Raw genomic sequence first — 57671 nt, forward strand, 5'->3', positions numbered from 1 at the left:
CGTAAGGCAGAGAATAGACGAATTCGTCTTCGTGATCGGAACGTCCAGTGTAAACATGGAGAATCCCATCATAGGCCCGCCGGAGATCACCTTCTCAGGCTCTTCTTTGAATCCGCCTGCCGCTTCCACGAGCTCAGCCTGATTCGTTCCGAACAGCACTTTAAAATTACCCGGCTCATTTACGGCATCCCCGCTCACGGTAACGACGCGGTCTATTGACGGTCTGCCTTCTGCCACGGCCTGATAGATATTGATCATTGTCTCCACATTGTCCACCACGCATCCTGCGTCTGCAGGAAGCATTGCAGAATTAATGGCCCTTCCCGTCGTCGCGTAGATGAGCTGACGCTCACCGCCCTGCGGATATTTAGTCTTTAATGCGAGCACTTCCATTCGCGGCTCGTCTTTTGTCAGCTCTCTGAGCTTTTCTATACAATCCGGTTTGTTATCCTCCACACCAAAAATACCCTTTGCGTTGTCAAACAGCTTAAGCACTATTTTCATTCCGCCGACGAGTTTTTCCGGAGTCTCCAGCATACGTCTGTAGTCTGCGGTTATATAAGGCTCACATTCCGCGCAGTTTGCAATAATATAATCGATCTTGTCCGGCTCCTTTGGCGAAAGCTTTACCCTTGTCGGGAATCCGGCGCCGCCCATGCCGACAACTCCTGCTTCACCGATCGCATTTAAAATGTCTTCTTTTGTCATCTCGTCCAGAGGTTTTGCCGGCTTATACTCTGCTTCTTCATATTCACCGTCGTTTTCAACCACGACGCAGTTCACAGTTGCCCCTGTCGGATTCAGGTGCGGCTCTATAGCCTTGACTGTTCCGGACACAGAAGAATAGACCGGTGCGGACACGAATCCTCCGGCTTCTGCAATCTTCTGACCCTTTAATACACGTTCACCCACCTCGACGATCGGACTGGCAGGCGCTCCGATATGCTGGGAAACCGGATATACAAGATCACCTTTCGGTTTTACTTCGACAATCGCCTTATCTTTTGCCAGGCTCTTGCCGTCATCAGGGTGCACACCACCCTTAAACGTTAACAATGCCATCCCATTTTCCTTCCTTCCTGTTTTCTCTTTATATACTATACAAGAAAATACCCGCTTTATCTAGTAAATACAGGCAATTCTTTGTATATTTCCAAGTACATCTTGTCGAAATTTTAACATATAAAAGATAGAGACTATACAGTCTCTATCTCCTAATTTCGACACGGATCATATACCGCATTATTGTTCGGTTGTTGTATCCTCATATGTCTCTGACGCATCATCCGCAACATCTTCTACACTTTCCTGTACCGGTGTGTCCGGCTCCAATGCCTTCATGCTGAGACTGATCTTCTTTTCCGCCTCATTTAAATCAACGATCTTTGCTGTGATCTCCTGTCCTACCGACAGTACATCGGACGGTTTATCCACATGTGCTCTGGAGATCTGTGATACGTGAAGCAGCGCATCCACACCCGGTGCAAGTTCAACAAACGCGCCAAAATCAGTCATCCTTGCCACTCTTCCTGTGATGCTCGTTCCGACTGCATAATCGTCGGACGCGTTGGCCCACGGATTCGTCTCCGGGAACTTAAGGCTCAGCGCTATCTTCGTGTCATTGATATCCTTGATCAATACTTTTACAATATCGCCAACCTGGAATACTTTCTTCGGATTCTCAACACGTCCCCATGACATTTCGGAAATATGGAGAAGTCCGTCAACACCACCCAAGTCAATAAACGCTCCAAAATCTGTTACATTTTTAACAGTTCCTTCTACTGTATCGCCGATCTGAAGCTTTTCAAACAGTTCTTTCTGTTTCTCTGCTCTCGCAGCCACAAGCAGCTGTCTTCTGTCTCCGATCACTCTGTTTCTTCTCGGATTGAACTCGCTGATCACAAACTCGATCTCCTGATCCTGGTATTTGCTCAGATCTTTCTCATAAGTGTCTGACACAAGGCTTGCAGGGATGAAAACTCTAGCCTCTTCGATCACAACACTTAAACCGCCGCCGAGGATCTGGGCCACAGGTGCCTTCAGCACTTCCTTATTCTCATAGGCTTCTTTCAGTCTCTCATTGCCCTTTTCAGCTGCCAGTCTCTTATATGTCAATAACACCTGACCTTCGCCGTCGTTTACTTTTAAGACTTTGGCAGTCATCTCGTCGCCGACAGAAACCATGGTAGTAAGATCAACATTCGGTTCATTCGTATATTCACTTCTTGTAATGATACCATCCGCCTTGTAACCTATATTCAAGATGATTTCATCCGGCTTTACGTCAATGACAGTACCATCTACCACCTCACCGTTTCTGATTGTCTTAAAAGACTCTTCTAACATTTGTTCAAAAGTTAATTCCGACATTATTTTGAACCTCCTCAATTATTTTGTTGGGCGTGGATGCCCCTGCTGTAATACCTACTGTTTCCACGGACCTTAATTGATTCATATCCAAATCGTCAAGTGTCTGTATATAGTACGTATCCTTACATGCATCGCTGCAGATTTCAAATAGCTTCTGGGTATTGGAACTGCGCCTGTCGCCGATGACAAGCATCGCCTCTACTCTGTCTGCAATGTCCCTGGCCTCTTCCTGCCGCTCTTTGGTTGCATTGCAAATCGTATTTAAAACAATTATATCATACCCCTTTTTTACGATAATTTCAACTAAATCTTTGAATTTATTGTAATTAAATGTCGTCTGTGACACTACACATATCCGGCATTCTTTATCTTCTATACAAAACCGCTCTGCTTCTTCTGCATTCTGGACGACTGTGACCTTGTCTCCTGCCCATCCTTTTATGCCCTCCACCTCAGGGTGCGCGCTGTTTCCTATGATGATGATATGAGCGCCCTTCCTGCTTTCTTCCATTACGATATTATGGATTTTTTTCACAAACGGACAGGTCGCATCCACATAACCGATCCCTTTTTTGTCAAGCCTGTCACAGACCGACCTGGGCACTCCGTGGGAACGGATAATGACGGTCCCGTCTTTGAGCCCATCCAGTTCTTCCTCCGTCTCCAGCACTTCAACGCCGTGCAGCTTCATATCTTTTATAACTTCCTCATTGTGAATAATGGGGCCGTAAGTATATATTTTCTCACCTTCATGCAGCCGTATCTGTTCATACACAGTTTCAACCGCCCGCTTAACGCCGAAACAAAATCCGGCTGTCTTCGCAAGTTCAATCTTCATATAGTTCTCCTCATCTCCTATGAGCACAGGCGCACGATCGCATCCACGACTTCTTCGATCGACATGTTGGAACTGTCGATGAGAACCGCATCCTCCGCCTGTTTAAGAGGCGCGGTCTCACGTGTTGTGTCACGCAGGTCTCTCGCCTCGATATCCGCTGCTATCTCCTCGAGCCGGCAGGCGGTCCCCTTCTCTTTCAGCTCTTCATAGCGGCGTCTTGCTCTCGTATCTACGCTTGCCGTCAAAAACACCTTCAGATCCGCATCCGGCAGCACGCAAGTGCCGATATCCCTGCCGTCCATGATCACGTTCTGATCTTCTGCCAGACTGCGCTGCAGTTCCAGAAGTTTCGCGCGCACTTCCGGTATTGCCGAGCTTACTGAGGCCATATTGCCGGCCTCCTCCGTGCGTAGTCTTGACGTTATATTCTTACCGTTTAAGTATACCTGCTGGACGCCATTCTCATAGCGGATGGTCACATCCGCGTCCTCACAGGCCCGCACTATCCTTTCTCTGTCATCAGGGACGATCCCTCTGTCCAGAAAATGGACCGCCAGCCCCCGGTACATCGCTCCGGTATCTACGTAAATGAATCCTTTCTTATTTGCAACGAGCTTTGCTATCGTGCTTTTCCCTGCGCCTGCCGGCCCGTCGATCGCTATTTTATATCCCATTTTTCTTCCTCACTTGTCTTTGTTCTTCTGTCATGTCAAACAATTCCAGCTCCCGCGGCATGACCGGTAGACCAGGCGATCTGCAGGTTAAACCCTCCGGTCAGCGCGTCAAGGTCAAGTACCTCCCCGCAGAAGCATATCCCTTTCACAAGCTTCGACTCCATCGTACCGGGGTCAACCTCCTTTACGCTGACGCCGCCCCGCGTTATGATCGCCTCGCGGTAATCCCTGAGTCCGGTCAGCGTGACAGGCAGATGCTTTATGAGCCCCGCAAACTGCCGGCGCTCTTCTTTTGTGATGGTATTGACCTTCTTTTCAGCATCAATACTGCTTAATTTTATCATGACCGGGACAAGTTTTGCGGGGAATAATCTCCCGACCGCATTTTTAAACTGCCGGTTGCGGTTCTCTTCAAAATCCCGGAGTACGCGCTGATCGAGCTGTTCTTCCGACAGCGCCGGCTTCAGGTCGATCAGCAGCTGCAATTCCTTTTGTTTCAGCTTCTTTCCCACATAGCTGCTGGCGGTGAGCATGAGCGGTCCGCTCACCCCATAATGTGTGAACAGCATTTCCCCGAAATCCTCATACAGCTTCTTCCTGCCGTCATAAACCGCCGCGCGGACATTTCGCAGCGACAGTCCCTGAAGCTCCTTCACCCATTCTTCTTTACATTCCATCGGGACAAGTGACGGCATACACTCTGTCACTGTATGCCCGAGGTTTTCTGCAAAACGCAGTCCGTCCCCGGTGGAACCGGTAGCCTGGTACGACAGGCCTCCTGTCGCAACGATACACACATCTCCCGGGACCTCACGCCCGCCGTCGGTAACGATCTTCTCAAACCGTCCATCGGCTGCTTTGATCTGTCTGACAGCTGTACTGAGATGGATGTGGACGCCGAGACGCTCCATTTCACGCTCCAGTCCCCGGATCACATCCGACGAATGATCGGAAGCCGGAAATACTCTGTCTCCCCGCTCCACTTTTGTCTTCACGCCAATTCTCTCAAAAAAGGAAATGACATCCTCATTTGTAAAACTGTAAAAACTGCTGTATAAAAACTTGGAATTACTTACCACTGCGTCGAACAGCCCTTCCATATCACAGGCATTTGTGATATTACATCTTCCCTTGCCTGTTATGAACAGCTTTCTTCCAAGTCTGTCATTTTTTTCATATATGTGGACTTCATGTCCATTTTCAGCGGCTGCGGCCGCCGCGCACATTCCCGCCGCGCCTCCGCCCGCTATCAGTACTTTGCTCATTTTTATTCCTTGCCCGTTTCTTCGGAACCGCTAAGCTCCATCTTGTTGTTTACCATGTTCAGCTCGTCTTTGCTGTATACCTGGTACTCGTCCCATATTTTCTCAAGTGTCTCAAGTGTCGTTATCACCTCGTCCTGCTTCTTCATACAGAGCGCGACAACAAGCGCGTTGACAACGCTGAGCGGTGCAACAAGCGAGTCTACGATGGAAGCCATATCACTTCTGGCTATCAGATTGCAGGAGGAATACAGATTCATCGGTGAATGGATACTGTCCGTTAATGTGATCACCTTCGCCTTGCGGTTGCTCGCAAACTCCAGCGCTTTTAATGTGCGCATGGAATAACGCGGAAAGCTGATCCCTATGATGACATCTTCCTCGCTGATACGGATGAGCTGCTCAAATATCTCGCTGGAACTGTTCGTATTCACCGCTTTTACGTCCGGACATATGAGATTCAGGTAAAAACTAAGGAAGCTGGCAAGCGGAGCGCAGCTGCGTATGCCGATCACATAGATACGCCTTGCGTTCAATATGGTATCTACCGCCATCTCAAAAGTCTCGTGATCGATAGAACCCATGGTCAGCTTGATCTTCTCTATATCAGACTGAAGCACAGTATTCAGGATCTCTCCCTGGCTGATCCTTCCATAAGTCACTTCCATCCGCTGTATTGAGTTAAGCTTCGTGCGCACAAGTTCCCCGAGCGCCTTCTGAAAGCCCGGATAGCCGTCATATCCGAGCGCTGTGGCAAATCTGACGACCGTGGATTCACTGACCCCCACCTCTTCGCCCATCCTGGCGGCAGTCAGAAACGCAGCCTTATCATAGTCTTCGCGGATAAAACCGGCCAGCTTTTTCTGCCCTTTGCTGAATTTTGCATACTTTTCATCTATTTTCTGCAGTAACTCATTTTTGCTTCCCATGTCCCATAATCCTCTTTTTCAATATTTCGCAACATCTAATTATATACCAGATTCTTTTATTCTTCAATATGAAAATGCCCCGTCCTCTTCCGTCATTCTTGACGGACAAGGCCGGGGCTGCGCCTTTCCAGGCTCTTATACAGGATAACTTCCGTTTTCCGTGTCTGCCATTGTCTGATCAACTTTAGTCTGCTGCGCTTCTCTGTATTTAAAGAAGTCTGTAGCTACCTGCGGGAACAGAGCATATGTCAGAACGTCCTCATCCTGCTGGCTCCACTGTGCCATCTCACTGCGCAGCGTGTCAAGTTCATCCGGAATCAGATCAGCCGGACGGCAGGTGATGATCTCGGCGTCGTCGCCAAGAACTTTCTTTCTCACATCTTCATTGAACGGCTTCACGGTAGCACCGTACTTTCCGCTCAGCACATCTTTCGTCTCTTTTGTAGCCATTTTATAACGCTCACCCATCAGCACGTTGAACACAGCCTGCGTGCCGACGATCTGTGAAGAAGGTGTTACAAGCGGAGGTTCGCCCAGATCTTTGCGCACTCTCGGAACCTCTTCCAGAACATCGTAGTATTTGTCTTCTGCTCCCTGCTCTTTCAACTGTGAAGTCAGGTTGGAAAGCATGCCTCCCGGCACCTGATACAGCAGTGTCTTGATATTGACACCCATGTTTTTCGGATTGAGCAGACCGCTGGTGAGTGCTTCGTCACGGATCGGACGGAAGTAATCCGCGATCTCCGCAAGAAGATTCTGGTCAAATCCCGTGTCATACGGCGTGCCTTTAAAGGTTTCCACCATAACCTCCGTCGCCGGCTGGGATGTGCCGAGCGCAAACGGTGACATTGCAGTATCGATCACGTCAACGCCGGCCTCGACTGCCTTCAGATATGTCATGGACGCAACACCGGATGTGTAGTGCGTGTGCAGCTGGATCGGAAGGTCCACCGCTTCTTTGAGCGCTCCGATAAGCTCTGTCGCCTTATACGGAACGAGGAGTCCCGCCATATCCTTGATACAGATCGAATTGGCTCCCATTTCTTCGATTCTTTTTGCTATGTCCACCCAGTATTCTAACGTATAGGCATCTCCGAGCGTATAAGAGAGAGCTACCTGCGCTTCTGCCTTCTCCTTATTGGCGGCCGTAACAGCTGTCTGAAGGTTGCGAAGGTCATTCAGACAGTCAAAGATACGGATGATGTCGATTCCGTTGGAGACAGATTTCTGAACGAAATATTCCACAACATCGTCAGCGTACGGGCGGTATCCGAGAATATTCTGTCCGCGGAACAGCATCTGAAGCTTTGTATTTTTAAACCCGTCGCGGAACTTGCGCAGTCTGTCCCATGGATCTTCCTTAAGGAATCGCAGGGATGCGTCGAATGTGGCGCCGCCCCAGCACTCCACGGAATGATACCCAACCTTATCCATCTTGTCTACGATCGGAAGCATCTGTTCTGTCGTCATACGTGTAGCGATCAGTGACTGGTGCGCATCACGCAGAATAGTCTCAGTTATTTTAATTGGTTTCTTTTCTATATCTGCCATTCTTTCTTCCTCCATTTTCTACATATATCGCTCTTATGCTACATGACACCGAAGATCGCCATAAAGGTGCCGGCCGCCACCGCGGTTCCGATAACACCTGCCACGTTTGGTCCCATGGCATGCATGAGCAGGAAATTGGTCGGATCTGCCTCTGCGCCGACCTTCTGTGACACTCTGGCCGCCATAGGTACGGCGGATACACCGGCAGAACCGATCAGAGGATTTACCTTGCCGCGGGTCGCCAGACACATAAGCTTTCCAAACAGTACCCCCGCCGCAGTCCCGAACATAAACGCTACAAGGCCGAGAACTACTATCTTGATCGTATCCCAGTTCAGAAACGCCTCCGCGCTCGTCGTCGCGCCTACCGAAGTGCCGAGCAGGATAACTACGATATACATGAGCGCATTGCTGGCTGTCTCGGACAGCTGTCTTACCACGCCTGATTCGCGGAACAGGTTGCCGAGCATCAGCATACCTACAAGCGGTGCCGTCGTAGGAAGAATAGAGCAAACGACGATCGTAACGATGATCGGGAACAGGATCCTCTCCAGTTTGGATACCGGTCTCAACTGTTCCATCTTGATCTTTCGCTCTTTCTCTGTCGTGAGCAGCTTCATGATCGGCGGCTGAATGATCGGAACGAGCGCCATATACGAATACGCCGCAACCGCGATCGGTCCCATGATCGCCGTCTGCTGCAGCTTACCGGCAAGGAAGATAGACGTAGGTCCGTCCGCGCCGCCTATGATTGATACGGCCGCAGCGGCTTTATCAGAGAATCCCAGCGCCATGGCTCCCAGGTAAGCGGTAAAGATACCGAACTGAGCCGCCGCTCCGAGGAGGAAACTCTTCGGATTGGCAATAAGCGGTCCAAAGTCTGTCAGTGCACCTACACCAAGGAAAATCAGGGAAGGAAGGATTGCCCACTCATCCAGCTTATAGAAGTAATAGAGCAGTCCGCCTGTTCCGTTGGCCGCGTCCTCCGCATGCAGCATGATATCCGGATAGATATTCACGAGCAGCATACCGAAAGCGATAGGTACCAAGAGCAGAGGTTCAAACCCATGTCGTATTGCTAAGTATAGGAAAGCACATGCCACAGCAATCATGATCACGTTGCCCCATGTAAGGCTGAAAAAAGCTGTCTGATGCACGAGGTTTCCTAATGTCGTTGTTATATAATCCATTTTTTAACCTCCAGTCGTGTTTCAAACATAATAACATTTATTATGTTTCTTAGTTTAATGTAGCCAATACCGCTCCGGCTTCTACAGCATCACCGACAGCTGCGTCAATGCTTGCTACAGTTCCGTCTTCCGGTGCTACGACTGGAATCTCCATCTTCATTGCCTCGATGATGACTACTGCATCACCTTTCTTTACGCTTTGCCCTACGTTTGCTTCGATCTTAAATACTTTTCCGGCCGCTCCTGCCTTGACCTGGATGGAACCGGCTCCTGCCGATGCCGCTTTCGGGGCTGCCTTCGGAGCGGCAGGTGCCGCTTTTGGTGCCGCAGCGGCCGCAGCCGGTGCCGCAGGTGCTGCTCCCGCGCCTTTTTCTTCTACTGTCACATCATATACATTGCCGTTTACTGTAATTGTATAATTTTTCATCTTTTATATCCTCCTTGATTTCCCTCTGTTAATTCCATTTATTCGATGGCCTTCTTCTTATGCTTCTCACAACGAATCCATCGGTTGTCGTTCCTTCAGCCGCCGCGACCGCCGCGGAAATAACCGCCACCAGCTCCATATCGTCCGTCTCTGCGGCCGCGTCCACAATAACGGGCGCGTCCTCCACAGCCGCCGGCGCTTCCGTGGTCTTCTCCGGCTTTCTGCCGAACGCATTCTGCAATGCCGGAATAAAACGGAATAAGGATATAATCAGTGATATGAATATAAGTACGACAAACACTGTTCCCATTCCAAGGACTGTATTAAGCCCTGCTTTTTCGAGAATTTCTCCCATCGTATACTTTCCTGCAACAGTCATACTGTCCAGATTCAGATTGCCTCTCGTGTCTGCTTTGAATACGAAAGTGAGATCCGCATTGCGCTTTTCAAACTCTGCCGTAGTCGTGATCTTCAATTCTGTTCTGGACGGCTCGTATTTGTAATCCCCATGGCCCGCATAATCGCCGCACTCTTCGATTCCTGCCTTCCAGGCATCCATCGCGCTCAGAAAGCTGTCGGGAGTAAACGGAAGGCCCGCGCTCACAAACTGCTGCTCCATTGCAAACTCGGACATTCCATTCCACTGCTCTGTCGTCTCTTCGTCTGCATTTGCACAATAATCTATGAGAAAATCTGTCACCTGTTCCATACTGGCTTTGTCATACTCGACATCGGAATTCTGCTTGCTCCCGCACCCGGTAAAGCAGAGGACAGCCGCCAGCATACAGAGTAATAAGCTAATTTTTTTCTTCACTTTGCTCCACCTCTCTAAACCGTTCCGTGCTTTTTCACCGGGCGGTCTTCTCTCTTTGTGAATAACATCTCCAATGCTCCGATTACATATTTCCTCGTGTCGGCCGGCGCGATGATCGTATCCACATATCCCCGTCTCGCCGCAGCAAGCGGGCTTGACTGGATCTCTTTATATTCGGAAGCCTTCTCTTTTATCACATCTGCGTCTGCGCCTGCGTACATGATCTTTGCCGCGAGAGAGGCATCCATCATTCCGATCTCGGCATCCTGCCAAGCATATACCATATCAGCGCCGAGCGCTTTGCTGTTCATTGTCACATATGCACTCCCGTATGCTTTGCCGATAATAACATTTACTTTCGGCACAGTGGCGTCCGCAAATGCATACGTAAGCCTTGCGGCTTCTCTTGCGAGGTTCTTCTCCGCACACTCGCTCGCCTCAAACCCGGATACATTCGTCAATGTAAGGACCGGTATGTTAAAAGCGTCGCAGAATTTCACGAACTCCGCCGCCTTTCCTGCTCCTCCCGCCGACAGGGAGCCGTCAAACTCATCTGTCACTTCTGCGTCCGCATTATAAACTTTGGAACGATTTGCCACAGCGCCTACCGTCATTCCGTTCAGACGGATGAATCCGGTGACCATATCTTTTGCGTAATGTTTCTTCGTCTCAAAAAAGATATTGCTGTCGGAAATCTGGGCGAGGGCTATCGCCGTATCTTCCGCAGCGTTTTCAATGCCTGTGCAGGCGCGGTTCAAGTCGTCCGCACATTCATCATACGACGCGTCTTCTTCATTATTGCATGGCAGCATACATACGAGAGAACGGATGCTGCCGAGTATCTCTTCCTCTGTTCCGATATCATCGACAAGTCCTGCCTTTTCACTCTGGAACTGTGCTGATGATGTATCGCATTTAGATATTTCATTCCCTGGAATTGCATTTGGAGAATTGATGAATAATTTACCGCTCTTACCTTCCATGAACGTAAAGTCGGTAAGCGCAGGAACAACAGCCAGCCCCCCGCCGCATGTCCCGAAAACAGCTGTGATCTGGGGAATTACGCCTGATGCCATCGTCTGCTTCAGATACAGATTCCCAAATGCCTCCAGTGCATCTGTTGCCTCCTGAAGTCTGAGTCCTGCACAGTCCACAAGACCGATGACCGGTGCGCCCATCTTCATTGCCATATCATAGATGTTCGCGATCTTCTTTGCATGCATCTCACCGATCGCCCCGTTTAACACAGAAGCATCCTGGCTGTATACATACACCAGATTCCCGTCGATCACTCCATACCCGGTTATGACACCGTCCGCCGGAGTTTCTTTTTCCTGCATGTTGAAATCTGTAGTTCTGGCCGTCACAGCCCCACCTATTTCAACAAAGCTTCCTGCATCGAGCAAAGCTTCTATGCGATTGCCCGCTGCACTTCCTGTTGCCATGTTGTCCATAGTCTAGCCCTCCATTTTCTTACATATTCTAAATCAGGTCCTTTAGCATGAAAAATCTAAAAGTAAAACCAAATTTTTGCCAATTATATTGTATAATATTGAATTGAAAATAGCAATCCTTTTTGTTATAAAATTGACATTTTTTTCACATACTGAACCCGCCTATAATTCTGTTGTTTTGTCAAGTATCTGATGATAAAAGGCATCCTGGCTCTCTTCCCGCCGGATCGTATCTACGATCTCACCGTCTTTGAGCAGGATAATTCTTTTACAGTAGCTGGCCAGACGGGAATCGTGTGTCACCATCACAACAGTCTTGCCAAGCTCCTCATTTATTCTGCAGAGTGCTTCTATGACGACCTGCCCTGATCTGGAATCCAGGTTCCCTGTCGGTTCATCTGCCAAAACGATCTCCGGATCGTTGATGAGCGCCCGGCAGATGGCCGCTCTCTGCTTCTCCCCTCCTGACAGCTCATACGGCGCCTTGTACAGTAATTCACCGATGCCGAACTGCTTTGCCAGCTCTTCTGTCTTTTCTTTCATCACTTCAGGTTCTGCTTTGTCCAGGATCATCGGCAGCTTGATATTGTCCATCACAGACAGACTGTCCATCAGATAGAAGTCCTGGAACACAAAACCGATCTGACGTCTTCTTATATCTGCCAGTTCATCCTTCCACAGTTCTTCCGTATCCATCCCCTTAAAGATGACCGATCCCCCCGTTGGTCTTTCCAGCATTCCAAGAAGCTTGAGAAATGTCGTCTTGCCGCAGCCGGATTTCCCCATGATTCCGACAAACTCTCCCTGTTCCACCGCAAAATCGATCCCTTTCAGAACATGGATCTCATTTATCTCTACACTCTTTCTTGTCTCCACCTTATAATTGTGAACTAATTCCTTCGTCTCTATGATCTTTTCACTCATTTACACTTCCTGCCTCCCTACATTTATCCTGCTTTTTCTGATCCTGCGCTTCATCTGGAATACAAGCCACGCCATCCAGGCCGTCTGAATGACGAGATAGACGGCAGCCATCGTCCCTCCTGTCTTCATGTAATCCATGGTCTGTGAGGAACCGTATGTCCTAAGCCGGAACACAGAATACGTAAATATGGCCGCCGTCACAGTGCTTATGAAAAGGGGCACTGCCGCAAAGGGCCACATTTCTTTTTTGATCGTCTTCATCTGTCCCCGCTCGTGCATGCCCATGCTGTCATAAAACCCATACCGGCGGCAAATATCGTCCGCCTCAAACGAGAACTTGATATAAGTCAGAAAGCAGGCACATGCGGCGAGCATCAGGATGACAAACGCATAGACTACCTCTTTTGTATAGCGCTCAGAGACAATGTCCCTGACCGTCTGCCGGCTCCCGTAAAATACGCGGATATCATAATCATAAGATTCATCGCCGATATGCTGTTCACGGAGCGTCTCCAGTTCCCGGTCCACATCCTTGTAATGTTCTTCTGGTACATTTATCAGACAGAGATTTTTGATACCTTCCTCTGTTTTGGCATATGCGCCGTTAAAATAATCGTCGGAAAATACGACCAGATTTTCCTGGGATCCCCGCTGCAGCATTCCGGTCAGAATCTGGCACTCGTAATCTTTTACCTTCCACTGCTTATACTCACCCTCTCCGTCCGGCTGACCAAGCTTCAGATACGGGTTCGCAAGCTCTGCCCCGGCCGATACGTCGATGGGCCGTACTTTAAAAGAGCTGTCCTGCTGAAATACAAGATAAATTTCGTCGTCTTTTAAACCAAGCGCCGGCGGCTCAGGCAGCCTACGCGCCTCATAGAGCTTTCGGTACGTTGACTCAGAAATGCCTGCGTTCTGCCCCGGCGGGGCAAACATAATGAGCGACGCCATAAAATCAAAGGAGTTGCCTGTCGGTGACGTAACCCGAAGCATAGGGACGATATCCGCTCTGGCGCCGTATTTCTGTTCTATATCAGCTACCGTATCCTCATCCCCCTCATGCATCATCAGTACAAAATCATACGGACAAAGCTTTTCAGCCGGCTCTGCGATCAGGTTGCCGCAAAGCTGTATGAGAAATACTCCAAGCGCAAGGAGATGGATTGCAGTGAGCATGACGAGATATCTGCAGTTTTTCTTAAAACGGTAATAGAAAGGGATTTTTTCCAGTAAGTGCCGGTAGTAATACCTGTCCGACTTATCGATACACTTCATGAGAAACGCCTTCCCGTAAGATATCACAAGGTACAGGCCCAATATAAAACTGATCACCGTCCACATACTCGTATCGGAATAGTCAAAGATGCTGGACCGGATGAACTCAAGTCCCAGCAGAGCGGCAGGAATAAGAAATCTTCCGGGAATCTTTTCACTGACCACGTCCTTCACAGCCGCAAAAGAATCTCTCACCCGGAGATAAGACTCGTAATTGATGGCAGTGGCTATCATAAGTACAATGATATAGCCGGCCAGGGCAAACAGAAAGATGACAGGACTGATATCTGATACGGTCACATCCGGTCCCAGTTTTTTTATAAGAAGGTGCCTCATATACAGCAGTATCCCTGTGCCGGCGGCCACTCCCGCGATGAAAGAAATGAGAAGGCTTCCCGCATATTCTGCCGCCATGATGACGGACAAAGTCCTGCTCCGGATTCCGAGGACCGTAAACATCCGGTAATCAGACATCCTGCTTTTGATATAGTAAGAAAACACAAATGCTGTGAGAAATATGGTAAGAAACAGGATAAGGCCGACAGCCCGGATCAGGATCTGCTGCAGGCCGGTCCCGAGAACGATGTCCTCTACAGAATGAACGCTGTGAAGGATATAGTTCATTCCTATCGCCGCGGTCAGAAACGCGGCGGAAAGCACGCCGCTTAAGATAAAAAGCACGTAATTTTTCCATCTGTATTTGAAATTGTCCCAGATAACAGCATAGAATTCCCGGGGATATCTGCCTGGAAAGTGAAGACGGCGTATCCGCTCCTCCCGCTCCCTGCGTTCTCTTTTTTTCATAAGGCGGTAATTTTCATTGATCTCCTTACTCTGCTCCAGATACAGCACAACAAGAAACTCTATCCCTATGACGGCCACAAACGCAAAAAGAGCCGGACCTGCGTCATATCCCCCGAATATCGTATACCCGGTAAAATAAATAAATGTACATGCGTACATTCCCGCATTTAAAATTCTGTTTCTTCTGCTGCAAAGGAGAAGCACTTCGTGGACCACAGCAAGAAGGACCGCTGCAAGCGCCAGATAAGACACTGCGTAAGACGCGTATATATTTCCGCCGTCCGGGGCATACTCTGCAATTCCCCCCGCGGCATAAACAGCCTTAAAAAAACCGTACAATGTATATTCTTTCACTCCCACATCGGCCCATGGCAGCAAAAAGGCGCCTGTCACCGCAAGAAGACAGGCGATGAAGGAAAACCATTTTCCCTCAATTTTTTCCCGTTGTTTTTTCATGCAGACCTTCCCCCCGTTTTCTCATTGAGCATGCTTTCTATAAGCACACTCTACTCCTAATTCCCCCTTTTTACAAGTCTGTCCTATACACTTTTCTTATTCACAACGGTTGCCTGGACGGCAGCTGCAGCCGCCCGTCCGGGCGGACCCGCTTTGGTCACAGCCCGGCGGTACTCTCAAGTATCTCTTCATAAAATCCGCCGGCTGTCCCCCGGTCCAGCTCCCTGATGAGCAGCCCGTCCTTCAGCAGCAGCACCTTCTTGCACCGGCAGGCGATCTTCGGATCGTGGGTCACGATGATCACCGTCTTGTGCCACTCCTCGTTCAGCCTCCGGAACCACTGTATCACCTCCTCGCCCATGGCGGAATCCAGATTTCCGGTAGGCTCGTCGGCCAGTATCAGATCCGGATCATTCATGAGGGCGCGGCAGAGCGCGGCTCTCTGCCTCTCTCCGCCGGACATCTGATACGGATACTTCTTCGTAAGATGGCTGATTCCAAACTGCGCCGTCAGCCGTTCCATCTTCTCTTTCCTCCGCCCAGGCTCCATTTTATCCAGAATAGCCGGCAGCATTATATTCTCTTCCACTGTCAGGCTGTCCATGAGATTGTAGTCCTGAAATACAAAGCCCATGCCCTTTCTCCGGATGTCTGAGAGTTCCTCCTCCCACAGTGTGGCGGTCTCCCGGCCTTTTACATAGAGCTTCCCCTCTGTGGGCTCATCCATCAGACCGAGGATTTTCAGCAATGTTGTTTTCCCGCATCCGGAGCGGCCCATCACTGCAATGAATTCTTCCTCCTCCACGCAGAGACTGATTCCTTTGAGCACCGGTCCCTGCTCTGTATTGTATGTTTTTACCAGTTCTTCTGCCTTTAAGATCGTACTCATGATTACCTCCTCTGTCGCCTTCTGCCCCCGAGGACAGCGCGGATATAACAGGTTCCAAGTATTGCCGTGACGACTGCATAAAGCAACGTATAACACAAAAACAAGATACACAGGTACTTCACATATACTGCCAGCTCCCATGCCGTATACATTCTTTTTGCCGCCACAGCGCATATAAACGAAATGGACAGCAGGACCGCAGGAACATAACTGCCCCACACGATCTTTGCCATCTCCCGTACGAGAAGACGGCGCCGCTCTTTCTCAGGCATGCCGATACTTTTAAGCTGGGAAAACTTCTTCGCCAGCTCTTCCTGCTCCAGCCCGTATTTGATAAAAAAGATAAAGAAACTGCCCGTCAGAAGTCCGGCAAGCACCGCCAGGCAGGCAGCCTTCTTAAAGTGATGCTCTGCCTTCGTCTCAGCAGCAGCCGTCTGCTTTGCATAATACGGCTGTATCCTGTCATCCCAGGAAGCGTCGTTTTTATGCCGCTTCGCATATGTCTGTAGTTTCTGTTCGATAATTTCATAGTCGTCACCGCCGCATTTTATAAGCTTCAGCCGGGTGGGGCCTTCCTTTCCTCCTCCACCGCGGAAGAATCCGTCAAATACGTGGTCGGAAAGCACCACGATGTTCTCCTGCTGTCCCTGCTGAAACATTCCTGTCAGGATGCTGCGTTCACTGCTCTTCATAACATACTGAGGGAACAGGGTCTCTCTCTCCATAAAATCATAACTCCTCACCGGCTGTCCGATACGGAATCTCGGCTCCCTGTCACCTATGTACCATTCCAGCGGATGGCTCTTAACGGAAGTGTCCTGCTGGAACACTACATGGACCTCGTTCTCCTCCAGTTCAAGACTTTTTCCGACCGGTTCTCCCACGGCTCTTTTCAGTTCCCGGTAGCATGTCTCCGGCACCGCGATATGCTGGCCCTGGGGCCAAAGAACTCCCATATACTGGTTGGCGGCAGCCTGCTTCCATGTATATGGCGCGCCGAGGGGCGTCGTACACCTGAGCATCGGCCACGTATGGATTTCAACGTCACAGGTGGCGGAAAGGTCTGAAAAATAGTCCTCATCCTCTTCATAGGACATACAGACAAAGTCATACGGGTAGAGGCCGGCCGCGCTGCCGGCAGCTTCCACTGCGGCATATTCCGGAATGTAGATCATACCGGAGAGCAGATGAAGCGCAAAAAGCAGATACCAGAACCTGTAATTTGTCTTAAACCGGTACCGCCACGGCAGGATGGAAAGCAGTCTTTCCCCTTGTGTTTCCGACCGTCTGCTGCTGTATGCAGCTGTCCTGGCATGCAGGAAATAAAACAGCACAAAGGAACCGATGAGCATCCATATATTAGCAGAGAACTTCTCTGCCTCCGGCGGAAGCCAGTATCGTACCGCCGCCGACACAGTGACTGCCGTGCCTGCCGCAATGCCCGGTACGAGAAACCGATGCGGCATTTTCTCCGCCTCCTGTCTTCTTGTGGAGAGCTTAAACAAGCTTTCGTGCCCGAACAAATGATAATTAATGAGAGAGGACACTAAAACGGCCGCCCCATAGATACCCGCTGTTGCGGCCGCTGTCTTCCATCCGCCTGCAGACCATGGTCTGCTCCCGGTGATATCTGCAAGCAATGTCTTTCCGGCCAGAAAGAGTACCGAGGCGGCCAGGAACAGCCCCGCAAAATAAGCGAACAGCAGACAGACTGTATATTCCAGAGCAATTATGAGTCTCAGCGTATTCTTTCTTATACCAAGGCTGTAAAAAATGCTGTAGTTGTGCATTCGTGTCCTGAGGTAATGTGTGATGATCAGCGCCAGTATCAGGACGGAAATACATGCCGCAACCGGAAGGATCTCCCCCAGTATACGCTGCATGCCATTGCCGTAGCCTGTGCCGATGCCGGCGCCGCCCGCCTTAAGTCCGTACTGAACTCCAAGCAGAGTGTGAAGTATCGTAACGACGCCTCCTGCACCTAATATAAACAGAAAATAACTCTTCCGGTTATGGACAAAATTTCTCCAGACGACGTGATAGAAGCCCCGGTCATACCTTCCGGGGAAATGTTTTCTACGCTTTTTTTCTTCCTTCTTCTCTTGTTCTTCCCTCTTAAGCGCCTCTGCCTCATCCCGGATCTGTTTTCTCTGTTCCAGGTATACATGCCCCAGACTGTCGATCCCGACAGCGATAACAGAGACGATAAGTCCGTCGTCCGGCAAATACCCGCCGAATGTCACCAGCACGAGAAATACCGTCAGTGTCATGCCATAGATGATATATCTCAGAAACCGCGGATTTTTGCCAAACAGAAGCAGCACGATCCTTAGAATACTTAAGGCAGCTGCCGCCGCGGCCACATACAGAAGAAAATACGACGGCAGAAACTGAGCATATGCACTGTCTTTTGTCACCGCTTCACGTGCAGTCACCGTCACCCGGCTGAAATATTCCGGCAGTCCTCCGCTGGCATACACCGCTTTCAGAAACAGGGGCAGTGTATACCTCTTTCCCGCAAAAGTCAGCCATTTCAAACATAAGACAGAAGCCACAAAAACAACCGACGTTCCGATGCCGAGGAGCCGGCCTTCACTGCGCAGTCCGCACTTTTTTTTGCTGTTTTTACTCCTGTTGCCGTTCTCTTTTTTCATTGCCTTCCCTCCCTCATCACAAGACTAAAGACCCAGGCTGCAGCTTAGATCAGCGGCAGTACAAAAGTTATATGCCCGCAGCCAGAATTGCCATACCTACAATACCGACGATCACAAAGCACGCAATTTTAAGCAGGATCGAAGCCGCTGTCGATGAATGCCACAGACGCGGGATCAAATGCGGTGTTCATGCAGGGACAAACCCGGGCATACAGATGAGTATTGACGCCGGCTTTGATACGATCGAACACGCCACGTTCATGACGCTGGACCATGCAAAGCAGATGGCGGAAAAAGGCATCGCGTGGACACCGACTATCATGGCGTATACGCTGCTTTATGATATCTGTAAAGAAAACCTTGAAAAGAATGCAAATGCTCCGGTAAATGACCCTGTTATGCAGAAAGAAATGAAAGACTACCAGTATTTTGAACCTGCATACAAGGCATATAAAGAACACTTTAAAGAGCTTTATGATACCGGCGTCACAGTGATCGCAGGGACGGATATGGTTATGTACCAGTCCCCTCTTCTCCCTCTTCCGCGAGAGCTGCAGTATATGGTAGAATACGGTATCACACCGGCGCAGGCCATCCAGACAGCAACCTCAAATCCAGCGAAGGTACTCGGCGTGGAGAAAGAGCGGGGACTCGTAAAAGAAGGCCTGGATGCGGACCTGCTCGTCGTGGGAGGTGACTTAAGTAAAGATATCACATGTCTGAATGATGTAAAACTCGTCACACTCGGCGGCAGAAAAGTATTTGAAAATGGAATCCGTTATGTAGGGACGAACAATATGTTTATGTAAATGGTTGGGGGGGTGTTAAGGGATTTTGTGGATTGTGGCGTACGGCGAAGGAAAGGCGGCAGGGTGCTGCGGACCGGTCTGTGCGCTTGCAATCCGTAAGTGAAACGAACAAGGTATAGCCGGACACCGACAGATGCGATAGGAAATCTGGATGATTTCCTATCTTAGCTGTCTCAGAAACTGCACTTGTAGTGCAGTTTCTGGTCTGTCTATACCTTGTTCGTTTCTCTAACGGCTTGACAAAGCTCCCTCCAACGGCTCGCAGCACCCTGCCGCCTTTCCTTCGCCTGTTACCCCGCAAAGTTCTAAATCACTTAATGTGTGGGACCCCCCTGGGGCCAGTCTTAATGGATCTACACTGTAGATAGGTTTATCCATTGTGACAGCCTGGGAATCTCACGTTGAGAATGTTTAGATTCCTTGTGATGGAGCAGGCAGAGGGGACGGGTGTGCAGGACTGTGGAAGGGCGTTCGGAGGCAGACGTGGAAGCCGTTGCTTTAAAACGAGCCGGAAGCAGACACGGGAATGTTATCACAAATAACATTCCCGAGAGCCTCTGAGGGAGGAAATCCTTTCAGGATTTCATTCCGAATAGGCTCGGTTGTCTGCTTCCGGCTCGTTTTACAGTTACGGCTTCCCGGCTGCCGGAGCGCTCTTTCACAGTCCTGCGCCCCCGTCCCCTCTGCCGTCCACCGCCAATCTTCCTAAACATTCCCAACAAACTCCCAATCACTTCTGGTTTCGGAATTGTATTGGTGTTATATTGTATGCCTTTTTAAAAAGCCGGTTGAAATGTTCTACATTCTGGTATCCTACGGACAGGGCTATGTTTTCTACTGTCATATTGCTGCTCTTCAGCAGTGCTCTCGCCTTTTTCATGCGGATCTTCTTTACGAGATCCCCGAACGTCATTCCGGATTTTTCCTTAATGTATTTGGAGAGGTACGGCTTTGACAGGAAGAACTTTTCAGACAGATCATCCAGTGTTATATCTATATAGTTTGCCTGAATATAGTTCAAGATCTCGATCATCCTCGCATCTTTACACGTATCTGAGCTTCCGATCGCCTCTATCTTATTGACTGCCACAGTGAGCGCCTCTATGGAAGCACTGATGATATCCGCGTCAATGCCTACGCCCCAGAGTGCTTTTCCGTTGCAGATAATGCCTACATATGCCACCGCCTTGGAGGAGGAGCCTTTTGTGAGAGAATGCTCTTCGTAGAATGTAAGCTCATAACTGATGTTGAAATACTGCTTGATCGCATTGCTCACTGCATCGAGACGTCCATTTCCCATGGCTGTGATCACACGGCTCTCGCCGTTGTGATTGATAGTTGTCTCTGCGGTGATCCCGTCTACCTGTTTAAAATGACACTCATCAATATGAAACACTGGTTTTGTATTTACATAGTTGTCTGAGAATATCTGGTATACCCAGTCCGGCGTCAGCTCTTTATGTGCCTTGTCGGAAACATCCTTCACAAGATATCCGACTTCTTCTCTCATCTTTTCCGGAAGGTTGATGCCATAACTCTGCTTCAGAATGTAATTTACGCCGCCTTTTCCGGACTGGCTGTTGATCCTGATGACATCCGAATCGTATCTTCTCCCGACATCCTGCGGGTCGATCGGGAGGTACGGAACAGTCCATTTTCCGCTCTTTCCGTCATCTTTCCAGGCCATTCCCTTGGCGATCGCATCCTGATGAGAACCGGAAAACGCGGTGAAGACAAGATCGCCGGCATAAGGCTGACGCTCATAAACGCGCATTCTCGTAAGCTGCTCATATTTCTCACGTATTTCCCCCATATTGGAAAAGTCAAGGCCAGGGTCCACACCGTGGGAGTACATGTTCATAGCCAGAGTGATGATATCTACATTTCCGGTGCGCTCGCCGTTGCCAAACAGTGTTCCCTCTATTCTGTCTGCTCCGGCCAGCATTCCCATTTCCGCGGTCGCGACACCGCTTCCACGGTCGTTGTGCGGGTGGAGGCAGAGAATCACATTATCGCGGTAATTCAGATGCTTGTGTACGTATTCCAGCTGGCAGGCAAACACATGCGGCATCGCGTTCTCCACTGTAGTCGGTATGTTGATGATAGCCTTGTTGTCCGCAGTCGGCTTCCACACATCCAGCACAGCATTACACACATCTACCGCATAATCCACTTCTGTCCCCGGGAAACTCTCGGGACTGTACTGGAATGTAAAGTTTCCTTCCGTTTCGTCGGCCAGTTCTTTCAGCAGTTTTGCGCCGTCCACGGCAATCTTCTTTATCTGCTCTCTGCTTTTCTTAAAGACCTGTTCCCTCTGAGCCACTGATGTTGAATTGTACAGGTGGATCACCGCATGGGGCGCTCCCTTTACCGCTTCAAATGTTTTCTTTATGATATGCTCTCTTGCCTGGGTGAGCACCTGCACCGTCACATCGTCCGGTATCATGTCTTTCTCGATCAACGTCCTCATAAACTGGTATTCCGTCTCTGAGGCAGCCGGAAATCCGACTTCTATCTCTTTAAAACCTATGTCCACGAGCATCTGGAAAAACTCCAGTTTTTCCTCAAGGCTCATCGGCTCGATAAGAGCCTGGTTCCCATCTCTTAAATCAACGCTGCACCAGATGGGCGGACGGTCCACGTATTCCTTTTTCACCCAGTCGTATGTAACTTCCGGCGGCATAAAATACTGTCTTTCATACTTTTCAAAATTTTTCATCACATGCTCTCCTTTTACCTGTTCTATACATTGATAATTATCTGAATTTTCTTTCAATACACTCTTCTTTTCAGATAAACATTAATCAACTTTATTGTCTTTTTTTATACTTCTATATCCTAACATATGCATTCAAAAAAGGAAAGTGACAATTTTAATCACTTTCCTTGATGTTTATTATTATATAAAACTGTACAATTATAGAATTTATATTTAATTTGCTTCCAATGACCGTTTCTTTGTAATTGTAACTTTTTCCTCATAACACGTAAATATTTCATCGACATGTTCTTTCCCAAGTTTTGGTGTTACTATGCTCACAACCGGCACTATTACAAGTCCAGCGATCATAGCTGCCGCCCCGGCATTGATCGGCGATGCTATATAGTGCAGGAACATATTGGATACCGTGATACCTACGCCCGCCGCAAAACTGGCCCATACAGCCGCTTTCGTGACGCCTCTCCAGTACAGTCCGTACAGGAAAGGGGCGAGAAATGCCCCGGCGAGCGCACCCCAGGAAATTCCCATAAGCTGGGCGATAAAGGTCGGCGGATCCAGTGCGATCACTACAGAAACCGCGATGAAGAAGACAATGAGCAGCTGCATTGTTCTGACCTGTTTCTTCTCACTCATATTTTTCATCACATTATCCTTCAGAAAATCCAGCGTCAGCGTAGAACTTGATGTAAGCACAAGAGATGCCAGCGTTGACATGGATGCGGAGAGCACGAGGACGACGACGACCCCTATGAGCACATCCGGCAGTGTGGATAACATATGCGGTACAATACTGTCAAAAACTACATTTCCGGTCTTGTCATAGATAGCGCTTCCGTCAAACAGCCGTCCAAATCCTCCGAGGAAATAACTTCCGCCGGCCACAACACAAGCAAATAAGGTAGATATTACCGTTCCGGTATTGATCGCTTTCTCGTCTTTGATAGCGTAAAATTTTCCGATCATCTGAGGGAGTCCCCACGTTCCGAGTGATGTCAGAATAACGACTCCAAGCAGATTTATAGGGTCCGGACCAAAGAACGACGTGAATGCCCCCGGCTGTCCCATCGTTACCGGCACGTCACTTGGAATTTCTGCCATCTTGCGGACAGCCTCAATAAATCCGCCCTGTCCGCTCAGGACTGCCGCAATGACCGCAGCAATGCCGATCAGCATGATGATCCCCTGGATGAAATCGTTGATGGCTGTTGCCATATAACCGCCTAGTATAACATAGATTCCGGTAAATACAGCCATGACCACGACACAGTATGTATATGGAATGTTAAACGCCATCTCAAACAATCTGGACAGACCGTTGTATATCGAAGCCGTATAAGGAACGAGAAAGATAAATACAATGGCGGACGCTGCTATCTTTAGCGCTTTACTGCTGTACCTTTCCCCGAAAAAATCAGGCATTGTCTTAGATTTCAGATGCTGGCTCATAACTTTCGTACGCCGGCCGAGCACGACCCATGCGAGAAGACTGCCGATCAGTGCATTGCCGATCCCTATCCAGGTGGAGGACAGGCCATATTTCCAGCCGAACTGCCCCGCATAACCTACGAACACAACCGCAGAAAAATAAGAAGTACCATAAGCAAACGCTGTGAGCCACGGCCCGACAGAACGCCCTCCCAACACAAATCCGTCTACACTCGTCGCATGCTTTCTCGAATAAAGCCCTACAACTACCATAACTGCAAAGAATACAATAAGCAGCGTCAACTTGATACCCATAATGTTCTCCTCTTCTCTCATTTTGTCGATTATTTCGCTTTAAACCGTTACGCTTTAAAGTATTAAAGTTTTTAAGTCTAAAGTAGAATATCATATACGAAAGCCTTTGTCAATAGGGGACAGGTTAAAATGAATTGGGGACGGGGTTTTTCTAGAAAAACCCCGTCCCCAATTCATTTTAACCTGTCCCCTATTGATATCTTCAAAAAAAGATGAAGCATTTCTACTTCATCTTTTCTACTCTGTCCTGTATCGTCTTATTGAAATTCTCAACCTTGCGGCTGTACACTTCTGTCATATATTTTGAGTTCAGCATGAAATCTGCTGTCGCCAGGTTGTTTGCTATCGGGATATCGTACACTACAGCGATACGAAGCAGCGCCTTTACATCCGGGTCATGAGGCTGGGCCTCGAGCGGATCCCACAGGAATATCATAAAGTCGATCTGGCCTTCCACTATCTTGGCGCCTATCTGCTGGTCGCCCCCCAGCGGTCCGCTGTTGTATCCTTTTACCGGCAGTCCTGTACGCTCCGCGATAAGTCTCGCTGTCGTGCCTGTACCGCATAAAAAATGGTTCTTAAGTACGTCTTTATTCTTATCGCACCAGTCCACCAGCTCTTTCTTCTTGCCGTCATGAGCCACCAATGCTATATGCTTTGCTTTTCCGATCTCAAATGTTACGTAATTTTCTTCTAACATATATTCTCCTTCCTGTCTGTTCTGACTAGTCCCACTGTTCCATCGTTTCAAATCTTCCCACTGTCAGTAATGCGATCAGGACTGTAATCATCATACTATAAATCAGCATAATAGGAAAGACAAAATTGTAATTTATGAGAAATCCCATCAGCGCGGCCAGACCGATGCCTGCTCCTAATATACCGCCCTGCACGGCCATTGCAAAAAGATTTTTTCCTGTGCTTCCAAGTGTACTGCCCAGAATGCTCTCCCCGAGTATCTTTATATAGAGGCGGTTTGCCTGCAGCACACAGTAGATAAGGATACACATTATGATCTGATATACCGGAATATGCCATGCGATCCCTACAGGAACAGCCAGTACAATGCCGTCCGCAAGCGACTTCACATGTTCCATCGCTGTCGCATACCAGAGCTTCTTCATCGGTTTGTCCGGTATAAGGTAAATATATGGGTTGGCGAGCTCTTTGTTCCATTTCCCGAGATATCCCGTGGTAAGAAATATCAAATAAGCCATTACGCCGAGCAGCGACAGTCCCGGCGGTATTTTCTCCGGCTTGTCTATCACAAAGACGCAGATGGCGGCGCCTATTATGCTGTACAGCGTCATTGCACCGAATATAAAGAACTTTTCTTTTTTATATTCCAGCAGCTGCCTGTAAAAAATCGCCTTCGCTCCTGAACCTTGGTAATGCATTCCCGCCTTTTTGAATTTTTTCTTCCTGCCGACCGAGAGAACGACCTCCCCCTTTTTGCTGCGGCTTTTCATCTCTGCATAATCGTCCGCAAACTTGGCCGCGTCCTCGTAATAGGCGCCGCTGCATTTCATGCGGAACGCGGCAAAAAACATGCCTGCGCAGCTTAAAAAGAACAGAACACTGCCAATGACATTTACAGTTTCAGGACCGAGTATCACAAGCCTCACGGACGCCACACACCATCCTGCCACAGGAACGAGCTGCAGCGCGGGAAGATTAAAGATGCCCTCCGCCGCCGCAGCGGAAAACCCGTTCTTTTTTATGAAGAGCAGAACGATGGCCGCGATGACTCCTATGAGCACATATATACTCTTGCAAATGATCTTTACAAGCGGTTCAAACCGCTTTTCTTTTGCATACAGAAATATGATGAGACTTGCCTCAAACACTGTCTCACATACAAACATCACAAAATAAAGCAGAAAAGCTCTCCAGACGGACAGATGAAATATTGTGACACCTGCAAGCGCTATCGCCACATCGATCACCAGATTAATAATAAAGTTCTTAGCGGCGCCGTACAAAAGAATTTTCTTCGGGCTGACAGGAGCCGGAAAGATATAATGAGAATGACTCGGCTTAAAAATCACCCCTTTAAGCTTTGCATACGATATAAAATTGGAACACACAGCAATATACAGCCACACCGTAAGGATGTAAACCAGACTGTTTACAGAATCAACTCCGCCGCTCCTTGCAAGGATCCCCCAGCCGACCAGGATCATTACGATATAAGCGCCGATCAGTACAATGTAAATATAGGTGAGCGGCTTCTTCATCGCTTTCCTGAGACGATTGGAAAATGTGCGTTTTGTCAGGTACATTAAAGCATCCATCACCGCTTCCCTCCTGTCAATTCAAAGAACAGGTCATCCAGGTCTTTTCCGCCCACTTCTTCCTTTGTGTAAGAACCGATGATATGGCTTTTCTCCATCACGAACATAACATCCCACAAATCTTCCACCATCTCAAGCATATGCGTGCTGATCAGCACGGTCACTCCCTGTTCCCGCAGTTCGAGCACAGTCTCTTTCAGTTCCTTGATGGCCTTCGGGTCCAGACCCACCATAGGTTCATCCAGCAGTATGACCTTCGGTTTGATCGCCAGCGCACAGCAGATGCTCACTTTCTGCATCATACCCTTTGACAGTTCGTTTCCAAGCTTATCCTGCTTATCCTCCATCTCATAACGCCGGAGCATTTCCTCGATCTCCCCGTCCGTTATCCCGCTGTTGTAAGCATGCCGGATATATTCGATATGCTCCCGGACCGTAAGCGCCTCAAACATGTTCGGTATCTCAGGCACATAGGCAAAACATCTCTTGGCATCGAGCGTTTTAGCGGGAATCCCCTGAATCTGTATCTCTCCATTGTAGCGCAGAAGTCCCGCTATGCTTTTGATTATCGTAGATTTTCCGGCGCCGTTTGGCCCCAGAAGAATACCTACCCGGCCGTCCGGCACGAAAAAACTTACCTGGTCCACCGCCAGGACTTTTCCATAAGATTTGCTGAGATTCTGTATTGCCAACATAACTTTTTCCTCCTGCTGAGCTTGAATGTCGTTATTTTTGTACTATTCATTTAATACAATGATACATTAACCGACACGTCATGTCAAGAGAAACTGCGGCAATAAGCGGCAGCATAAAGCAGAACAGCCTAAATTTCAAACACTTCTTTGTCGTCAGGGACGAAAAGATTTCCATGGTAATACTGCTTTCCTTCCTCCGTATATAACTTCTTCCGCACCGGCAGATGTGTCTCTTCTGTGTGATATAATATGAGATTCATAACGCCCAGCTTCTCAGCCAGTTCACACGCCTCTTTCACTGTACTGTGGTGCTTCTCATAAGGACGGAACTTGTCGGCCTCGCTGTAGAGACAGAAGGCTTCATGCATCAGCCAGTCACTCTGTCTGACATAGCGCTCCTGGCACTCATTGAACGGCTCGTCTCCGCAGCAGGTTATCCTGCGTCCCTCTGCCGTCACCATGGAAAAGCCGAACTGCTTCGCTTTCGTGGAGCCTATGTCAAAAAAAGTGACCTTTTGTCCGATGACCTCCCTGCTGTCGCCATCTTCCACTTCTATAAAACGGATACGCCCGCCTATATGTTTTGTCACCTTCTTCTGTATCGTAAGGCCTGCGATCGTCGTGATCTTCCCGGCAAGATCGCTGTGACAGTATATACGCAGTTCTCCTTCATAAGCCCCCTGGTTCATCTTCTGCCCTGTCATCCGTATGATCCAGATAAGGCCGAGAAGATGGTCTATATGCTCATGCGTCAGGAAAATATCGTGAATATCCTCCAGCCTTATATTCACATCCTTCAATATCTTCAGTATCTGGTTGCCCCCTCCTGCGTCTACAAGAAAGTGGCGGTCCCCTTCAGACAGAACAAAGCACGTATTGTAACACTCCGTCACCGCCGCATTGCCTGTTCCAAGTATCGTCAGTTTCATTTATCTCTCCCCGCTGTTTTCCTCATAGTGCTTTATCAGTGTCTGTGTCCCGAGACTGCCGTACCCCTCGGCCTCCAGCTCCTCATAATTTGCCAGCGCCTGACTGAGCACTTCCAGACTGAGGCCGCTCATATTTGCTTCTGTCAGCGCGATCTTCATGTCTTTAATAAAATGCTTCAGGAAAAATCCGGGCGCAAAGTCGCCTTCCAGGATCTTCGGTCCAAACAGGTCAAGCTGCCGGCTTCCCGCGGCTCCGGTTGAGACAGATTTTAAAACCGTAGGCAGATCGAGCCCCTTCGCCTTTGCGTAAGTCAGCGCCTCGCATACACCGGACAGCGTTCCCGCTATCATGATCTGATTGGCCATCTTGCAGTGCTGACCGCTTCCCGGCCCGCCCTGGAAATTGATATTCGTTCCCATCGCTTCAAACAGCGGCATACACGCTTCATGATCTTCCCGCCTGCCGCCCACGAGAATGGACAGTGTCCCTTCTCTCGCGCCGGTATCTCCGCCGGTCACCGGCGCATCCAGCACGTGGAAGCCTTTTTCGGTCCCCTGTTCATATATCTTTTCTGCAAGCATAGGGCTCGTTGTCGTCATATCGATGAGATACGCCCCTTTTTCTGCACTGTCCAGTATATTACCAGCGTCGAAATAGACTTCTTCCACATCTTCAGGATAGCCGACGATCGTGATGACTGCGTCACAGCCCTTTACGCAGTCTCCGATCGTTTCATAAAAGAGGGCCCCCTCCTGGATAACGTCCTCCACCTTTTCCTTCTTCCGCGCATAGATGTGCAGTTCAAATCCTGCCTTCATCAGATTGCGCACCATGGATCTTCCCATGATCCCAACGCCGATAAATCCTATCTTCCTAATCATTTTCCAGTCTCCTTTCTCTGCTCTTTAAGCGGGCATTATGCGCACCGCCTTTAATCTTCCACTTTTTCCACCACTTCACCCCGGCACTTATAGATGCTTCCGCCCGGCACATATCCCCTTACAGAAGACAGCGGATATATATTAGTATGGCTTCCCACCACACTTCCCGGATTTAGGACTGTACCACAGCCGACCTCGACTTCGTCGCCGAGCATGGCCCCGAATTTCTTAAGTCCGGTCTCAATATTTTCTTCCGGCGTCTTGATGACTACAAGTTTCTTATCAGACTTTACATTGGATGTGATGGAGCCGGCTCCCATATGGGACTTATAGCCGAGAACAGAGTCGCCTACATAATTATAATGAGGCACCTGCACCTTATTAAACAATATGACATTCTTAAGCTCTGTGGAATTGCCTACGACCGCGCCTTCCCCGACAATGGCATTGCCCCGGATAAACGCGCAGTGTCTCACTTCCGCGTTCTTCCCGATAATGGCAGGCCCGTTGATATAGGCGGACTCGAATACTTTCGCAGACTTTGCGATCCATACGTTGTCTCCGACTTTGTCGTACTCCTCTGACGAAAGTGATTCTCCAAGCTTCTGTATAAATCCTCCTATTTTCGGAAGAACTTCCCACGGATAAGTTACTCCGTCAAATATATCTTTCGCTATCGTTTCCTCGAGCGTGTACATTTCCTTTACAGTTAATTCCTTCATAGCATTCTCCTTTTCCGCCGGACCTCTGCCGGCTTACATGACTCATTATTTATTTTGTCTTATCTTTTTCCTTTTTATAAAAACGGGCCGCCCTGTCATAAAAGGACCGGAGCTGGTACTGATTGTTCAGGCCTTTGACTCCGTTCGTACGGCTTACGATGAAATGGTCCAGCTTTGTCATATACTCATCCGGCGTGATCTCTCCGTCCGCCACATACGTAAGCCCTTTTTCCCAGCTGGCGGTAAGCTCGGGATTCAAAAGTGACTTAATGGACTGATCCACAACATCGTAGATCATCTCCCCCTGCAGAGTCGGCGTCACGATCTGGGTTTTTTTATTCAGAGCCAGATATTTGTTGTTGAAGAGCTTCTTTAATATCTCTCCCCTTGTGGCGCTTGTTCCGATACCGCTTCCCTTTATCTGGGCCCGGAGTTCTTCATCCTCTATGAGCTGTCCCGCGTTTTCCATCGCCAGAATGAGAGATCCTGAATTGTAGCGTTTCGGAGGAGATGTCTTTCCTTCCTTGATGTCCAGCGACTGTACCGGAAGGACCATACCTTTCTTAAGACCCTGTATTTTTTCAAAAAACCGGTTGTCCGTATTCTGTCCGCTGTCCCCGCCGTCGCTCTCCTCTGCCTCATTTCCGCTGCTTTTCTTCTGTCCGGGAATTCCTGCCACTTTCAGATATCCCTCCTCCGCCAGCACCTTAAAGCTGGAAAAGAAGCTTTCTTCCTTTATCTTCGTGACTATTGTGACCTTCTGATAGACCGCGGGGGGATAAAAGATACTTAAGAATCTCCTGACGATCACATCATACACTTTCACCGACACTGCGCTCAGGCTCTTGAGAGCACCCAGTCCCTGCCCGGTCGGAATGATGGCATAGTGATCCGTGATCTGCTTGTCATTGACATATCTCGTACGCGCGATCTCTTTATGGCTCCCGTATGAGACGATCTCGCCGAGAAAGGGAACCGCCGGTTCATATTTCATCAGCCCGTTCAGATTCTTATGTATTTCCTTTGCCACAGCAGTGGACAGCACACGGGCATCTGTACGGGGGTAGGTGACCAGTTTTTTCTCGTACATCTCCTGTACAAGCCGGAGCGTCTCATCCGGGCTGATCTTAAACCTCTTTGAGCATTCATTCTGAAGCTCCGCCAGGTTAAACAGAAGAGGCGGGTTCTTTTTCTCCTTTTTCCTCTCTATGGAAATAATGGTGCACTGCACTGGGAGCGGATCACTTAGCTCCCTGATGAGCCCGGCCGCGTCTTCCTCATGGAGGAATCCATTTTCTTTATAGAGCTTCGGGGACTCAAACCATGCAGATCCTTTCACGGCGCGCCATTCTCCCTCAAAGGTCTCTCCCGGCTCCCCTGCCGCACTGATGACCCGGTAAAACGGCGTCTCTGTAAATTCCCGTATTTCCCGTTCCCTTCGCACTACCATGCCGAGCACGCATGTCATGACACGCCCTACGGAGATGACCGAATACTTTGTGTGCAGGTAGTTGGAAATGCTGTTTCCGTACTTTAACGTCAGCAGCCTGGAGAAATTGATCCCCATCAGATAGTCTTCTTTTGCCCTAAGATAGGCGGAGGCAGAAAGGTTGTCGTACTCCTTTAAGTCTTTTGCCTCCCGGATCCCGCGCAGGATCTCCTCCTCGGTCTGTGAATCTATCCACACTCTGCGCCGTTTTTTTCCGTGTACGTCTGCCTTCTGTTCCACAAGACGGTATATATATTCTCCTTCCCGCCCCGAGTCAGTACATACATAGATCGTATCCACGTCTTCCCGGTTCAGAAGCCCCGCCACGATCCTGTACTGCTTCTCCACCGAAGGTATGACCTCGTACTTGAATTCTTCCGGTATAAAAGGCAGAGTCTGAAGGCTCCACCTCTTATACTTCTCATCATAGCTTTCCGGATAACTCATAGTCACCAGGTGTCCGACGCACCATGTCACTATGGAGTCATCCGACTCCAGATAGCCGTCTCTTCGTTTTGTTGTAAGCTTCAGTGCTTTGGCAAATTCCTGCGCCACACTTGGTTTCTCAGCAATATAAAGTGATTTCCCCATATGAAATATCTGTACTCCTTTAGTTGTCTACTTTCCAAACAGATGTCTGATCCTCTCCAGAAAGGTCTGCCGCCTCTCCGGCGCCTTTCGCTTTACATTCAGCGCTTCCTGCATGAACACGACCTGAGAATCTATGAGCGGCTCTGTCGGCTCTTTTTTTTCATAGTCTCCGTCCGAGTTCAGCACTCTTGCTTTTACGTTGTCTGTCAGCATGATCTTCAGATAATGGTTTATCTGCCGCCTGACATCCTCATCCAGCACCGGACAGGCCACCTCCACCCGCTTCTCTGTATTCCGCGTCATCATATCCGCGGACCCGATATATATTTTCTGCTCCGCGCCTGTTCCGAAGCTGAAGATGCGCGGATGCTCCAGATAGCGTCCTACAATGCTTGTGACCGTGACATTTTCCGTATGATCTTTGACTCCTGGTAATATACAACATATTCCCCGGACAATCAAGTCTGTTTTCACACCGGCCCTCGACGCCTCCGCTACTTTCTCTATAAAATCGACGTCCGTCAGCGAGTTCATTTTCATGACGATGCGGCCGCCGCTGCCCTTTCTGATCTCCTCATCCATCAGATAGAGCACCCTCTGCTTCAGGCTCGTCGGCGCCACTATAAGCCTGTTGTACAGGCCGTCCAGATTACTGATAGACAAATTTTTGAAAAACTCGGAAGCGTCCTTTCCGATCTCGGGATCTGCCGTCATAAGTGAAAGATCTGTATACATGGCCGCTGTCTTCTCGTTATAGTTTCCGGTCCCGATCTGCGTAATATACTGGATCTCATTCCGGTTCCGGTATGTGATAAGACACACTTTAGAATGGACCTTATATCCGTCAAACCCGTATATGACCCGGCACCCGGCCTCTTCCAGCCGCTCCGACCAGTCTATGTTATTCTGTTCGTCAAATCTGGCTCTCAGCTCAATGAGCACAGTCACCTCTTTGCCGTTTTCCGCCGCCGCGCATAAATATTCCACAAGACGCGCCTTTTTGGCGAGCCGGTAGATCGTTATCTTTATCGTCAGTACGTTCGGATCCGTCGAAGCCTCTTTGATCAGCCTCAGAAACGGGTTCATGCTCTCATACGGATAATACAGCAGGATATCCTTTTTCTTTATCTGCTGCTTCATCGTGCTTCCTTCCTGTACCCGGGGCGAATTCTGCGGCGTAAACGGAGGATATACGAGGGAACGCTTCATCGCCTCCGGCAGATTTCCGCTGATGGCAAACATATAGGCCAGTTTTACCGGCATTTTGGTGCGGAAGATCTGATTTGGCTCAATGGCAAACTTTCCGCAGAAATACTGTTCCATCTCCTCGCTGAGCTTTTCAGCCACCTCAAGTCTCACAACAGCCATCCTGCGGCGTTTGTGAAGCGTCTCCTTCATCAGGTAGCGGAAGTCATCGTTCACCTCCAGCGCCTCATCGTCCGGCGCTATGTCGGCATTCCTCGTGACACAGATATAATTCTTATCCGTCACTTCATACTGTTCAAACACGAGGTTCAGATATTCCATGATCACCTTCTCCATACGGATATAACGGATATCATGTCCCGGCAGATACAAGATATCTGACACAAACTGAGGCACGGGCACAATGCCCTGCATCGACTTATCCTTATATTTCAGATTGGCCGTCACATAGATCTCTTTGTTCAGAAGGTGCGGGAACGGGTGGTTTGCATCCACGATCTGAGGTGAGAGAATGGGAAGTATCTGTTCCTTAAAATACTTTTTTACGTATTTCTTTTCTGACTGCTCCAGTTCCTTGAAATCAAGACCGCAGACGCCATACGGACTGAGCTGCTTCTTTATCTCAGCGTACGTCTTATCCCTTTCCTTGTAAAGCGGCGCCACAGCGTCAAATATCATCTCCAGCTGTTCTCCGGGCGTCAGGCCCGAACGGCTGTCGATCGTGTTGGGATCTGTCTGGATCATATCAAACAGGCTGCCCACCCTTATCATAAAGAACTCATCCAGATTACTCGTAAAGATAGCCACAAACTTCATCCGTTCCAGGAGAGGCACCGTCGGATCCTGTGCCTCCTCCAGCACTCTTTTGTTGAACTTAAGCCATGACAGTTCTCTGTTCTGTGTGTAGTTAAGAATATCATTTTCCATACTTATAACCTCATCCTTCTTTCGTATTTCTGAAACGTAATCAGTATATGCACCCGGGCATTATTTTCAGAATACCAGATCAGAGCTTCCGCCTCTACCACGCGCATGTTAAATCCGCGTAAAATCTCTTTACATTTTATCACTTATCCGTTGTAAAATAAAGGCTCACTTTTGCCGCGCAGACTCTTATGTATATAAAAAAGAAGATGTCCCGGAAGATCATTCCTCCGGAACATCCTTTTATTTGTTCTCGATAAATCCTTTGGCCACCAGTGTCTCTGCGCAGAGGACCGCTCCCCCTGCAGCGCCCCGCACCGTATTGTGGGAAAGACCGATAAACTTAAAGTCATAGATCGTATCTTCTCTCAGCCGGCCGACAGACACACCCATTCCTTTTTCATAGTCTACATCCATTGCAACCTGCGGACGGTCGTCTTCTGAAAGATACTGTACAAACTGCCCGGGCGCGCTCGGAAGGCCCGCCTCCTGCGGAAATCCTTTGAAATTCACCAGTTTTTCAACGAGCTGCTCTCTGGTCGGTTTCTTCTCAAAATTGATAAACACAGCTGCCGTATGTCCGTTCAGAACAGGTACTCTCACACACTGGCAGGAAATCTTCGGAAGATTGGCCTTTACAATTTCTCCGTTTTCCACTGTGCCGAGTACGCGAAGAGGCTCCTGCTCGCTCTTTTCTTCCTCGCCTCCGATGTAAGGAATAATATTTTCCGTCATCTCAGGCCAGTCCTTGAATGTCTTTCCTGCGCCTGATATGGCCTGGTATGTCGTCACAACTACTTCTTTCGGTCCGAACTCTCTCCACGCCGCAAGGCAGGGAGCATAGCTTTGTATGGAACAGTTTGGCTTTACCGCGATGAACCCACGGGAAGTGCCAAGCCGCTTCTTCTGTGATTCGATGACGTCAAAATGTTCCGGATTGATCTCCGGCACTACCATCGGTACATCCGGCGTCCAGCGGTGCGCGCTGTTGTTTGACACAACAGGCGTCTCTGTCTTTGCGTATGCTTCCTCTATCGCTTTGATCTCATCCTTTGTCATGTCAACTGCGCTGAACACGAAATCGACAGATTCCGCTACTTTTTCCACTTCATTCACATTTGCCACGACAAGGCTTTTGACCGCTTCCGGCATCGGCGTTGTCATCTTCCAGCGGCCTCCGACGGCCTCCTCGTATGTCTTTCCCGCTGACCTCGGGCTTGCGGCCACCGTCACCACTTCAAACCACGGATGGTTCTCAAGCAGAGAGATAAAACGCTGGCCGACCATACCCGTCGCCCCTAAAATACCAACTCTCAATTTCTTTTCCATAACTGTCTTCTCCTTCCGTTAAACGGCCCGGGACATCCCGGTACCGGCCTTTAATATTCTTCCATATATTTTCTGTAAAGAGCGATCGTCTCTTCCATGGCATGCCGTCCCGGCGCGCCGGTCGTGATTCTCTTGTTCACGCATGTCTCCAGACTGATCGCCTCATAGATGTCTTCCTCAAACACGTCTGATATTTCCCTGTAATCCTTTAACGGAAGCTCATCGAGCGCGATCCCCTTTTCAATACAGGTCAGTACGAGCTGGCCTACGATCCCGTGCGCATCCCTGAACGCAACCCCATGGTTTACGAGATAGTCGGCCGCGTCAGTCGCATTTGTAAAGCCGTTCCTGGCGCTCCTTTCCATGCGGTCTTTCCTGAATTCCATTGTCCTTATCATCCCGGTAAACAGCGCAAGACATCCTTTTGTCGTATCGATGGCGTCAAATACCCACTCTTTATCTTCCTGCATGTCTTTATTGTAGGCGAGCGGGATCCCTTTCATCGTGGCAAGCATGGCATTCAAGGCTCCGTACACCCGTCCGGTCTTGCCTCTTACAAGCTCTGCTATATCCGGGTTCTTTTTCTGCGGCATAATGCTGCTTCCGGTACTGTATGCGTCGTCGATCTCCACAAACTGGTATTCATTGGAATTCCATATGATCACTTCTTCTGAAAAGCGGCTCAGATGCATCATGATCGTAGAAAGCGCCGAGAGCAGTTCGATCAGGTAGTCCCGGTCGGACACTCCGTCCATACTGTTCAGTGTCGGGCCGCCGTCAAACCCGAGCATTCTCGCCGTATATTCCCGGTCCAGCGGGTAAGTCGTACCTGCCAGCGCTCCGGAGCCAAGAGGGCATGTATTCATCCGCCTGTAAATATCCTGCAGCCTTTCATGGTCTCTTCTGAACATTTCAAAATAGGCGCCCATATGATGGGCCAGCGTGATCGGCTGTGCCTTCTGAAGATGCGTAAACCCGGGCATGTATGTATCAATGTTGTCTTCCATAATGGCCAGTATGGCGTGGAGCAGTCCCTCAACCTGATTATCCAGCAGATGTACCTCGTCTCTCGTGTAAAGCTTCATATCCAGCGCAACCTGGTCATTCCTGCTCCGGCCCGTGTGAAGCTTCTTTCCCGGTTCTCCTATACGCTCTATCAGCGTCGCCTCCACAAAACTGTGGATATCTTCGTATTTATCGGAAATCTCGAGCCGTCCGCTCTCCACGTCGTCAAGAATGCCCTCCAGTCCCTGTACGATCTGGTCCTTTTCGTAATCTGTGAGAATTCCCTGCCTCGCGAGCATCATCACATGCGCGATGCTTCCTTTAATATCCTGTGCATAGAATCTTTTATCAAATGAAATTGATGCGTTGAAACTGTATACAAGCCGGTCCGTCTCCTTTGTGAAACGACCTCCCCACAACTGTGCCATATGGTTTTCTTCCTTTCATGTAGAATCATTGTAAAAGATTTTATCATATTTCTGCATAAAATCAAACGAAAATGTATTATTTTACATTTTTTAATGAAAATTCACAACCGCAGTAATCCTGTCTGTAAAGTCCAAACTCTTTTGAAAGCTCTATGGAACGCTTGTATCCGTTCTTTTTCTTAAAATCTGACTGCAGATACGTAACGCCGTATTCCTTCTCAAGTCTTATCCCGATCTCATTCAGTCTGTCCGCGTTCTTCATCGGACTTATACTGAGCGTTGTGGTAAAATAATCAAAACCGCCTTTTTGGGCCAGTTCTGCCGCTTCCCTCAGCCTCAGCTCATAACACTTAAGACACCGTTCCCCGCCCTCTTTCAGATGCTCCATGCCGGCCGCCATCTCATAAAACCTCTCTCTGTCGTAATGGCCGGCAATGAACGAAACCGGATACCTTGTTTTCATCTCCCCGATAAGCGTCTGCTGTTCCAATATACGTTTCGTATATTCACTTTCCGGATAAATATTTGGATTATAATAAAATACGGTTATGTCAAAACAGTCGCTTAAATATTCCAGCACATAACTGCTGCACGGTGCGCAGCAGCTGTGCAGTAAAAGCCGCGGCACCTTCTTCTCGCCCTTCAGCCTCTCAATCAGTTTGTCGAGTTCTTTCTGGTAATTCATCAATCTGTTTCCCCTTGCACGATTCTCCTAGTCCCATGATACACTTCGGACTTACTGTATTTATTCAGTATATGGCATTTCTCTGGAAGGTGCAAGTGTCCTTTTCTCCCGGCCCCAGATAAGCACCGCCGCTGTGCCGTCTTTCTCTGATGTGCTGTATCTGAGTTTCCACCTGTGGATCCCCGCAATATCCCGGCAGATCGCAAGACCGTAACCGTGAGGTTTCAGCTCGTTTTCCGCTCTCACACGGAACATCCCTTCATTCCAGACACAGAGCTTTTCCGCACCGGCCGTGACTTTCACACGTCCGCCTGCATTGACGGCATTGGAGATCATGTTCTCCAGCAGACAGCGGACAAGTGTCGGCTCACCGTTTATACTTTGTATGCTTACTTCCAATTCAATCCCGGGATATATGTGCTTCAGTTCTTCCAGCATAACTTCTATGTCGATCGCAACAAAGGTGAGCGTTCCTTCCCTGACATTGCCCATAATGAGCAGTTTGTCCACCACATCTTTCATCGTCCCCGCACTGTCCACGATCTGCTGCGCGGCAAAGAAACGGTCCTCCTCTGTGATATTCCCCATCATGATATACTGTGCATATCCCCGGATGCCCGTAAGCGGCGTCCGAAGCTCATGAGCGATCTGATTCACCGGCCGGTAGATTCGCTTCATCGCCGCATAGAGCATGATACCGACGACAGCGGACACAAATATGCCGGATGCAGCCGCTGCAATAAATTTCCTGTTCTGCAGATCATAAAAAGACTGTATATTCTCCATATAGGTCAATTCCATCCCCCCGGCTCCGTCCGTAACCTCATCTTTTATATAGATATATTTTCCGCCATCATGTGTCAGAATACAATACTTCTCTTTCGGCACATCCTGCAGAGGGATCTTGTCCGCAAACACAGCGTCACCGGAACGCACTTTGAGCAGGATCCCTGCCTCTTCATACCTCTGCGCCATATATCCGGCGTCCGTGGCGATATGCCCTCCGCTCAGCTTCTGTATTGACTGCAGTACATAAGTGATCTCCCGCTCACTGTCCGACGCACGTCTCATCAGATAGCCTAAATCTGTTCTGAATGATACTGTGACCATCACAAAGAGACAAATATATACTACGAGAACAAAGAGTACAAATGTGACAAGGAAATTTTTCTTCCAAAGCTGCATTTTTACATCTCCAATCTGTACCCATACTTAAATATGGTCTTTATCTGTTTCTCCAGTCCGAGCTTCTGGCGGAGACGGCGTATGTGCACATCCACCGTGCGGTCATCCCCGTAATAGTCCATGCCCCAGGCCAGATCCAATATCTGGTTTCTGGAAAGAGCGATATTGCGGTTTTCAAGCAGCACTTTCAGCAGCGTGTATTCTCTGTGCGTCAGTTCCACCGGTTTACCGCGCCTCCTGACAACCGCCTGCCGGATGTCGATCTGTGTATCTCCCAGCTTATACACCGTCTGCTCCCTGCCCTCTCTGCGGAGTACGACCTGTATACGCGCAGACAGTTCCTCCAGGGCAAATGGTTTCACGATATAATCTTCCGCTCCTGCCATCAGCCCTTTTACCCTGTCCGGTATCTCGTCCCGCGCCGTGACGCAGATGACAGGAACATCTCTTATCCTTTTCATGACCTCGAATCCATCCATATCCGGAAGGCTGATATCGAGCAGTATGAGCGCCGGACATTTCTCCTCCACGGCCTTTAGGGCCTCTCGGCCAGTATATGCCGGAAGCCCTCTGTGTCCCATTATTTTCAATGTTCTCTGTATGAGTTCATTGATACTTTTATCGTCCTCTACGATCAGAATATCTGCCATCGTTCTGCTGTCCTTTTATTCCTCAGTCTTTCGGATGGTCGGATGCGTCATAGGCAGACGCTCCTATTTCTTCCAGCTGTTCTGCCGTCAGAGCAGATATGACCGCTGTATCAGGGTCAATGCCGTATTTGCCGCATATTTCTTTAATTACGGTCCTGCCCCCGCCGAAAGCGTATACATCATTCATATATGTTTCCAGTGACATTGTCGCGCTCGAATATCCATTGTCTTTTTCTATGGCATTTTTATCCTCATTCTTTTCCAACAGAGGATTCGCTCCCATATCTTTTCGCAGTATGAGCGCCTCTTCAAAACTGCGCATTTCCGCCGTCACCTCGTTCATGGTGACTGTTTCATAGTCTGCGCCGAATTTCCGGCACACTTCACTCCCTATGTCCCTATAGCTGTCACTTAATATATCTTTGTATAGTGTGTCGTCCTCCCACGGAACATTTGTCCTGGGGAGCTCATCCTCCCCGGCATCCTTTTGTACCTCTTTTTCTGCCGCTTTTACTACATCTTTCTCCGCCTGGCTTCTGGAATATACGATTCCTGCCCCGAAGGCTGCTGTCAGACAGACGACCAGGCCGGCCGCTGTCAAACTGACTCTGTGCTTTTTCCAAATCTGTTTCATATACTCTGCCCCTTTCTTCTATCCATGATGACTTGTCCCTTATCTACGATCTCATCATAAAGGAGAATTGTTTCAGACTTATTACGCAGGCACCCTTTTCACATTTCCACATAAACTAACTATATATCATCCAGGCTTAGGAGGTTTCCATGGACCAAATATTAGAGCTTCGGCATATCCACTACGCCTATCATAACATGGAAGGTGAAACCCCTGCCCTTATCGACATTTCATTTTCCATGAATAAGGGAGAGTTTGTGGCAATTGTCGGACCATCCGGCTGCGGCAAATCTACCCTGTTGTCCATTATATCAGGACTGATAGAGCCGGAAAAGGGGCTGATTAAAATCAATGGTAAATACTTAAGAGAAAGTACGACCAATATCGGTTACATGCTCCAGCATGACCAGCTCTTTGAATGGCGGACGATCTACAACAATGTGATCCTCGGACTGGAAGTCCAGCATATGCTGTCGGCCAGGAGCAAAGAAAAAGCCCATGAACTGCTGGACACTTACGGATTAAAACAATTTGAAAATGCCAAACCGTCAGAGCTGTCCGGCGGTATGCGCCAGAGAGCCGCCCTTGTGCGGACACTCATACTGGAACCCGATATTCTGCTTCTGGATGAACCATTTTCAGCTCTTGACTACCAGACACGTTTAAATGTCGGTGATGACATCGGACAGATCATACGGAAAGAAAAAAAGACTGCAATATTAGTAACTCACGACCTTTCAGAGGCCATCTCGCTGGCCGATCGGGTGATCATCCTGACCAGCCGCCCTGCAACGATCCTGCAGACGCTGCCTCTGAAATTTGATCTGGAACAGGACACTCCGCTGAACCGGAGAGATGCCCCTGAATTCAAGACATATTTTAATTTAATATGGAAGGAGTTGAACACGAATGAGTGAATTGTCCACCGGTCAGCGGCACTTCCTTTCCCAGCAGAAGCGGCATAAACGAATCGTCAGCGTATCCCGTGTCCTCATACTACTTAGTTTCCTGTTTATTTGGGAATTTACAGCAAATGTAGGCATAATAGATTCTTTTATCTTCAGCAGCCCTTCCAAGATAGCACTCTGCTTCTGGGGAATGCTCATGGATAAAAGTATCTTTCTTCACATAGGAGTCACCCTGTATGAAACGATCCTGAGTTTCGTCCTCGTAATTGCCATCAGTATCCTGATGGCAGTTGCACTTTGGTTCAGCCCGAAGCTGTCAGAAATACTGGACCCTTACCTGGTCGTCCTGAACAGCCTGCCGAAATCGGCGCTGGCCCCACTTTTGATCGTGTGGCTGGGCGCCAACACAACAACGATAATCGTCGCCGGAATGTCGGTCGCGATCTTTGGCAGCATACTGAACCTGTATACGAGTTTCACAACGGTAGACCCTGAGAAAATAAAGCTCATCTACACACTGCACGGCTCCAAGTTTCATGCGCTTACCAAGGTTGTCGTGCCAAGCTCGATACCGGCCATTATCAGTACGATGAAAGTAAATATAGGCCTTTGCCTCGTAGGGGTGATCATCGGTGAATTCCTTGCCGCGAGAGACGGTCTTGGATATCTGATCATATACGCAAGCCAGACATTTAAACTCGACTGGCTCCTGATGTCTATCGTACTGCTCTGTATCATGGCAATGGGGTTGTACTCGCTCATAAACCTTATCGAAAGGATTTATCTAAAACGGGTATGACTTTGTTGAATAAACGGCACCTGAAGTCAGTCATAAAAAGCAGCCGCGTATCTTACGCAGCTGCCTACATATTCCAATCTGTTTTTATATCTTTTATGATCTTTTTAAATCAACCTCACTTCATTCGCAATACCAGTATCTCATGTCCTTGCAATCCATTTTCACTGTTGCTATAATCAAAATATAATAGATAGAAAGCAGGTGTCATTATGAAAATACACGAATCTGCAGAAAATTACCTTGAGACAATCTTCATGCTGCAGAACAGAAAACCTTCCGTGCGTTCCATAGATATCGTCAATGAACTCGGTTTTTCCAAGCCGAGCGTAAGTGTCGCCATGAAAAATCTGCGCAACAACGGTTACATAACGATGGATCCTGACGGGTACATCACGCTCACTCCTTCCGGCAGAGAAATTGCCGAAAAGATGTACGAGCGTCATACTTTTTTGTCGACATGGCTTACGGATCTCGGTGTCGCACCCGACGTAGCAGCAAAAGACGCATGCCGGATCGAGCATGTGATCAGCGCCGAGAGCTTCTCTGCGATCAAGAGGTTTGCAAGCAGGATATCGTCCTAGAAGAAAATGCGTTCCGCTGTTTCTTTTATCGAATTTTCATCCTTTGAATACAAATGAAACTGCACGAGCAGGGGATTGTCGGTGACGATCCCGTCCGCTTCACATCCGAGGACTTTCTTAATACTTTTGTCACTGCTCGCCGTCCAGCCATACACTTTTTTCCCCTGGACATGCGCCTCACTGACAAGCTGCCTAGACAGAAACGTAGTCTCCACACTGTATGCGTCTACCTGCTTCAGGTCATATTGATCCGATACGAGTAAAACAGATATATACGTTGTTTTGATCCGGGAGTTTAAAGACTTTACTTTTTCCAACAGGCTGAAATCCATCGAAGCGATATTGCACTCTGCTTCCATATTATATTTTTCGATAAGCGAAAGGGTCTCTTCAACGAGTCGATTTTCATTTCCTGTGACTTTCAGCTCAATCATAAGCTGGATTTTCCCTTTGGCCGCTTTCAGCATGTCCTCAAGTGTCGGAACCGGCTCACCGGCATATTTCTGGGAGAAGACGCTCCCTGCATCCAGTTCTTTCACCTGCCCGTAAACGGCATCCCTGACATCCAGATCTACCCCTGTAGTCCTCTTAAAATTTGTATCATGCAGGATCACAAGCGTCCCGTCTTTTAATTGCTGGACATCGATCTCAGCCATATCTGCCCCGTCCCTGACTGCCTGTTCAAGCGCCGCCACCGTATTTTCCGGACCAAAAACAACGCCGGCCCGGTGGGCTACTACTGAGATATGAGAATCATTTCTAAAGAACAGCTGCCTGCCCAATTCAGTATCTGCCATAAAGATGAGGAATCCTGACAAAACAAGCACCACTGCCGTCCGTATGGCCGCGCCCTTTACCGTCCGCGTCCTTTTTACCGCATCCGGACGCCTATCTCCCCTGAAACGGTGATACAATGTAATTGACACCGCACAGAAGAACACAGAAATAAAAGCGCCTCCCGCAAGATTCCAAATGCCCGAATAAGTATCATAATAGCGGCCAAAAAGCATTTTCCCGTCCGCCGCTCCTTCAATACGCCTCACCAGCAAGGCCATAATACTCAGTCCTGCCGCCCAGACGATACAAAGCACAGACGCAAAAATAAGTGTGTACGATAAAACCCTTCCGGCTGTAAGTAATACTTTTCCCTTCAGCAGACTTCTGCTTTTCTTCCACGAGTCATAAAAGGATGCTTTTTCAATAAGGAGTACAGGAAACCCAAATATATAAAGGAAAAACAAGCAGTTTACGAACACAGCCGCCATGAGCAAAAGACTTACATATAATATATTATCAGTGATCGCAGTCATGATAAACTCTGGTATGCGCAGCGCTCTGAAAAACACACTTGTCACACCGAAAAACGAAAAGGGCATAAAAAGCAGCAGAGAAAGGGACGCCGCGCGCCTGGGCCTGAACATGCCCGGTACTTCTCTGACCGCCGTTCTGATAAGCCCCCATAACGTTAACTCTTCTCTGTTCCACCCCTTCTCGCTGTATAGGATCAGCGCGATAACCTCAAAATATAAATATCCTCCCAACAGCAAAACAACACCTGACAGAAGCAAGATCGCCGCAGGACTCTGAAAAATCTTCACCATATTTCCCTGGCTCAGGTACGCTTCGCCGATCAGATCCGGCAGACGGCCTGTCAGATTTCCCAGAAACGGGAAGAAAAAGCTGATTCCGATCGCTTTGTAAATGAGTTCAAAACATATGAGCACGCTCGCTCTGCTTATCATAACTGAAATAATTGTCCTTACGTTCCCACATTCATTGCTGCCTTTTTTCACCTGCACTCCTCCGGTTCTTTATTATAAATATGATTATTTACTATACTCTGCAGTATATGCATTAAACTATACCACATAAAACGTCTGTTTTACAGTAGTCTGTATCTTTATCACGTATTCCGCAAGAGAAGAAATGGCTGTCAGCTGACCATCTCATAATATAATTCAGCTATATTGAGGGCGTGGTCTCCAATTCTTTCAAAATCTGTCAGCATCTCAGAAAATAAAAGTCCGGCTTCCGGCCTGCAGCTTCCGCTCTGCATCCGTTTGATCTGCTTCTTCAGATAACTCTGCTGCAGATCATCTATCTTCTGTTCATTCTGGGCCGTCTTTTCAAGTATCTCCCTTCCGGAAGCTCCCTTTGAAAATTCCAGTACATCCAGCGTCTCAAGACTTACCCGTTTCATCTGCCGTATGTCCTCCTGCGCATGCTCTGAAAAAGAAAGTCCCCATTTTTTCATATCTTCGGCATAACCTGCGATGTTCACCGCGTGATCTCCGATCCGCTCTATATTACTGATGATCACATAATATGCATTGATGCACTTTGTGTCCGGTCCGCTCATCTCCATCGTCATAAGCCTTCCGATATAGCGCGATATCTCTGTATTCAAGAAGTTTATGTATTGTTCCGCGGCTTCTATTTTCTCTGCCGATGCGTTCCCTGCGTTTAATGCCGCGTCAAAACCGGCCGCCGCATTGCTCCTGGCCATGGAAAGCATTCTTCCCACTTCTTTTTCAATCTCCGACAGGGCCGCTGCCGCATGCCCCACAGGATAGGAGGGTTCAAACGGCGAAAGATATATAAGGTGCATGACCTCATCCGCCTCCTCCCTTTTGTCCGGAAGAATGCGGACGGCAGCCCGTGCCATAACATTGCCGAACGGCAGAAGCAGTATCGTTGTCACAATATTAAACGTCGTGTGGACATTGGCTATCTGCTGAACCGGATTGCCCGCGGCGGCCGCCTCCATCCAGGATACGAACGGTGTGGCCATACAGACCAGTGTAAAAAGAACCGTACCTATTATGTTGAACATCAGATGAATGATCGTCGCCCTTTTCGCATTTGTCTTTGTCCCTATGGAAGCGAGCACCGCAGTTATACACGTTCCGATATTCTGACCGAACAGTATATACACGGCGCTCGAAAGCGGTATCACCCCCGTTCCCGCCAGCGCCTGCAGAATTCCGACCGAGGCTGACGAGGACTGGATGACTGCCGTAAATACCGCGCCGATCACAATACCGGTCAGCGGACTGCTGAAGGTTGTCATAAAATGAAGGAACGCTTCTGAGTCCTGGAGCGGCTCCATTGCCTTTCCCATCATATCCATACCGATGAACAGTACGCCAAGCCCTGCAAATATCTCACTGATATGGCAGATCTGTTTGTTCTTTATAAACAGGATACAGGCCACGCCGGCAAATGCGATCAGCGGGGCGACCGCCCCGATATCCAGGGCGATAAGCTGACCTGTGACCGTTGTGCCGATGTTGGCGCCCATAATGATCCACACTGCCTGATTCAGGCTCATCAGTCCTGAATTCACAAACCCTACGACCATGACTGTGGTCGCTGACGAGGACTGTATGACCGCCGTAATCCCGGCCCCGACCAATACACCTTTCATTCTGTTGGAGGTCAGTTTCTCCAGAATCTCCTTCATCTTGTTCCCTGCAGCTGTCTCAAGTCCATTGCTCATCATCTGCATCCCGTACAGAAAGAGAGCCAGCCCCCCAAGCAGCGTCAAGATATCTGTTCCTCTCACTTCTTCGTTCTCCTTTCCCTGAACTCTTTCCATGTCACCCACAGCGGTCCTGCTATACAGACAGAAGAATAACATCCGCTGATCACGCCGGCCAGCAGAGGCAGTGCAAATACCTTGATAGAGCCGATATCATAAACACAGGCAAATACAAGGACGACCGCCGCGCAAAGCGCTGTAGTAAAGGCAGTTTTCACAGACCTGCCGATCGTCTCTGTAATACTGCGGTCTACCAGCCGGCACAGCCCTTCCTTCTTCCTTCCCCCGCGCGCCAGATTCTCCCGTATTCTGTCGTAGAGGACAATGGTGTCGTTGATGGAATAGCCGATGATCGTCAGCGTCACCGCCACAAACGCATCATTTACCGGGATCTTTCCTATACCGAACACAAAGAGCACAATGGCCGCATCATGCAGCAGGGCAATGACAGCCGTTATCCCCGCCGAAAGCCCTGAAAGGGCGGAAAAACGGATCCAGATATAGAGAACTATGAACAGTGACGAAAGACCGACCGCGGCCGCCGAATTTTTCAGCGCTTTTGCTCCGATGTAAGGTTCTACCACCGATGTCTCGGAGAGCGTATACGCTGCTTCCTTATCCTGACCGAGCGCCTCCAGAACTTTTTTCTGCTCATCCGGCGAGATTCCTTTATTACCGGCCAGTGTCAGGATAAGCTTCTTCTGTCCGGTCAGAGGATCTTCTGTGATCTGCGTGCTCACCGGACGTTTTACCAGCTTCTCCACAGCCGCCCCTGCCTGCTTCGTATCGGCTTCACCCGTATAGGTATAGCGGAGAATAGCACCGCCGGTAAACTGTGTGTCCAGCCTGATGCCGTTCGCACCGCTGACTGCCGCCCCGGTCAGAAGCACCACGGCGGTGAACACATATATTTTCCTGCGCCCGGCGGCAAAGTGAAGGGGTCTCTGTTCCTTCTTCCTTCGGAACATCTGCTCCCTGCTGCATACTTGGTACCGAACGGCGGAAGTCAGCATAAAGCGCGACATCCACACTCCGGCCAGCAGATTGATAATGACACCGGTGAACAATGTATAACCAAAGCTCAGCATCGTCCCGGAGCCGAATATCATCAGGATCAAAGCCACGGCGGCTGTCGTGACGTTACCGTCCAGCACGGAGGAAAAGGCATTCTTATAACCATTCTTTACCGCCAGGCGCACGCCCGTCCCCCGCCTCAGTTCCTCCTGGATCCGCTCGCTGATTATGATATTCGCATCGACCGCCATCCCTGCAGACAGGATGAGTCCCGCAATGCCGGGCAGTGTCAGCGTATACTGCGGCAGGGACAGCGCCAGTATCTGAAGCGACATCTGAAAGATCAGCGTCAGACAGCTTATGACGCCGGGCAGACGGTAACTGACTATCATAAAAATACAGATCAGAACAAAGGCCACGGCCGCCGCCGTCACCATAGCCCGTAGCGCATTGTTTCCAAGCGCTGGACTTATCGTGTTGTAATTGGTCGTCTCCATCGAAAACGGAAGCGCGCCGGCATTGATCTTTTCAGACAGCGCTCTTGCCGCGTCAATGGAATCCATGCCGTTTATCACTGCCTCTCCGCCTGTGATCTGCTGCTGCACGACCGGGGCAGAGATCAGCCTGTCATCCATATAGATCTGAAGCTGGCGGCCGGTAAGCGCTCCTGTCGCCTCCGCAAATTCTTTTGTTCCTTTTCCGTCAAAGGAAAGCTGCACTTCATATCCGCCCGTCTCCGTATTTTTGACAGGCTGGCTGTTTTTCACATTCTGTCCTTCTATCAGGATCTTTCCATCCGGGTCTCTGAATGTAAGCTTTGCCGTCTCACCCAGCTCCGAAATGGCAGATTCCGGATCAAACTCTTTTTCATCAGACTTCCACGGAAATCGTACGATGATGTGCCCTTCCTTTTTGTCGACCGTCACCTCCCGGTCTGTTATGTTCTTCGCGTCCAGGCGGCTCTCCATTACATTCCTCGCGGCCTCCAGCTCTGATGCCGGCGGCGTCTCCTTCACCCCCGCGGGTTCAAATACCGCCTCCACGCCTCCTCTGATATCGATGCCGAATCTCATATCACGTACACCTTTCAGATCATTTCCGCAGCCAAAAAAGGCAAACAAAACAAAGGCTGCAATGATAAACAATGCCAGCCATATATGATTTTTCTTATTTTTCAATGTGCTTTTACCTCCTAATTCATTTCCGAAGCTGAACTCCGGCTAAGTTACGTCAGGCGGCAGCCGCACGTTTTTTACCATCTCTCTCATGGATAACTTGGATTTGACATAGATACACATGCGCGATCGTCATGCACATATCAAGAACTGAAAGAAGACTCCTTCCAGGCCTCCCGCTGAAAGCAGTTATCAACATACAGAAAAGCGCCCCGGATAAAAATGCAGATCCGGCGCCTCTTCTCACTTTTGACAAGACAGAAGAAGTCTTTTCAGGCATATGCTCCCGCAAGCCTGTTTTAACCTGTTCCGCCTCAGGCATATGAATGAGAGGCTCTCTCTGCGTCATCACACTGTGCGTTGACGCGCTGTTTTGGACAGTCCTTTTTGCCTCCGGGGTCTGTATGCAGCAAAAAAACAGCCCTGTGAAAAACAATGTAAAAAAGAATAACTGGATGTATCTTTTTCTCTTGTCCATAGGGCTGCCTCCTGTCTGTTGCTTATAGCAGATTTTAACACGCCGCTTGACGGTTCGTCAATAGCGGACGATACCGATTCAGACGGTTGTTAAAATAAGAGGTACTGTCTCTGCGCGGACTACGTCCACAAGGCCGCAGTCTGTAAGCTTTAATGCCGGACTGACGGGCAGACCAAGCGTACAGAGCGACATGATCGGATTATAATGCCGGTAACCGAGAGTGATAAGACTCTTCCTGACACCGCTCAGCATCCTGCCGATCTCGTCTGCAGGCTCCTCTGAGAGGATGCCCGCCACCGGCAGCGCAAGTTCCGCCGTGATCTTCCCGTTTTCAGCCGTACAGATGCCTCCTTTAAGCTCTATGATCCGGTGAGCGGCCGCAAGCATATCTTCCACGTTGCTGCCGATCACGAGAAGATTGTGATGGTCATGAAAATAGGTCGTTGCCGCCGCTCCCTTTCGGATACAGTCGCCTGTGACAAACCCGTAACCGATGTTACCGTTTTTTCCGTGTCTTTCAAAGACTGCCGCAAGCATGCACCCGCTTTCTTCCCACTGAAGGCATCCGTCCTTCACCTTCATTTCTCTATGGATCTCCGAGGTCTGCGTACATCCGTCCTGTACCTGTATGACACGTACCGCTGCTCTCTCTCCCTTCAGTCCTTTGGCCGGCACAAACTTGTCGCACGTAATATCCGGCAGATGCAGACTGTCATAAAACGACTCCGGAAACATATGACCGCCTGCCTGGTCTGACACTTCTCCCCTGCAGAAGATTTCTTTTCCGTCCTTAAATACATATTCCGGCTGAAAGCCGCTGCATTCTTCAGTTCTTATCAGCTGAAAGTCCGCTTTTTTACCCGGGGCGATCGCGCCTCTGTCTCTCAGGTTCATCCGCCTTGCCGGTGTATAGGAGGCACAGTATACAGCCTCCTCAAGCGGAAAGCCAAGGGCCACTGCTTTCTGTACCACATAGTTCAGCTGGCCGTGCTCCATAAGTTCATCCGCCATCGTATCGTCGGTCACGAAGCAGCAATGTTCGTACAATCTGTTCGTGATGATATGATCCAGCACTTCCTGCCGCAGCATTTTCTCCTGGAGCTCAACAAACATTCCGCCGGCAAAACGGTCTTTCAGCTCTTCGAGCGTGTGCTCCGTATGGTCCCCGTCAATTCCCCTGTAAAGGAACTTCGCCAGATCAAGTCCGGTCAGCGTCGGACAATGCCCCTCGATCACGGCCTGAGGATCCTCCTCCTTGAGATGATCGAGAAACTTTGTGATCTCCAGTTCATCCCCGCGTATGATCTGCCGGTAATTCATCACTTCCCCGACGCACACGACTCCGTCTTCCCCCATCAGATGCTTCATCTCCTCAAAGCCGATCACCCCGCCGGTCGTCTCAAGGCGGCTGTTCGTGGACGGCACGCTGCTCGGGATCCCATAATATATGTCTATCGGCGCGTCTTTGGCACCGTTGATCATCTCATGGATTCCCTGAACTCCCGCTACATTGGCAATCTCGTGCGGCTCCGACACGAGCGTCGTCACACCGCAGCCGGCCGCCCGCCTTCCAAAAGATACCGGCGTCATCATGGAACTTTCTATATGCATATGAATGTCCACGAATCCAGGAAGCATGCGGTAGCCGGTTCCGTCGATCACCTGTTCAGGTTCAAGCATATCCTCTCTGACGTCCGCTGTCTCCCGGCATACGTAATATATCCTGCCTCCCAGTACATATACATCCGCAGTCTCAAACTTCTTCAGGTAAGAATTGTATACTTCAGCATTTTTAACGAGTAAATCTACCTTCTCCATCACATACTCTCTCCTCTACAATATTGAATAGAAGTACAGGAGGCACACTGCCACAAGCACCCACATTGCCGGGCGGACCTCCTTTATCTTGCCGGAAGCTGTCTTCATGATAAGGTAAGACGGCAGCGCGGCGCAGATCCCGTTGGCGATATTGTTGCCGAAGATGGTAAACGCGATACAGACGAAGGCCGGGAATGCTTCTGTGTGATCGTCGTATTTGATATTTCTCATGGCACCGAGCATATTTATCCCGATATAAATGAGAACCGGCGCCGTGGCGGCGGAAGGTATCATGAGCGCCGCCGGTGCCAGAAGCAGTGCCAGTCCGAACAGAACGGACGTAAATATAACAGTCAGCCCGGTCTTTCCTCCGGCCTCCACGCCTGCGGAAGACTCCAGATAAGTCGTCATGCTCGGCATACCGAACAATGCCCCGAAACTGGTGGCGACCGCATCTACTTTGAAGCATTTGTCAATGCCGGGAAGATTGCCTTCTTCGTCCAGATAACCGGCTTTTGCCCCAACGCCGAGCACCGTGCCGAACGTTGAAAAGAAATCAGGCACAAACAACGCGATCAAAAACGGAATGTATGCAAAATTCAAAGCCCCCATAAAATCAACATTCATGAACTGACCGCCGATGCCCGCCGGCATTGTAAAAAGACTTTCCGGCATCTTCGTGACGCCGAACGGAATACCGATGACGGTGGCTGCCGCGATCGCCAGGATCATATCCCCCTGGACCTTTCTGGACTTCAGAATGAGAAGGATAATAAAACCGATGACTGCGACAATGACCTCCGGCGACGTCAGATCGCCGAATCCAAGACTCTTCTTTGCCTCATTGGCGATGATAAGTCCGCAGCTCTTTGCTCCTAAAAGCGCGATAAAAAGTCCGATCCCCGCGCTGACAGCATGTTTCAGGCTGACAGGTATCACTCTTACGACCGCTTCCCTCAGACCGAGAAATGAAATCGCAATAAACAGAACACCGCTCCAGAAAATAACTCCCGCCGTCACAGCCGGAGCGATTCCGTCATTTGCCATCATCGCTGTCACGATCCCCACACTTCCAAGTCCCGGCGCCAGTGCAAACGGGCGGTTTGTGTACAATGCCATGGCGCACGTCGTAAGGATGACGAGCAATATAAGCACCGTAAACATCACATGTTTGTCAAGTCCTGCCGATTCCATCATATTCGGTACTGTCGCCAGCACATAAGCCATGGTCACAAACGTAGTGATACCGGCCAGAAGCTCTGTCTTTACATTGGTGTGAAATTCTGTCAGTTTAAATTGTTTTTCCAACCACTGTCTCATAAAGTTACTCTCCTGTTTTCCTCATTGTATTTTCTTGCTTCTTTTGCCCTTTCATTGTATGATAACCATAATTGCTTGTCTAATTCATCTTGACCATGGACACCATTCCAAATGAGAATACCGCCGGAGATTTTGTTATGAACATTCATGAACTCAATTATGTGATCTGTATCGCAAAACATCAAAATATTACGAAGGCCGCCCAGGAACTTTTCATCTCCCAGCCGACCTTGAGCAAACATCTGAAGAAAATGGAGCGTGAACTCGGGCTGAAGCTGTTCAGCCGGGTAGATAACTGTTACATTCCGACGTATGCGGGCAGACGTTACATGGAGTACGCCGCTCAGGTGCTTGCGCTGACACAGGACTGGGAGAAGGAACTGTCTGACCTTCTCTCCTTAAAAGACGGGGAACTGACAGTGGCATTCCCACTTATGCGCAGCTCCTGCATGCTGCCCTTTATACTGCCTTCGTTTCACAGAAAGCATCCGCACGTAAAGGTAAATTTTCTGGAAGAGACACACTCCATACAGGAACGGCTTCTTGAAGACAGCCAGATAGATTTTGCAGTTTTCAGCGAAGAAACGATCCATCCCCGTCTGGATTATGAGGAACTGGGCCGCGAAGAGATCCTCCTCGTTGTCCCCCGGACGCATCCTCTTGCAAAAGAGCTTCCTTACTATCCCGAGGCCGGCGGTGCCTATCCGGCTGTTGACTGGGAAAAGCTGAAGGATGAGACCTTTATCCTCAATTCACCGGAACAGAACACCGGGGCTGTCACTGCAAAGCTTTTAAAAGAACATTATGTAAGCCCGGCGTTCTCCTTTTACACCCGCAATACACAGGCGGCCCTTCTCCTCGTTCAGAACGGGGAGGGACTCTGTTTTGCACCGGAGTCCTACGTACGCAGCACAGCCTTTGAAGCGCCGCCCGTCTGCTTTTCCCTGAAAGATGAAAGAGCGTTCACCACAACGGTGGCCGCCTACCGGAAAGGAGCCTATCTTCCGGGCTATGCCAGGGACTTTATCGAAAACGCGCGGGCCTATTTTGAAAAGTACACTATGTGAAGGAGGCAGATATAATCTATCTGTAGATCTCATTCAGCTTTGTGTAGAGAGGAGAAAGTCTGCCGTAGATATTGCGAAAGACATTCTCATATAGTTCTTCGTATATCTCGTGCTGCTTCATATCAGGCTCAAACACATCTTTCACGTGCACCATGCTGTGGACCGCTTCTTCGTAATCTTTAAATACGCCCATACCGACATATGCAGTCATGGCGCTTCCGACACCTGTCACCTCATACGTCTGCGTACGGATGACCGGAATGCCGAACATGTCAGCCGTGATCCGGCAGATCTCATCGCTTCTGGAACCTCCTCCTCCGAGGCGTATCTCTTTGAATGTATGCCCTGTACGTCTTTCCATCAGCCGCATTCCGTCCATCAGCGCAAAATTGATCCCCTCCACGATCGCACGGTAAATGTGGATCCTCGTGTGCTGGTCGGAAAAGCCGATGATGGCCCCTCTGGCCGCGGGCATGGTCACATTCGGAGTAAAGTAGGGCTGGAACAGCAGACCGTCACAGCCTGCCGGTATCTCCTTGAGCCGTTCGTTGAGAAGTTCCTCAGCCGGTATCTTAAGCTCTGCCGCCTGCTTTACTTCCTTCTGCGCAAATTCTTTTTTGAACCATGAGATCAGCCAGTATCCTCTGTATATCTCGATCTCCGGCGTAAAGCATCCCGGGATGATCGAGATATAAGGAGGGATAAAGCGCTCAGGCTCCACATACCGGTCCATTGTATATGTAACGGTTGCCGTCGTCCCGAAGCCGACGGCGGCCTTTTCTTTCGTCACACATCCAAGCCCCAGTATCTCACACGCTTTGTCGGAACCTGTGGCCAGCACGGGGAGGCCTGTGCCAAGCCCCGTATCCCGGGCAGCCTGCTCCGTGATCGTGCCAAGCTGCCGGCCGCTCTCTTTAATATCACACAGTTTACCTTCCGGAATATCAAAGACAGGGCGGGTCAGCGCCCCTTTTCTCTGCCAGGAACGGTTCTGGGCGTCCACAGGCAGATGCCCCACCAGGCTGGCAGCCGCATCGGCCATGTTTCCGGTCAGCTTAAAGGTGAGGTAACCGCTCAGAAGAAGATACTTGTATGTCCGCTTCCATATATCGGGCTCATTCTGCATGATCCAGTTACAGTGGGATTTACAGAACTGCAGATTTGCTGTCTCCTCCATACCGACAGCCTTGAGCATAAGCCGGGTCATCTGTGACATTGCAGGCCGCCCTTCTGCCCTTCTCTTATCGAGCCATACGATCGCGGGGCGCAGCGGACTGCCGTTCTCATCCACACAGATGGTTGTATCCCGTATCGTCGTCACCGTGACGGCCTCTATCTGCCCCCACAGTCTGGCACATGACTTTTTCAGTTCGAGCGACGCCCGGCAGATATGCTCATAATAGAAATCCGCACGCTGTTCCGCAAATCCCGGCTCAGGAGAATCATACGGAGGTTCATGCGTCTCCTGCGCTTTGGCGAGGATATCCCCCCGGCTGTTAATGAGCATCGCACGGGAACTCTGCGTGCCTACGTCGAATGTGAGTACGATATGTTCCTGCTTCATATAAGTCCCCCCTCCCCGGTCTTAACGGATATCATCCCGCAGAAAGCGCTTTTCCTCTTCCGGCAGATCAAGGCCCAGCGTCCCGCCGGGATTCATAAGATTATCCGGGTCAAAATATTCCTTCAGTGCCTTGAACACTCCATATTCTGTTCTTCCAAGCTGTCCTTCCAGCCATGGCGCGAACATCTTGCCGATGCCGTGATGGTGGCTCATTGCCGCCCCTGACTTCTGGATGGCGTCCAGTATCGTGCTGTGGTATGCCTTGAACTTATCCGCGTCATCCATCCGTGTAATGAAAATAAAGTAGAGATTGGCGCCCTGCGGATAGCAGTGTGACATATGTGTCGTCACGATCGTATTCGGAAGTGCATGGCACACCTTCCTCACTTCCCTGTGTACCTTTGCCATGTTCGACCAGTTGACCGTACACTCAAGCGTGTCAGTCATGATTCCAAAGTCCAGAAGCGTATCCCGCAGATAAGGGTCATTGAACCTGCCCTTCTCCCAGCTCTTCGTCACGTAGGAAGTCAGGCTCATTCCACCATATTTTCTGGCGATACGTCTGATATTGTCCGCTACATTCCTGGAAAACCCCTTCTCTCCGTCCGTAAACCCGAGGAACAGGCACCGTTTCATATCCTCAAATCCCCGCACATTGAGCAGCTTCCAGAGCGGAGTATCGTCCACGTTATAAAGCCGCAGCATCAGGTTTGTCTCCTCCGGATCCGACAGGCGGAATACCGAGGAAAAGCCTGCCTCACACTGCATCATTTCCCGGGCTGCCGCCCGCGCGGTCTTCCAGTTTTTAAATATATACGAAAAGCGCTCTCTGTTCTCCGGCATGTAGCGGAACACCTTTAGCGTCACCTCTGTCAGCACGCCGAACGCGCCCTCGCTTCCCATCATGATCTGGTTCAGGTTCGGACCGGTCGCCTCCCTCGGATAGCAGCTCGTCTGTATCGTACCGGCCGGCGTCGCATATTTCTGCCCCATTACGATATCAGTTATACAGCCGTAATAGGTGCTGTTCTGCCCTGCCCCTCTCGTCACGACCCAGCCGCCAACGCTGCTGTACTCAAAAGACTGGGGAAAATGCCCGCACGTATAGCGGCGTTTTGCTCCAAACAATTCCGGCGCGTGATTCAGCGCTTTTTCCAGCTTCGGTCCTGACATGCCGCTCTGTACGGTTATCGTCTGATCCGTCTCATTGAACGAGATCACTTTCTGGAACCGCTTTCTCATGTCGAGGGATATCCCCCCCTTCACAGGCTCCACCCCGCGTGTAACGCTGCTCCCGCCGCCATATACATACACCGGGATCTTATGTTCACAACAGTAAGCGACGATGTCTTCCACCTCTTTCGTCGTGCCTGGGTAGACGACCGCGTCCGGCAGACAGTCCACACGCCTGCCGCGGAGCCGCAGCGCGTCATATCCGGTCTTTCCGTACGCCACCGCAAGCCGGGGATAATCGTCAGTCGTAACGTACGCTTCCCCCACGATCGTTCTAAGCGCCTCCAGATGGTCCTGTGAAAGATTGCACGGCGCGTCGAGCTTTACGCGGTCCATCCCGATGTCTCCGTCATACGCGCGGAAATCGTCGTCCGTCATGTTGAACTTTTCTTTCATCATCTTATACAGTGATTCTTTCGGATATTTGACAAAGTCCGGATCTCCCCACCGGAATATGGAGCGGTAGCTGTCTTTCGGCGCAGCCTCCTTCACCCACTTCGGTTCAAATCCTTTATACGGTTTACTCATATGATCCACTCCTTTACTCCTGCTCTGACAGGATACTGCTCGTCGCGATAACATCTGCTCCAAGGCCAAGCACATCTTTGATCAAAACAGTTCCTCTTTTTACTCTTTCTGACACAACGATCTTATTGATCTCCTCCATAACATCGAAGATCCGTTCTTTTGGTATCTCCTTTGACACCCTCACCGGAATGACCGGAACATCCGGAAATACCGTTGCAGCGGTTGAGCAGACACTCCTCACCGGATGGGTCATCTCCGCCGCCGCGAAATCCGCACCTCTTTTACATTGGTTCCCCGTCACTTTGAAGCTGCCCGGTTCCCCCTCCACATGAAGCACACATCCATTCGGACATACGATACAAGTCAGTTCCTTCATCTTACCGCCCCTTCCTGCCGTATATGTACCGTGACCTTTGATTCCCGCCCGATCCCCAGTTTACTGAGATCGGCTGCGAGCCGTTCCATCTCCGGCGGTCTCAGGTTACGGTAATGCTTTGTAAAGATTTCCTTCCCGTCTGCTTCGATGACAAATGTGCCGTCCTTTACGGTCTCCCGGCTTCTGAAATAGAGGACCGCCGCCCCTTCGGTCTGTATATCCAGCTTCTGCGGCACAATATACTGGATCGTCCTGTCCGGAATAAGCTCCACAAAAGTTCCTCCTGCCGCCCCCTGACGGTAATGAGCAGCGGCAGCGCCTGCAAGTTCCCCGCTTTCCGACACATGGTCGACCAGGTCATTGACATGGAGCGCATTCCCGCATGAAAATATCCCCGGCACGCCCGTCATAAAGTGCGAATCACAGACCGGCCCCCGTGTTCCCGGACAGATGGGAACTCCGAGAGATTCCGCGATCTCATTCTCCGGTATAAGACCCACGGAGAGTATGAGCGTATCGCACTCTATGAGTTCCTCCGTCCCATGCACCGGCCGCATCCCGCCGTCCACCTGCATGACTTCCACCGCCTGAACCCGGTCGTCCCCGAAGACCCTTGTAACCGTGCGGGACAGATACAGAGGTATGTCATAATCTTCCAGGCACTGCGCGATATTTCTTGTAAGTCCCGAGGGCTCCGGCTTCACTTCATAGACGCCCGCGACTTTTGCCCCCTCCAGTGTAAGGCGCCGGGCCATGATCAGACCGATATCGCCGCTTCCCAGAATGACACACTTCTTTGCAGGCATCAGCCCCGACAGATTGACAAGATGCTGGGCCGTACCCGCTGTAAATATGCCGGATGGCCTTGTACCGTGGATCGCTGCCTGGCGCGCCGTCCGCTCCCGGCAGCCCGTCGCAAGCACAAGTGACTTTGTCGTATATTCCGAGACGCCGTGCGCATTGACCGCCGTAATGAGAAAACGGCCAGCCTCCTTATCGATGGAAGTGACAAAGGTCTGCAGCTCACATGCGATCTGCCTGCATTTGAACACTTCCATAAACCGCTCTACATATTCCGGCCCGGTCAGTCTCTCCCCGAACCGGAGCAGTCCGAATCCGTCGTGAATACACTGCTTGAGTATTCCCCCCAGCCTGGCCTCCCGCTCAATGAGAAGCACATCTGCCCCCTCTTCGTCCGCTTTCAGCGCCGCGGCGAGCCCTGCGGGTCCTCCGCCGATCACCGTCACATCATATGCACTCTTCATCGCTGCCGCCTCCTTTGCCCTTCGTCCTGCCATACGTTATGACTGAACCTGCGCCTGCCTTCTTTACTTCCCCCGGAGGTATGTGCATATATTCACTTATGATATCCACCACAAGCGGCATGCAGAACCCTCCCTGACAGCGTCCCATCCCCGGCCGCAGTCTCTTCTTTATCCCGTCCAAAGTGGGCACCACTATCGGAGCCTTAAGCGCATCCACTATCTCTCCTTTGCTGATCTCCTCACAACGGCACACGATGATCCCGTAGTCAGGATTCTCCTGTATCATTTTGTCCCGTTCTTCCTTCGGCATATTTTTAAGCACCGGCACTCCCCTGCGGACCGGATTAAAATTTTCATTCCGCAGGATGGTCCTTTTACTTCGGAGTTCTGTTACGGCCATCTCCTCTACGTCAAGCGCGACCGCCGGAGCCGTCGTAAGCCCCGGAGACTGTATCCCGGCACAGTGGATCAGATTCTTTGCCCGCCGCCCTTTCTCTATGATAAAATCCTCCTCAAATGTGGCCGGGCGGACTCCCGTAAAATATGTAATAATATCCTTTTTGTCAAGCCC

The 57671-nt window shown here is 49.6% G+C and carries 46 protein-coding genes (2 of these 46 only partly in view); 5 read left to right on the forward strand and 41 right to left on the reverse strand.

The window, feature by feature from the left end; genetic code table 11:
* From rsxC to LAJLEIBI_RS09080, 15 genes are all read right to left on the reverse strand, one after another.
* Positions 1-1062: the 5' portion of an electron transport complex subunit RsxC gene (gene rsxC, locus LAJLEIBI_RS09010; RefSeq protein WP_006441493.1), read on the reverse strand. Its footprint begins 258 nt before the window's first position; the window shows 1062 of its 1320 coding nt (coding positions 1-1062); it begins with the start codon at positions 1060-1062; its stop codon lies off the left edge, out of view.
* Positions 1063-1242: 180 nt separating this feature from the next.
* Complete coding sequence (rpsA, locus tag LAJLEIBI_RS09015) at positions 1243-2373, reverse strand: 30S ribosomal protein S1 (RefSeq protein WP_006441494.1); 1131 nt, start codon at positions 2371-2373, stop codon at positions 1243-1245.
* A complete protein-coding gene (gene ispH / locus LAJLEIBI_RS09020; protein WP_040434594.1) occupies positions 2354-3211 on the reverse strand; it encodes a 4-hydroxy-3-methylbut-2-enyl diphosphate reductase in 858 nt (285 codons plus the stop codon). The genes rpsA and ispH overlap by 20 nt, the downstream gene beginning before the upstream one ends.
* A gap of 17 nt (positions 3212-3228) precedes the next feature.
* Positions 3229-3885, reverse strand: coding sequence for a (d)CMP kinase (gene cmk, locus LAJLEIBI_RS09025; RefSeq protein ID WP_006441496.1), 657 nt, complete (start codon positions 3883-3885; stop codon positions 3229-3231).
* 35 nt (positions 3886-3920) lie between these two features.
* Complete coding sequence (locus LAJLEIBI_RS09030; protein ID WP_006441497.1) at positions 3921-5150, reverse strand: BaiN/RdsA family NAD(P)/FAD-dependent oxidoreductase; 1230 nt, start codon at positions 5148-5150, stop codon at positions 3921-3923.
* 2 nt (positions 5151-5152) lie between these two features.
* The gene (locus LAJLEIBI_RS09035; protein WP_006441499.1) at positions 5153-6076 is read right to left on the reverse strand and encodes a MurR/RpiR family transcriptional regulator; all 924 of its coding nucleotides are present in this window, start codon (positions 6074-6076) and stop codon (positions 5153-5155) included.
* 135 nt (positions 6077-6211) lie between these two features.
* The gene (locus LAJLEIBI_RS09040) at positions 6212-7627 is read right to left on the reverse strand and encodes an oxaloacetate decarboxylase subunit alpha (protein WP_040434595.1); all 1416 of its coding nucleotides are present in this window, start codon (positions 7625-7627) and stop codon (positions 6212-6214) included.
* 38 nt (positions 7628-7665) lie between these two features.
* Entirely contained in the window at positions 7666-8817 is a 1152-nt protein-coding gene (locus LAJLEIBI_RS09045; protein ID WP_006441502.1) for a sodium ion-translocating decarboxylase subunit beta, read from the reverse strand.
* A gap of 49 nt (positions 8818-8866) precedes the next feature.
* A complete protein-coding gene (locus LAJLEIBI_RS09050) occupies positions 8867-9244 on the reverse strand; it encodes a biotin/lipoyl-containing protein (protein WP_006441503.1) in 378 nt (125 codons plus the stop codon).
* Between the two features lie 28 nt (positions 9245-9272).
* Positions 9273-10028, reverse strand: a complete 756-nt coding sequence (locus LAJLEIBI_RS09055) for an OadG family transporter subunit (RefSeq protein ID WP_006441504.1) — start codon at positions 10026-10028, stop codon at positions 9273-9275.
* A gap of 44 nt (positions 10029-10072) precedes the next feature.
* Positions 10073-11512: an acyl-CoA carboxylase subunit beta gene (locus LAJLEIBI_RS09060; protein WP_006441505.1), complete on the reverse strand. Its 1440-nt coding sequence runs from the start codon at positions 11510-11512 to the stop codon at positions 10073-10075.
* Positions 11513-11674: 162 nt separating this feature from the next.
* Positions 11675-12436: an ABC transporter ATP-binding protein gene (locus LAJLEIBI_RS09065; RefSeq protein WP_006441506.1), complete on the reverse strand. Its 762-nt coding sequence runs from the start codon at positions 12434-12436 to the stop codon at positions 11675-11677.
* On the reverse strand, positions 12437-14971 hold the full coding sequence (locus LAJLEIBI_RS09070) for an FtsX-like permease family protein (protein ID WP_006441507.1): 2535 nt from the start codon (positions 14969-14971) through the stop codon (positions 12437-12439).
* A 157-nt stretch (positions 14972-15128) separates the two neighbouring features.
* Positions 15129-15860 (reverse strand): ABC transporter ATP-binding protein, encoded by a 732-nt coding sequence (locus LAJLEIBI_RS09075; protein ID WP_006441508.1) that lies wholly within the window; start codon positions 15858-15860, stop codon positions 15129-15131.
* Positions 15861-15862: 2 nt separating this feature from the next.
* Positions 15863-18514, reverse strand: coding sequence for an ABC transporter permease (locus tag LAJLEIBI_RS09080; protein WP_006441509.1), 2652 nt, complete (start codon positions 18512-18514; stop codon positions 15863-15865).
* 71 nt (positions 18515-18585) lie between these two features.
* On the opposite strand from LAJLEIBI_RS09080, the gene LAJLEIBI_RS09085 reads away from it, so the two are divergent.
* A complete protein-coding gene (locus tag LAJLEIBI_RS09085; RefSeq protein ID WP_006441510.1) occupies positions 18586-19323 on the forward strand; it encodes an amidohydrolase family protein in 738 nt (245 codons plus the stop codon).
* Positions 19324-20053: 730 nt separating this feature from the next.
* Here the strand turns inward: LAJLEIBI_RS09085 and LAJLEIBI_RS09090 are convergent.
* The 16 genes from LAJLEIBI_RS09090 to LAJLEIBI_RS09165 all read right to left on the reverse strand — a co-directional run bounded on the left by LAJLEIBI_RS09090 (position 20054) and on the right by LAJLEIBI_RS09165 (position 39433).
* Complete coding sequence (locus LAJLEIBI_RS09090; protein ID WP_006441513.1) at positions 20054-22042, reverse strand: 2-isopropylmalate synthase; 1989 nt, start codon at positions 22040-22042, stop codon at positions 20054-20056.
* A 213-nt stretch (positions 22043-22255) separates the two neighbouring features.
* Complete coding sequence (locus tag LAJLEIBI_RS09095) at positions 22256-23785, reverse strand: sodium:solute symporter family transporter (RefSeq protein ID WP_040434597.1); 1530 nt, start codon at positions 23783-23785, stop codon at positions 22256-22258.
* 223 nt (positions 23786-24008) lie between these two features.
* On the reverse strand, positions 24009-24485 hold the full coding sequence (locus LAJLEIBI_RS09100) for a methylglyoxal synthase (RefSeq protein WP_006441516.1): 477 nt from the start codon (positions 24483-24485) through the stop codon (positions 24009-24011).
* A gap of 25 nt (positions 24486-24510) precedes the next feature.
* Positions 24511-26079, reverse strand: a complete 1569-nt coding sequence (locus LAJLEIBI_RS09105) for a putative ABC exporter domain-containing protein (RefSeq protein ID WP_006441517.1) — start codon at positions 26077-26079, stop codon at positions 24511-24513.
* Positions 26079-26774, reverse strand: a complete 696-nt coding sequence (locus LAJLEIBI_RS09110; protein WP_006441518.1) for an ABC transporter ATP-binding protein — start codon at positions 26772-26774, stop codon at positions 26079-26081. The genes LAJLEIBI_RS09105 and LAJLEIBI_RS09110 overlap by 1 nt, the downstream gene beginning before the upstream one ends.
* Before the next feature lie 128 nt (positions 26775-26902).
* Complete coding sequence (locus tag LAJLEIBI_RS09115; RefSeq protein ID WP_006441519.1) at positions 26903-27703, reverse strand: MBL fold metallo-hydrolase; 801 nt, start codon at positions 27701-27703, stop codon at positions 26903-26905.
* Positions 27704-28582 carry an NAD(P)-dependent oxidoreductase gene (locus tag LAJLEIBI_RS09120; RefSeq protein WP_040435280.1) on the reverse strand — a complete coding sequence of 293 codons (879 nt, stop codon included), beginning with the start codon at positions 28580-28582 and terminating at the stop codon, positions 27704-27706. It lies immediately after the preceding gene.
* Positions 28583-28635: 53 nt separating this feature from the next.
* Positions 28636-29307, reverse strand: a complete 672-nt coding sequence (locus LAJLEIBI_RS09125; protein WP_006441521.1) for an acyltransferase — start codon at positions 29305-29307, stop codon at positions 28636-28638.
* Between the two features lie 49 nt (positions 29308-29356).
* Positions 29357-31387, reverse strand: a complete 2031-nt coding sequence (locus LAJLEIBI_RS09130; protein ID WP_006441522.1) for a DNA topoisomerase — start codon at positions 31385-31387, stop codon at positions 29357-29359.
* Between the two features lie 27 nt (positions 31388-31414).
* Positions 31415-33520 (reverse strand): polyphosphate kinase 1, encoded by a 2106-nt coding sequence (ppk1, locus tag LAJLEIBI_RS09135; RefSeq protein WP_006441523.1) that lies wholly within the window; start codon positions 33518-33520, stop codon positions 31415-31417.
* A 240-nt stretch (positions 33521-33760) separates the two neighbouring features.
* Positions 33761-34846: an aspartate-semialdehyde dehydrogenase gene (gene asd / locus LAJLEIBI_RS09140; RefSeq protein ID WP_006441524.1), complete on the reverse strand. Its 1086-nt coding sequence runs from the start codon at positions 34844-34846 to the stop codon at positions 33761-33763.
* A 50-nt stretch (positions 34847-34896) separates the two neighbouring features.
* Positions 34897-36279, reverse strand: coding sequence for an argininosuccinate lyase (argH, locus tag LAJLEIBI_RS09145; RefSeq protein ID WP_006441525.1), 1383 nt, complete (start codon positions 36277-36279; stop codon positions 34897-34899).
* Between the two features lie 76 nt (positions 36280-36355).
* Entirely contained in the window at positions 36356-36964 is a 609-nt protein-coding gene (locus LAJLEIBI_RS09150) for an epoxyqueuosine reductase QueH (RefSeq protein ID WP_006441526.1), read from the reverse strand.
* Positions 36965-37024: 60 nt separating this feature from the next.
* Positions 37025-38149 (reverse strand): sensor histidine kinase, encoded by a 1125-nt coding sequence (locus LAJLEIBI_RS09155; RefSeq protein ID WP_006441527.1) that lies wholly within the window; start codon positions 38147-38149, stop codon positions 37025-37027.
* 2 nt (positions 38150-38151) lie between these two features.
* Positions 38152-38799 (reverse strand): response regulator transcription factor, encoded by a 648-nt coding sequence (locus LAJLEIBI_RS09160; protein ID WP_006441528.1) that lies wholly within the window; start codon positions 38797-38799, stop codon positions 38152-38154.
* Positions 38800-38821: 22 nt separating this feature from the next.
* Positions 38822-39433: an uS13 family ribosomal protein gene (locus LAJLEIBI_RS09165; protein WP_006441529.1), complete on the reverse strand. Its 612-nt coding sequence runs from the start codon at positions 39431-39433 to the stop codon at positions 38822-38824.
* A 149-nt stretch (positions 39434-39582) separates the two neighbouring features.
* Between LAJLEIBI_RS09165 and LAJLEIBI_RS09170 the strand changes: the two genes are divergently transcribed.
* From LAJLEIBI_RS09170 to LAJLEIBI_RS09180, 3 genes are all read left to right on the forward strand, one after another.
* The gene (locus tag LAJLEIBI_RS09170; protein WP_006441530.1) at positions 39583-40350 is read left to right on the forward strand and encodes an ABC transporter ATP-binding protein; all 768 of its coding nucleotides are present in this window, start codon (positions 39583-39585) and stop codon (positions 40348-40350) included.
* On the forward strand, positions 40343-41140 hold the full coding sequence (locus LAJLEIBI_RS09175) for an ABC transporter permease (protein WP_006441531.1): 798 nt from the start codon (positions 40343-40345) through the stop codon (positions 41138-41140). The genes LAJLEIBI_RS09170 and LAJLEIBI_RS09175 overlap by 8 nt, the downstream gene beginning before the upstream one ends.
* A gap of 209 nt (positions 41141-41349) precedes the next feature.
* Positions 41350-41721, forward strand: coding sequence for a metal-dependent transcriptional regulator (locus LAJLEIBI_RS09180; protein WP_006441532.1), 372 nt, complete (start codon positions 41350-41352; stop codon positions 41719-41721).
* Here LAJLEIBI_RS09180 and LAJLEIBI_RS09185 read toward each other — a convergent pair.
* The 5 genes from LAJLEIBI_RS09185 to LAJLEIBI_RS09205 form a co-directional block, all read right to left on the reverse strand.
* Entirely contained in the window at positions 41718-43514 is a 1797-nt protein-coding gene (locus LAJLEIBI_RS09185) for a glycerophosphodiester phosphodiesterase family protein (protein ID WP_040434598.1), read from the reverse strand. The genes LAJLEIBI_RS09180 and LAJLEIBI_RS09185 overlap by 4 nt on opposite strands.
* Positions 43515-43654: 140 nt before the next feature.
* Complete coding sequence (locus tag LAJLEIBI_RS09190; RefSeq protein ID WP_006441535.1) at positions 43655-45319, reverse strand: Na/Pi cotransporter family protein; 1665 nt, start codon at positions 45317-45319, stop codon at positions 43655-43657.
* Positions 45283-47454, reverse strand: a complete 2172-nt coding sequence (gene secD / locus LAJLEIBI_RS09195) for a protein translocase subunit SecD (protein ID WP_006441536.1) — start codon at positions 47452-47454, stop codon at positions 45283-45285. Before secD ends, LAJLEIBI_RS09190 begins: the two co-directional genes overlap by 37 nt.
* Before the next feature lie 553 nt (positions 47455-48007).
* Complete coding sequence (locus tag LAJLEIBI_RS09200) at positions 48008-49747, reverse strand: adenine deaminase C-terminal domain-containing protein (protein ID WP_006441538.1); 1740 nt, start codon at positions 49745-49747, stop codon at positions 48008-48010.
* 15 nt (positions 49748-49762) lie between these two features.
* Entirely contained in the window at positions 49763-51067 is a 1305-nt protein-coding gene (locus LAJLEIBI_RS09205; RefSeq protein ID WP_006441539.1) for an NCS2 family permease, read from the reverse strand.
* Between the two features lie 137 nt (positions 51068-51204).
* Here LAJLEIBI_RS09205 and LAJLEIBI_RS09210 point away from each other — a divergent pair, with 137 nt between their 5' ends.
* The gene (locus LAJLEIBI_RS09210) at positions 51205-52134 is read left to right on the forward strand and encodes a LysR family transcriptional regulator (RefSeq protein ID WP_040434599.1); all 930 of its coding nucleotides are present in this window, start codon (positions 51205-51207) and stop codon (positions 52132-52134) included.
* Between the two features lie 16 nt (positions 52135-52150).
* On the opposite strand, the gene LAJLEIBI_RS09215 is transcribed toward LAJLEIBI_RS09210, so the two are convergent.
* The 5 genes in view from LAJLEIBI_RS09215 to LAJLEIBI_RS09235 are tightly spaced (at most 21 nt apart) and all read right to left on the reverse strand, a layout consistent with a single transcriptional unit that may run on beyond the window.
* A complete protein-coding gene (locus tag LAJLEIBI_RS09215; protein ID WP_006441542.1) occupies positions 52151-53698 on the reverse strand; it encodes an FGGY-family carbohydrate kinase in 1548 nt (515 codons plus the stop codon).
* Between the two features lie 21 nt (positions 53699-53719).
* Positions 53720-55459, reverse strand: a complete 1740-nt coding sequence (locus LAJLEIBI_RS09220) for an FAD-binding oxidoreductase (protein WP_006441543.1) — start codon at positions 55457-55459, stop codon at positions 53720-53722.
* A gap of 13 nt (positions 55460-55472) precedes the next feature.
* Complete coding sequence (locus LAJLEIBI_RS09225) at positions 55473-55835, reverse strand: DUF1667 domain-containing protein (RefSeq protein WP_006441544.1); 363 nt, start codon at positions 55833-55835, stop codon at positions 55473-55475.
* Complete coding sequence (locus LAJLEIBI_RS09230; RefSeq protein WP_006441545.1) at positions 55832-57100, reverse strand: NAD(P)/FAD-dependent oxidoreductase; 1269 nt, start codon at positions 57098-57100, stop codon at positions 55832-55834. Before LAJLEIBI_RS09230 ends, LAJLEIBI_RS09225 begins: the two co-directional genes overlap by 4 nt.
* Positions 57084-57671, reverse strand: the 3' portion of a protein-coding gene (locus tag LAJLEIBI_RS09235) for an NAD(P)/FAD-dependent oxidoreductase (protein ID WP_006441546.1). 1161 nt of this gene lie beyond the right edge of the window; 588 of the gene's 1749 nt are visible here — the last part of the coding sequence; the start codon falls outside the window, past its right edge — the gene reads right to left on this strand; the stop codon is at positions 57084-57086. Before LAJLEIBI_RS09235 ends, LAJLEIBI_RS09230 begins: the two co-directional genes overlap by 17 nt.

The sequence above is a fragment of the [Clostridium] hylemonae DSM 15053 genome, from assembly GCF_008281175.1.
Classification (GTDB): domain Bacteria; phylum Bacillota; class Clostridia; order Lachnospirales; family Lachnospiraceae; genus Extibacter; species Extibacter hylemonae.

Coding starts and splice junctions, on each gene's coding strand:
- LAJLEIBI_RS09200 (WP_006441538.1), bottom strand. CDS start 49,747: ATGGAGAAGGTAGATTTACTCGTTAAAAATGCTGAAGTATACAATTCT.
- ispH (WP_040434594.1), bottom strand. CDS start 3,211: ATGAAGATTGAACTTGCGAAGACAGCCGGATTTTGTTTCGGCGTTAAG.
- LAJLEIBI_RS09100 (WP_006441516.1), bottom strand. CDS start 24,485: ATGTTAGAAGAAAATTACGTAACATTTGAGATCGGAAAAGCAAAGCAT.
- LAJLEIBI_RS09165 (WP_006441529.1), bottom strand. CDS start 39,433: ATGAAACAGATTTGGAAAAAGCACAGAGTCAGTTTGACAGCGGCCGGC.
- LAJLEIBI_RS09180 (WP_006441532.1), top strand. CDS start 41,350: ATGAAAATACACGAATCTGCAGAAAATTACCTTGAGACAATCTTCATG.
- cmk (WP_006441496.1), bottom strand. CDS start 3,885: ATGGGATATAAAATAGCGATCGACGGGCCGGCAGGCGCAGGGAAAAGC.
- LAJLEIBI_RS09075 (WP_006441508.1), bottom strand. CDS start 15,860: ATGAGTACGATCTTAAAGGCAGAAGAACTGGTAAAAACATACAATACA.
- LAJLEIBI_RS09150 (WP_006441526.1), bottom strand. CDS start 36,964: ATGAATTACCAGAAAGAACTCGACAAACTGATTGAGAGGCTGAAGGGC.
- LAJLEIBI_RS09055 (WP_006441504.1), bottom strand. CDS start 10,028: ATGCTGGCGGCTGTCCTCTGCTTTACCGGGTGCGGGAGCAAGCAGAAT.
- LAJLEIBI_RS09035 (WP_006441499.1), bottom strand. CDS start 6,076: ATGGGAAGCAAAAATGAGTTACTGCAGAAAATAGATGAAAAGTATGCA.
- LAJLEIBI_RS09155 (WP_006441527.1), bottom strand. CDS start 38,149: ATGCAGCTTTGGAAGAAAAATTTCCTTGTCACATTTGTACTCTTTGTT.
- LAJLEIBI_RS09080 (WP_006441509.1), bottom strand. CDS start 18,514: ATGAAAAAAGAGAACGGCAACAGGAGTAAAAACAGCAAAAAAAAGTGC.
- LAJLEIBI_RS09230 (WP_006441545.1), bottom strand. CDS start 57,100: ATGAAGAGTGCATATGATGTGACGGTGATCGGCGGAGGACCCGCAGGG.
- LAJLEIBI_RS09125 (WP_006441521.1), bottom strand. CDS start 29,307: ATGAAGGAATTAACTGTAAAGGAAATGTACACGCTCGAGGAAACGATA.
- LAJLEIBI_RS09190 (WP_006441535.1), bottom strand. CDS start 45,319: ATGGAAAGAGTTCAGGGAAAGGAGAACGAAGAAGTGAGAGGAACAGAT.
- LAJLEIBI_RS09095 (WP_040434597.1), bottom strand. CDS start 23,785: ATGGGTATCAAGTTGACGCTGCTTATTGTATTCTTTGCAGTTATGGTA.
- LAJLEIBI_RS09170 (WP_006441530.1), top strand. CDS start 39,583: ATGGACCAAATATTAGAGCTTCGGCATATCCACTACGCCTATCATAAC.
- LAJLEIBI_RS09210 (WP_040434599.1), top strand. CDS start 51,205: ATGAACATTCATGAACTCAATTATGTGATCTGTATCGCAAAACATCAA.
- argH (WP_006441525.1), bottom strand. CDS start 36,279: ATGGCACAGTTGTGGGGAGGTCGTTTCACAAAGGAGACGGACCGGCTT.
- LAJLEIBI_RS09040 (WP_040434595.1), bottom strand. CDS start 7,627: ATGGCAGATATAGAAAAGAAACCAATTAAAATAACTGAGACTATTCTG.
- LAJLEIBI_RS09065 (WP_006441506.1), bottom strand. CDS start 12,436: ATGAGTGAAAAGATCATAGAGACGAAGGAATTAGTTCACAATTATAAG.
- LAJLEIBI_RS09110 (WP_006441518.1), bottom strand. CDS start 26,774: ATGTTGGCAATACAGAATCTCAGCAAATCTTATGGAAAAGTCCTGGCG.
- LAJLEIBI_RS09115 (WP_006441519.1), bottom strand. CDS start 27,703: ATGAAACTGACGATACTTGGAACAGGCAATGCGGCGGTGACGGAGTGT.
- LAJLEIBI_RS09215 (WP_006441542.1), bottom strand. CDS start 53,698: ATGAAGCAGGAACATATCGTACTCACATTCGACGTAGGCACGCAGAGT.
- LAJLEIBI_RS09220 (WP_006441543.1), bottom strand. CDS start 55,459: ATGAGTAAACCGTATAAAGGATTTGAACCGAAGTGGGTGAAGGAGGCT.
- asd (WP_006441524.1), bottom strand. CDS start 34,846: ATGGAAAAGAAATTGAGAGTTGGTATTTTAGGGGCGACGGGTATGGTC.
- LAJLEIBI_RS09175 (WP_006441531.1), top strand. CDS start 40,343: ATGAGTGAATTGTCCACCGGTCAGCGGCACTTCCTTTCCCAGCAGAAG.
- LAJLEIBI_RS09070 (WP_006441507.1), bottom strand. CDS start 14,971: ATGAAAAAACAACGGGAAAAAATTGAGGGAAAATGGTTTTCCTTCATC.
- LAJLEIBI_RS09225 (WP_006441544.1), bottom strand. CDS start 55,835: ATGAAGGAACTGACTTGTATCGTATGTCCGAATGGATGTGTGCTTCAT.
- LAJLEIBI_RS09160 (WP_006441528.1), bottom strand. CDS start 38,799: ATGGCAGATATTCTGATCGTAGAGGACGATAAAAGTATCAATGAACTC.
- LAJLEIBI_RS09085 (WP_006441510.1), top strand. CDS start 18,586: ATGCCCGCAGCCAGAATTGCCATACCTACAATACCGACGATCACAAAG.
- LAJLEIBI_RS09090 (WP_006441513.1), bottom strand. CDS start 22,042: ATGAAAAATTTTGAAAAGTATGAAAGACAGTATTTTATGCCGCCGGAA.
- LAJLEIBI_RS09105 (WP_006441517.1), bottom strand. CDS start 26,079: ATGGATGCTTTAATGTACCTGACAAAACGCACATTTTCCAATCGTCTC.
- LAJLEIBI_RS09030 (WP_006441497.1), bottom strand. CDS start 5,150: ATGAGCAAAGTACTGATAGCGGGCGGAGGCGCGGCGGGAATGTGCGCG.
- LAJLEIBI_RS09050 (WP_006441503.1), bottom strand. CDS start 9,244: ATGAAAAATTATACAATTACAGTAAACGGCAATGTATATGATGTGACA.
- LAJLEIBI_RS09060 (WP_006441505.1), bottom strand. CDS start 11,512: ATGGACAACATGGCAACAGGAAGTGCAGCGGGCAATCGCATAGAAGCT.
- LAJLEIBI_RS09045 (WP_006441502.1), bottom strand. CDS start 8,817: ATGGATTATATAACAACGACATTAGGAAACCTCGTGCATCAGACAGCT.
- LAJLEIBI_RS09205 (WP_006441539.1), bottom strand. CDS start 51,067: ATGAGACAGTGGTTGGAAAAACAATTTAAACTGACAGAATTTCACACC.
- rpsA (WP_006441494.1), bottom strand. CDS start 2,373: ATGTCGGAATTAACTTTTGAACAAATGTTAGAAGAGTCTTTTAAGACA.
- LAJLEIBI_RS09130 (WP_006441522.1), bottom strand. CDS start 31,387: ATGGGGAAATCACTTTATATTGCTGAGAAACCAAGTGTGGCGCAGGAA.
- ppk1 (WP_006441523.1), bottom strand. CDS start 33,520: ATGGAAAATGATATTCTTAACTACACACAGAACAGAGAACTGTCATGG.